Source organism: Streptomyces laurentii (genome assembly GCF_040635425.1).
Classification (GTDB): domain Bacteria; phylum Actinomycetota; class Actinomycetes; order Streptomycetales; family Streptomycetaceae; genus Streptomyces; species Streptomyces laurentii.
In genome coordinates this window covers 1-43,085 of the sequence record NZ_JBEYHT010000065.1, presented here as the reverse complement: position 1 = coordinate 43,085, position 43,085 = coordinate 1, and the positions used below count along the sequence as shown (strand labels likewise).

Below are 43,085 nucleotides of genomic sequence, written 5' to 3'. Positions count from 1 at the left end.
CTCCGCACCGCCGGCGTCCCCGTCACCGCCGTCCGCTACCAAGGCATCATCCACGACTTCGTCATGCTCAACGCCCTCCGCGACACCCACGCGGCCCAGGCCGCCCTCGCCCAGGCGATCGGCGTCCTGCGCGCCGCACTGGGCACCGCGTGAGAGGCACCGCGTGAGAAGCACTGTGTGTGAGAGGCACCGTGCGAGGCGTGGGACGTGAGACGTCCTGCGCGAGTCCGTACGGCGTGTGGGCCGGAGCTCGGTGAGCCCCGGCCCCACGCCGTACCGTCCTCGCCCGGCGGACCGGGCGCGCGCCTTACGCCGCGTGGCCGCCGTCCACCGAGAACTCGGCGCCCGTCACGTACGAGGCGCCCGGGCCCGCGAGGAACGCGATCATCGCGGCCACCTCGCCGGGGGTGCCGAAGCGGCCGAGGGCCGTCATGCCGGCCTGGCCCTCGGCGTACGGGCCGTCGGCCGGGTTCATGTCGGTGTCGATCGGGCCCGGGTGGACGACGTTCGCGGTGATGCCGCGCCCGCCCAGTTCCCGCGCCAGCGCCTTCGTCAGGCCGATGAGCGCGGCCTTGCTCGTCGCGTACAGCGTGGCGCCCGGCCCGGGCACCCGCTGGGCGACGCAGCTGCCGACCGTGATGATCCGGCCGCCCTCGTCCATGCGCGCGGCGGCCGCCTGCGCGGCCAGGAAGGCGCTGCGCACGTTCACCGCGAGCACCCGGTCCGCCTCCGCGAGGGTGAGCGACTCCAGCGGGCCGAGGACGCCGACCCCTGTGTTGTTCACGAGCACGTCGAGCCGGCCGAGGGCGTCGGCCGCCCACGTCACCGCCCCGGCCGCGTCGCCCGCGTCCGCGGCGTCGGCCCGCAGGGCGAGGGCCTTGCGGCCGGCCGCCTCGATCCGGGCCGTGACCTCGCGGGCCCGCTCCTCGCCCTGGACGTAGGTGAACGCCACGTCCGCGCCCTCCTCGGCCAGCCGGACGGCCGTCGCCGCGCCGATACCCCGGCTGCCGCCGGTGACCAGGACCGCCTTGCCGTTCATCGTGGACATTCCGTACTCCTCGCGATTTCCCGTGCAGCGCTTGTCGTTGCGAGTTCAATCAAATGCGGGGCGGGCCCGGCACGCTGGCGGCAATCGGACGCCGAGGCGGTACGGGGGAGCGGGACGCGAAGCGGCCCTCGAAGGGCCCACGAAAGGCCCGCGATTCGCTCCCCGAGAAGCACGGACGCGTATCGCCGATGAGTTTCTCCGAGGGGCGCGGTCTTTCCCGGTGAGACACGATGGTCAGCGACAGAAAGGGCACTCCATGGCCACCCTGAGCCTCACCCAGTTCGTCACCCTCGACGGCGTCCAGCAGGGCCCCGGCGGGCCCGAGGAGGACACCCGGGACGGCTTCGACCTCGGCGGCTGGTCCATGCCGTACGGGGACGAGGACTTCGGCCGCTTCATCACCGAGGTGTTCGCGCGGCCCACCGCGTTCCTCCTCGGCCGCCGCACGTACGACATCTTCGCCGGCTACTGGCCGAAGCGGACCGACCCCGGCGACCTCATCGCGAGCAAGCTCAACTCCCTGCCCAAGTACGTCGCTTCGACCACCCTCACCGCGGCCGACTGGCCCACCACCACCGTCCTGCGGGGCGAGGTGGCCGAGGAGGTCGCGGAGCTCAAGCGGCGGCTGGACGGGGAGATCCAGATGCACGGCAGCGCCGCCCTCGCCCGGACGCTCCTCGCCCACGACCTGATCGACACCCTCCACCTGTGCGTCTTCCCGGTCGTCCTCGGCAAGGGCCGCCGTCTCTTCGAGGCCGGCGCCACCCCCGCCGCCTTCCGGCTGACCGACCTGCGGCGCACCGCGTCGGGCCTGGCCATCCAGACGTACGAGCAGGCGGGCCGGCCCACCTACGGGACGGTGGGATAGCGGACGCGGACGCGGCCCGGACGTGCTTCGGACGCGCTCCCGACACGGGGGCGAGCGCGGGGCCGAGGCGCGGGGCCGAGGCGCGGGGCCGAGCATGGTGCGAGACGACCGGTACGGTGATCATCCCCGCGTGAGAGCCGCCGAAGTCTCCACCGTGCCCCACCCCGTTGGAGACCCCGCCCATGACCGCGTCCCCGGCCGTCGCCGCCCCCGCGTCGCTCGGTGCCCCGGGCCGTCCCGCCTGGCTCACCGACCTGCCCGTCCTGCTGGTCGCGGTGGTCTGGGGCGGCAGCTATCTCGCCGCCAAGGGCATCACCACCGGTTCCACCGTGCTCGCCGTCCTGATCCTGCGGTTCGCGGTGGTCCTGCCCGTCCTCGTCGTGGCCGGATGGCGCGGGCTGCGGGCGCTGACCGCGGCCCAGTGGCGCGGCGCGGGCCTGCTCGGGCTGGTCCTCGCCGGGGTGTTCCTGCTGGAGACGTACGGGGTCGTCCACACCTCCGCCACCAACGCGGGCCTGATCATCAGCCTCACGATGATCCTCACGCCGCTCGCCGAGGCCGCCGTCACCCGTACCCGCCCGCCCCGCGCCTTCCTGGCCGCCGCCGCGCTGTCCGTCACGGGCGTCGTCCTGCTCACCCAGGGCGGCGGCTTCACCACGCCCTCGTCCGGCGATCTGCTCATGCTGCTCGCCGCGCTCGCCCGCACCGCGCACGTCCTCGTGATGTCCCGTATCAAGGCCGTCCGGACGGCGGGGTCGCTCTCCCTCACCACCGTCCAACTCGGCTCCGCCGTCGTCGTTTTCGCGCTGCTCGCCGCACTCTCCGGTTCCGGCGGCGGGGCGGCGCCGTGGGAGGCGGCACGCGCCTTCGGAGTGCGCGAGTGGGCCGGACTCCTCTTCCTCTCCGTCTTCTGCACGCTCTTCGCCTTCTTCGTGCAGATGTGGGCGGTCCGCCGCACCTCCCCGTCCCGGGTCAGCCTGCTGCTCGGCACCGAACCGCTGTGGGCGGCCGCCGCCGGCATCGCCCTGGCCGGTGACCGCCCCGGCGTCCTCGGCCTGTTCGGTGCCATCCTCGTGCTCGGGGGCACCAGTTGGGGCCGTCGAGCCGCCGACGAGGGCGACCGATAGGTTGAGGAACCATGCTTCCGAACGACGACATCGTCAAGCTGCGTGACCGCTCTCAGGCCGCCATGGGCATGGGCATCGGCCTGCTCGTGGTGGCCGGGTTGCTGTGGGCCTGGTTCGCCTTCCTGTTCCTCACCCCGTTCAGCGTCGACGTCTCCAAGGCGCACGAGAGGGACTGCGAGGCTCCGGTCAGCGCGCCCCGTGAGCAGTTGCACGCCCGCGAATCCTTCTGCGGGGAGGAACGCGACTGGCCGCAGATGCTGGGCGTCCTCGCTCTCTCCCTTCCCTTCGCCACCGCGGGCGCGCTGACCTACGGCCGGGGCGCGGCCACCTTCCGGATCTGCCTCCTCCTGCAGCTCCAGAGCCGGACAGGCGAGTAGCAAGGCGCCGCCGGCGCCGGGGCGTTGGCCCGGAAGGGCAGCCCGCTCCGAAGGTCCACGACGGGCCGTCAAACGGGGGCACGGGTTGACCGTTCGATGACATCCGTCGTGTACGGGAAAGGGGTGAGTGCCCCGGACGGTGCCTCCGACCTGCGGCGATCGTCTCCTTCGCCGCGCGATGCGGCGCCCAGAGGACTGTCAGGTTCCAGACATGCCGGTTTCGGACAGTGAACGACCGTACTACTACCGGTAGTTGTCCTTACAGACTGGGCGGCGCCCGCGGATGCCCTCTTGGGCACCTCGAAAGGAGACCCCGTGAAGAAGACCCTGTCCGTGGCGGCGAGCCTGGTGATCGCCGCGACCTGTGGCCTTGGCATGTCGCTTCCCGCGCAGGCCGCCGACACGACCGACGCCCCGACCGCGGCGAGCCAGTCGCCGCGGTCCGGTTTCGACCTCTCCAATCTGACCCCGGAGCAGCAGGCGGTCGTCGACCGCATCGAGTCGAAGCTGCCGGCCGACTGGCAGGCCCGCCTCGACGCGACCCGCGCCAAGTACGGTCTGAGCGACTCGACGTGGACCGAGGTCCGCGACAGCGCCATCAACCCGGGCGACTACCAGTGCAAGACGACCTCCCTGTCGACGTATGCCAACGGCCTCCTCGACGGTGTCCAGGACCCGTTCGTGGTGTTCGTCCTCTCCCTCTTCGGCGGCTTCGACGCGCCGACCTACGACGCGCTGGTCTTCGGCAAGGAGTCGGCGGGCAACACCTTCGGTGTCAACGGCGAGTACACCAAGAAGCTCACTTCCGAGATGAAGAACCTGAAGCGCTTCTGGGACATCGACTCGGCCCGGATCCAGATGGTCCCCATGCACGGTGCGGACGTCTTCGCCGACCGTGACCGGCTGGCCCGGACGCTCGCCGTGATGTACGGCGACACGCCCGCGGACAACCTCGACCTGGCGGACCTGTTCATCGAGATGATCGACTCGGAGCCGGCCCTCCAGGGCGGCGCCAACCCGATCTTCACCTTCAACGCCTTCGCCTACAGCGAGGTGGACGACCCGGCGCCGATGGGCATCAGCGACCGGATCATCATGGGTGACGGCATCATGCAGGGCATGAACGCGATCGGTCTGGACGACGTCGCGCCGCGCGGCATCCTGGGCCACGAGTTCGGGCACCACGTGCAGTACCAGAAGAACCTCTTCGAGAGCGACCTGAGGGGCCCGGAGGCCACCCGCCGCACCGAGCTGATGGCGGACGCGTTCGGCACGTACTACCTGACCCACTCCCGCGGCGAGGCCCTGAACGCCGCCCGGGTCCTCAACACCCAGAAGTCGTTCTACCAGGTCGGTGACTGCAGCTTCACCAGCTCCGGCCACCACGGCACGCCCAACCAGCGCTTCAACTCCTCCAACTGGGGTGCGAGCGTGGCCAACGACGCGCCGAACCAGGGGCACATCCTGCCGGCGATGACCCTGGACAAGATGTTCGAGGTCAAGCTGCCGGACCTGGTCAAGCCGGACGTCAACTGACAACGACGTCCGACCGTGAGTCACCCGACCGCCGGCCGACCGGCTGAGCGGTCGCGTGGCTGAACACCCGCGTGGGACGGGCCGGAGCACACCCGCCGGCCCGTCTCGCGTTTCCCCGACTCCCGCCCGCCGGGCCGGTGTTCACAGCCAGCCGTGGCGATTGGCCTGGACGCCGAGCTGGAAGCGGGTCTTGGCGCCGAGCATCTCCTGCAGCCGGGCGATACGCCGGGCCACGGTCCGCTCGCTCACCCCGAGTTCACGGGCGATCGACTCGTCGGTCAGCCCCGCGCTCAGATAGCTGAGCAACTGCCGCCCCTCGGGGGTGGCTTCGCTGCCCGCGGTCTCACCTGCCGGCGGCAGCGGCACGGCGATCCGCCAGTACGACTCGAAGACGCCGATCACCCCGTCCAGGAGCCCCGACGGCTGGACGATGATGCTGTGGTGCCCCGAACGGTCGGGGGCGGTGACGGACACGACGGCGAAACGGTCGTCGCAGACCAGCACGTTGAGGGCGACGTCCGGGAAGACCCGCGCCTGCTCCCCGTGCGCGACGCAGTCGCGCGCCAGCTCCAACGCCTTCGGATCCTGAAGGATGTTGGCGCTGTACACCACCCGGTAGGCGATGCCCCGGTCGAGCGCGTCCAGCGTCCCCGGGCCGACCTCCAGGACCCGGTCCCCACCGCCCACCGGACCGATCGACAGCGCCCGCACCTGCTCCACGGCCTCGTTGTGGACGCGGAGCTGGACCGCCTTGGGCCGGCCGGAGGTGTCGACGACCTCGACGTAACTCGAACCGGCGGTGTGGTCCAGCCAGAACTGGGACAGTGTCGTCGCACTCTCGTAGGCGATCCGGGCCTGGCGTGCCCGCCGCTCGGCGACCGCCTCCAGGACCGCGCGGGGCGGCTGGGCGGTCAGTCTGCCGTTCCGGCGCGAGACCAGACCGATGTCGCTGAGTTCGTCCACCGCGTCCGTCAGGTCGTCCGCGGGAGGCCCGGCGGGTGGTGCCGGCCGGTCGGTGAGCTCGGCCAGGGTCCGCGGACCCCGTTCCACGAGCGTGAGGTAGACGGCCTCCGCCGTCGCGGAGAGACCGAGAGCCTGCAACGGGCGCCCTGCGCGCATGTTCCCCCAACCCGGCGGCGCCGTACGGCACCGCCCCCGTCCCCACGACCCGGGTGACCGCCACTCCGCTGATGATTGAAGATTGAAGATCGACAGACTAACACCACATGATCATGTGAACGGGAGAGGTCTTTCCACCCTATTTACCGGCGCGCAGGAAGGCGGGGATCCCCTCACGGGTCGGATAGTCGGGCAGGGGAGCGGGCCTGCCCCGCAGGAACGCGGTGATGACGGCGGCGGCCCGCTCGTCGTTGTCGTCCAGTCCGTTCCACATGCGGTGTCCGACCCCCGGCAGGTACTGCGTGCGCTCGATGGCGGGATCCTCGGCGAGGACCGCGGTCTCCCACCGGCGGATCTGGGAGGAGCATTCGGCGATCATCAGCATCGCCGGTGTCCGAGACCGCCTCAACAGCGGTGCGAGGGACGGTGATTCCTCGATCGTCCGCTGGATGCGCAGGCTGGCGGCGGGGCTGAAGGAGAAGTTGTCCGCGGTGTTCTCGACCGGGATGCGGTGCGCGTCGCGCGCGCAGTAGGCGGACGCGGTGTCGCTGCCGAGGTCCGCGGCGGTGAAGGCGTTGTCGCCCTCGGCCTGTCCGACCAGTCCGGTCCCGGGGGAGAGGAGCCCGAGCCGCATCAGGCCGAACGCCACGGCGTACCGGGGGAGATACGTGGATCGCGGCCCGGTCACGGCCGGGGCGAGGTCCCGCGCGGACTCCCGGCCCTTGTGCCCGGCGAGGCGCGCGGTGGGGCCGTCCATCGGGCCGGGTTCGGCGATGATCGCCCGGTGCAGACGGGCGGCGACGGCCGGGTCGGCCACGGCCCGGGTGAGGACGGTGCCGCCCGCGGAGAAGCCGAGGACGTCGGCCTTGCCCCGGCCCAGGCGGTCCACGAAGGCGGCGAGATCGCGGACCGACCGCGCGATCGAGTAGTCGGCCAGGGGGAGCAGGTCGCTGCGCCCGCCGCCGGCCTGCTCGTACGCGTAGACGTCGTACCCCCGGCCGGCCAGGAGCCGCAGGAACCGGTGGTCGATCTCCGCGATGCCGCGGACCGGTCCGCCGTGGAGGTACACCAGCGGGACGGGCTGCCGGGGGCCGCCGTTCGCGGGCGGGTAGTGGTACACCGCGACCCGGCTGCCGGTGGCCAGCGTCCAGTGCCGCGTGGCGACGAACGGCAGGTCGGGCGGGAGGCGGCGGGCCGTCGGCACGGCCGGGACGCAGACCGTCGCCGTCAGCGCCGCCGCGACGGCCACCGGCAGGAACGGCGCCATTCGCCCCCGCCACGCGCGTCGCCGGCTCCGCCACAGCGCGAACGCGGCCCCCACCCCGAGGGTCGCCGCCCATGCGACGAGCCCTGAACCCGCCCCGTCGGTGAGCACGATCAGGGCGAGGAACGCGACGGCCAACGCTGCGACGGCGCCCAGGAACATGGCTAATCGTCCCGCCGTGCGGCCGAGCCGTCGAGCGGACAGTCGTCGAGCGGGCAGGGGCATGGCAGACCTCCGGCACGTAGTTTCAGAACGCCGTTTCAAAACGACGCTACCAGGGCGGGTAGGCTGCCGGGCGTGGGAAGGCCGAGAACGAACGACGAGGCCGTCAGGGAACGGCTCGTGGAGTGCGCGACCGAGATGCTCGCCACCCGTCCGCGGGAGTCGGTCACGATCCGCGCCGTCGCGGCGGCCGCCGAGGCGTCGACGACGGCGGTGTACTCCCTGTTCGGCGGCAAGGACGGGCTGATCGGCGCGGTGCGCGACCGGGCGGTCGCCGGTCTGTTCCGGGATCTGTCGGCGGTCCGGCCCTCCGCGGACCCGCTCGCCGACCTCTGCGCGCTGGGTGTCGCCTACCGCCGCTGGGGCTGCGAGAACCGGCATCTGTACACGGTGCTGTTCGGCGGCGTGCAGTCCTTCGAACCGTCGGGGCAGGTGGGCGCCGCCGACCCGATCCGTCCCCTCCTCGCCGCCATCGGCCGCGGCCTGACCGCGTCCGTCCTCGCCGGCGACGCGACGGAGATCGCCCTGTCGGTCTGGGGGACCCTGCACGGGCTCGTGACCCTCGAACTGGCCGGCGCCCTCGACACCGCCACGGCCGACGTCGCGTTCCGGTCGACCATCCGCGCCATGCTGCGCGGATGGACCACCCCGGACGTGTTCCGCCGCCTGCGCCAGGACGAGCCCGCGCCCTGACGGGATCGGATTCCCTCGCGCGCCGCCCCGTGACGACCAGCGGGCGACACGCCCCCGACGTGTCGCCCGCGTCCCCCGCGCCGTATCGCCTACGGCCTCGCGCCGCTCAGGCCTTCACCCGGTCGGAGACCACCATGATCACCAGCCCGAGCGCCGCGATCACGATGTTCGCGTACAACTCCCGCCCCTCCAGGAACCAGACGTGATCCGTCAGCAGCCGGGTCACCCCCATCAGCTTGAACCAGCCTCCGGTCAGCTCGCGGAGGATCCCGCAGACGCCGAAGACCATCACCAGAAAACCCGTGACCTCGAGAATCCTCTTCATGCCGTCGATCATGGCCAGGCGCCGCCCCGTCCCGCGTCGGCCACCGGTATCCGGCCCGCGCCCCTCCGTACGACCGAAGTATCCGGGCCCGCGACTTTGGTATCGCCCGGCCGCCGGGCGCCTCCGCCGCCGCCCTCGGCTGCGTACATTTCGGGTATGACACGCACGGCACGCCCGGAACGCCACACCTGGCTGTTCCCCTCCCACCTGGTCGAGGCCGCCCGCCACGACGGAGCCGGGCCGGACCAGGGGCGACCGCGGCGCACCGTACGGGACTGGGTGGTCGACACCGCGATCTTCCTGCTCGCCGCGCTCGTCGGCGTCCTCGCCGCCGAGACCAGCGCCCAGTACAGCAGCGAGGTCGTCAACCTCGTCGACCAGATCGTCGGCGGGCTCGCCTGCTGCGCCGTCTGGCTGCGCCGCCGCCGGCCGGTCGGACTCGCCGTCACCCTGTGCGTGGTCAGCGTCTTCGCGCCCACCGCCGGCGGCGCCCTGCTCGCCGCGCTGTTCAGCGTGGCCGTACGCCGCCCCTTCCGCGAGGTCGCCTGGATCGGGCTGCTCGCCGTCGGCACCTCCACCGTCCAGGTCTTCGTCCGCCCCGAGCCCGGCACCAGCAACATCCTCGGCATCGGCATCGGCGTCGTCCTCATCCTCCTCGTCACCGCCTGGGGCATGCTGGTGCGCTCCCGCCGCCAGCTCGTCGAGGCGCTGCGCGACCGGGCCGTACGCGCCGAGGCCGAGGCCGGATTGCGCGCCGAACAGGCCCAGCGGCAGGCCCGCGAGGCCATCGCCCGCGAGATGCACGATGTCCTGGCCCACCGGCTCACCCTGCTCAGCGTGCACGCGGGCGCCCTGGAGTTCCGCCCCGACGCCCCGCCCGCGCAGGTCGCCCGCGCCGCCGGCGTCATCCGCGACAGCGCCCACGAAGCCCTCCAGGACCTGCGCGAGATCATCGGCGTGCTGCGCGCCCCCGACGAGGAGGGCGGCGCCGCCAACCGCCCCCAGCCCACCCTCGTCACCCTCGACAGCCTCGTCGCCGAAGTCCGCGAGGCCGGCATGAAGGTCGTCCTCGACTCCACCGTCACCGAGCCCGGCGCCGTCCCCGCCGCCACCGGCCGCACCGTCTACCGGATCGCCCAGGAAGCCCTGACCAACGCCCGCAAGCACGCGCCCGGCGCCGAGGTCACCCTCACGCTGCGCGGCCGCCCCGGCGAAGGGCTCACCCTCGACGTCGCGAACCCCGCCCCCACCGGGCCGGTCCCGCACGTCCCCGGCTCCGGCCAGGGCCTCATCGGACTCACCGAACGCGCCACCCTCGCCGGCGGCCGGCTGACCCACGGACCCGCCCCCGACGGCGGCTTCGCCCTGCACGCCTGGCTACCGTGGCCCGTATGACCATCCGGCTGCTCATCGTCGACGACGACCCCCTGGTCCGCGGGGGCCTCGCCCTGATGCTCGGCGGCGCCGAGGACATCGCGATCGTCGGCGAGGGCGCCGACGGCGACGAGGTCCCCGGCCTCGTCGACCGGCTCGCCCCCGACGTCGTCCTCATGGACATCCGCATGCCGCGGACCGACGGCCTCACCGCCACCGAACGGCTCCGCGTCCGGCCCGGCGCGCCCGAGGTCGTCGTCCTCACCACCTTCCACGCCGACGAACAGGTCCTGCGCGCCCTGCGCGCCGGCGCCGCCGGCTTCGTCCTCAAGGACACCCCGCCCGCCGAGATCGTCACCGCCGTACGGCGGGTGGCGGCCGGCGACCCCGTGCTCTCCCCGGCCGTCACCCGCCAGCTGATGACGCACGTCGTCCGGCACCCGGACCCCGCCGGCGAGGCGACCGGGCCACAGGCCGGACCGCAGGCCGGACCGCCCCGCCGCGCCGCCGCCCTGCGCCGCCTCGACTCCCTCGCGACGCGCGAGCGCGACGTCGCCCTCGCCGTCGGCCAGGGCCGCACCAACGCCGAGATCGGCGCCGCGCTCTACATGAGCGTCCCCACCGTCAAGACGCACGTCTCCCGGGTGCTGGCCAAACTCGGCCTCAACAACCGTGTCCAGATCGCGCTGCTCGTCCACGACGCCGGCCTGGTCGACCTTCCTGACAGCGATCAGGGAGCCTAAGGTCGGTTTCACCCGATCCGCCCGGGACAGCCCCCCAGTCTGGAGAGAGGTCGAGCATGACGGTCATCGATCTGCGGGAGTACGGCCCGGAGTTCACCGCGAACCCCCACCCGCACTACGCCGCCCTCCGCGCGTCCGGCCCGGTCCACGAGATCATCACCCCCGAGGGCTCGCCGGCCTGGCTGATCGTCGGGTACGACGAGGCCCGCGCCGCCCTCACCGACCAGCGGTTCACCAAGGACGGCGCCTTCACCGGGTTCGTCCCGCCGGAGGTCGAGATCATCGGCCCCCACCTGCTCGCGGCCGACCCGCCCGACCACACCCGGCTGCGCAAGCTCGTCGCGCGCGAGTTCACCGGCCGCCGCGTCGAGGCGCTGCGGCCGCGGGTGCGTCAACTGGCCGACGAACTCCTCGACATGATGGCTCCGGCCGGGCGCGGCGACCTCGTCGACGCCTTCGCCTTCCCGCTGCCCATCACCGTCATCTGCGAACTCCTCGGGGTGCCCGTCGCCGACCGCGACACCTTCCGGGCCTGGTCGCACGAGATCGTCGCGCCCAGCGGCGCCGTGGCCGAGGAAGAGGCCATCAAGGGCTTCGCCGCCTACCTCGACACGTTCATCGAGGACAAGCGGGCCGCCGGACCGGGCGACGACCTGCTGTCGGCGCTCATCGCCGCCCGCGCCGAGGACGGCGACCGGCTCTCGCTGCCCGAACTGCGCGGACTCGCCCAGCTGTTGATCGTCGCCGGGCACGAGACCACCGCGAACCTCATCGGTACCACCGTACGGCTGCTGCTCACCCACCCCGAGCAACTGGCGGCCGTGCGAGCCGACTTCGGGCTGCTGCCGGGGGCGATCGAGGAAGTCCTGCGGCACGACGGGCCGGTGGAGACGGCCACGTACCGCTTCACCCGCGAGGACGTCACCATCGGCGACACGGTCATCCCGGCCCGGTCCGTCGCCGTCGTCGGGATCGCCTCCGCCGGGCGCGATCCCAGCCGCTTCCCCGAGCCCGACCGCTTCGACATCCACCGCGACACGCGCGGCCACCTCGGCTTCGGCCACGGCATCCACTTCTGCCTGGGCGCGCCGCTGGCCCGCCTGGAGGGCGAGATCGCCGTCCGCGCCCTGCTCGAACGCTTCCCCCGGCTGGCCCTCGACCCCGAGGCGCCCCCGCTGGAATGGATGCCGAGCATCCTGATCCGCGGCCCCCGCCACCTGCCCGTCCTCTGGTGAACCCCGGCCCCGGGCCCGGCCGTCGCGCACCCCGCGGCGGCCGGTCCGGGGAACCGGACTCCGCCGGCCGCCCTCCACGGGGCCGTTCAGCCCGCCGGGATCTCCGCGACCCGCACCGGCCGGTGCTCCCGGCGCGAGCGCGCGCACGCCTCCGCGATCCGCAGCGCCGTCAGCGCCTCCCGCCCGTCGCACGGATTGTCCCGCTCGCCGCGCACCAGCCCGACGAACGCGTCCAGCTCCGCCTCGTACGCCGGCGCGAACCGCTCCAGGAAACCGGGCCACGGCTTCCCGGGCGCCGCCGGCCCCCGCGGCTCCAGCGACTCCACCGGGGTCCGCCCGTCCAGGCCGACCACCAGCTGGGTCCGCTCGCCGGCCAGCTCCATCCGTACGTCGTACCCCGCGCCGTTGCAGCGCGTCGCGGTCGCCGACACCAGGGTGCCGTCGTCGAGCGTGAGCAGCGCCGCCGCCGTGTCCACGTCCCCGGCCGCGCGGAACATCGCCGGCCCCGCGTCCGACCCCGTCGCGTACACCTCCACGACCTCCCGGCCGGTCACCCAGCGCACGATGTCGATGTCGTGCACCATGCAGTCCCGGAACAGTCCGCCGGACAGCGGCAGGTACGCGGCCGGCGGCGGCGCCGGGTCGGAGGTCACCGCCCGTACGGTGTGCAGCCGGCCGAGCCGCCCCGCCGCGACGGCCTCGCGCGCCGCCCGGTACCCGGCGTCGAAGCGCCGCATGAACCCCAGCTGCAGCTCGGTCCCGGCCGCCGCCACCGCCTCCAGCGCGGCGAGCGTCCGCGGCACGTCGAGCGCGATCGGTTTCTCGCAGAAAGCCGGCAGCCCGGCCGCCGCGGCCCGTCCGATCAGCTCCGCGTGCGCGGCCGTCGCCGAGGCGATCACCACCGCGTCCAGCGGGTGGTCGAACAGCGCGTCGACCGACGGCGCCGCGTCGGCCCCGAGCGCGCCCGCCACCCCGGCGGCCCGCTCGGTGTCCGCGTCCGCGAGGACCAGCGCCCCGACCTGCGGATGCCGCGCCAGCACCTCCGCGTGGAAGGCGCCGATCCGTCCCGTTCCGATCAGTCCGATCCGCATGGCCCCAAGGTGGTGTGGATCACCCCGGGTGTCAAGGAAATGCCTGGCATATGACGCGACAGCGGGGTGAAGGGGAGGAAATCGCTCCCTCGGTCACTCGTGGGCGCCCGCCCCATGCGCCCCAAACCGCCCGCCATATCCGGATACCATTCCGGGTAGCCGTCCGGGTGTCCGGACGCTCCGTCTTCCCGTACCCCGCCACCAGGGCTAACCTTCCCGACCGTGTCCGTGCCCGGCCCACCTCCGTCGCCGCGGCCGCCCCGTCCGTCCGCGGACCCCGGCGGCCCGGTGCCGAGGCGACCCGTGCGGGACGTCGGGTGCCCCGCCGGCCGTGGCACTCGTCACGTACGGGCCGGTGGCCCCGTCCGCCGGACCAGGGCGCCCGCCGCTCCCCGTACGCCCGCGGGCCCCTGGGGCACGGCCCCGGTATTCCCCCGGGATCCCCGCCGGGGCGGCCGCGGAGGCCGCCCGATGCGCGACCCTGGACCGGTGTCGCCGCGTCAGGGCCGAAGCGGGCCGGCAAGGACACCCGCAGGGCCCCGCTGAAGATCGGCGCGACCCCCATGACCGATACTGCAATGCACGCAGAAGGACACAAAGGAGGGCACGGCTTCGTGACCAGGGTTCGTACAGGAGGGGTACGCGCGGCCGTCGGCGCCGTGCTCGCGGTGGCGCTGACCGCCGCGCTCGCAGGCTGCAGCAGCACCGGTGGCAAGCGAGCGGAGGACGCCCGCAAGGCGGCCGCGGCCCAGGGGCGGGCGGCCGTGAACACCCCCCGGTGGACCTTCGCCATGGTCACCCACTCGGGCGACGGCGACACCTTCTGGGACATCGTCCAGAACGGCTCCAAGCAGGCCGCCGTCAAGGACAACATCAACTTCCTCTACGCGCACAGCGACGAGGCCCAGCAGCAGGCCCAGCTCATCGACTCGTACGTGGCCAAGAAGGTCGACGGTCTCATCGTCACCCTCGCCAAGCCCGACGCGATGAAGACCGCCGTCGAGAAGGCCGTCAAGGCCGGCATCCCGGTGATCACGGTGAACTCCGGGGCCGACGCGTCCAAGGCGTTCGGCGCGCTCACCCACATCGGCCAGGACGAGACCGTCGCCGGCGAGGCCGTCGGCGAGGAGCTCGACAAGCGGGGCAGCAAGAAGGCCCTGTGCATCCTGCACGAGCAGGGCAACGTGGGCCACGAGCAGCGCTGCGCCGGCGCCAAGAAGACCTTCGGCGGCGAGATGCAGAACCTGTACGTCGACGGCACCAACATGCCCGACGTCCAGGCGTCCATCCTCGCCAAGCTCCAGTCCGACCCGTCCATCGACGCCGTCGTGACCCTCGGCGCGCCGTTCGCCGACGCCGCCGTCCAGGCGAAGAAGACCGCCGGCAGCAAGGCCGAGATCGACACCTTCGACCTCAACGCCAAGGTCGCCGCCGCCCTCGAGGCCGGCACCCTCGGCTTCGCCGTCGACCAGCAGCCCTACCTCCAGGGCTACGAGGCCGTCGACCTGCTCTGGCTGTACAAGTACAACGCCAACGTCCTCGGCGGCGGCAAGCCGGTCCTCACCGGCCCGCAGATCATCACCAAGGACCAGGCCGCGGCGCTCAAGGACTACGCGGAGCGGGGCACCCGATGAGCGCCGCCGCGCCACCCGAGCCCGCGGGCGTCGACCACGTCGACGAGCGGCTGCTGCGCACCTCGCCCATGAAGAAGCTGCTGGCCCGCCCCGAGCTGGGCTCGGTCGTCGGCGCCATCGCCGTCTTCGTCTTCTTCTCGGTGGTCGCCGACAGCTTCCTGCGCGCCTCCAGCCTCGGCACCGTGCTGTACGCGGCGTCCACCATCGGCATCATGGCCGTCCCGGTGGCGCTGCTGATGATCGGCGGCGAGTTCGACCTGTCGGCCGGCGTCCTCGTGACCACCTCGGCGCTGGTCTCCTCGATGTTCAGCTACCAGATGACCGCGAACGTGTGGGTGGGCATCGGCGTCTCGCTGCTCGTCACGCTCGCCATCGGCGCGTTCAACGGCTTCATGCTGACCCGCACGAAGCTGCCGAGCTTCATCATCACGCTCGGCACCTTCCTCATGCTGACCGGCCTGAACCTCGGTCTCACCAAGCTGATCAGCGGCACCGTCTCCACCAAGTCGATCGCCGACATGGAGGGTTTCGACTCCGCGCAGAAGCTTTTCGCGTCCCACGTCACCATCGGCGGCGTCGAGCTGCGCGTCACCATCCTGTGGTGGTTCGTGCTGGTCGCGCTCGCCACCTGGATCCTGCTGCGCACCCGCTTCGGCAACTGGATCTTCGCGGTCGGCGGCGGCGCCGACGCCGCCCGCGCGGTCGGCGTCCCGGTCTTCAAGACCAAGATCGGCCTCTACATGGGCGTGGCCTTCTGCGCCTGGATCTCCGGCCAGCACCTCCTGATGTCGTTCGACGTCGTCCAGTCCGGCGAGGGCGTCGGCAACGAGCTGATCTACATCATCGCGGCCGTCATCGGCGGCTGTCTGATCACCGGCGGCTACGGCTCCGCGATCGGCTCCGCCGTCGGCGCGGTCATCTTCGGCATGACCAGCAAGGGCATCGTGTACGCCGAGTGGAACCCGGACTGGTTCAAGTTCTTCCTCGGCGCCATGCTGCTCCTCGCGACCCTGCTCAACGCCTGGATCCGCAAGCGCGTGGAGGCCACCAAGTGACGACGACCCCGACCCCCGCGGCATCCGGCGAGGCCGGGGCCGCCGCGGCTCCGCTCGTCGAGCTCGACGCGGTCAGCAAGTACTACGGCAACATCCGCGCCCTCGAAGGGGTCTCCCTGGAGGTGAACGCGGGGGAGATCTCCTGCGTCCTCGGCGACAACGGTGCCGGCAAGTCCACCCTGATCAAGATCGTCGCCGGACTGCACCGGCACGACGCCGGGACCTTCCGCATCGAAGGCGAGGAGGTGACCCTGGTCAACCCGCGCGACGCGCTCGACCGCGGGATCGCCACCGTCTACCAGGACCTCGCCGTCGTCCCGCTGATGCCGGTGTGGCGCAACTTCTTCCTCGGCTCCGAGCCCACCCGCGGCACGGGTCCCTTCAAGCGCCTCGACGTGGCGCTGATGCGGAAGACCACCCGTACCGCCCTGCTGCGCATGGGCATCGACCTGCGGGACGTCGACCAGCCCATCGGCACCCTGTCCGGCGGTGAACGCCAGTGCGTGGCCATCGCCCGGGCCGTCCACTTCGGCGCCAAGGTCCTCGTCCTCGACGAGCCGACCGCCGCGCTCGGTGTGAAGCAGTCCGGTGTGGTCCTGAAGTATGTGGCCGCCGCGCGTGACCAGGGTCTCGGCGTGGTCCTGATCACTCACAACCCGCACCACGCCTACCTCGTCGGCGACCGGTTCGTGCTGCTCAAGCGGGGTGCCATGGCGGGCAGCCACACCAAGGGCTCGATCACCCTGGACGAGTTGACCCGCCAGATGGCGGGCGGCACCGAGCTGGAGGACCTGCGGCACGAGCTCGAACGGCCGTCCGGTCCTGCCGGTTCTTGACGCGCCCCTTCCACCCCACCTGGCAGAATCGACCCGATGAGTACCTACCGCGATCTCACCCACCGGGGCGCCGCCCGCGGCACGGTCCTGCGGACCGTCGGCACCCGGGAACGGCGCTCTCATCTGACGGCGCCCCGGGTGCCGACCGTCGGCATCGACATCGGCGGTACGAAGGTGATGGCCGGCGTCGTCGACGCGGACGGCAACATCCTGGAGAAGCTCCGCACCGAGACGCCCGACAAGTCCAAGAGCCCCAAGGTCGTCGAGGACACCATCGTCGAGCTGGTCCTGGATCTCTCCGACCGGCACGACGTGCACGCCGTCGGCATCGGCGCGGCCGGCTGGGTCGACGCCGACCGGTCCACGGTGCTCTTCGCCCCCCACCTGGCCTGGCGCAACGAGCCGCTGCGCGACTCCCTCCAGACCCGGCTCGCCGTCCCCGTCATGGTGGACAACGACGCCAACACCGCCGCCTGGGCCGAGTGGCGCTTCGGCGCCGGACGCGGCGAGGACCACCTCGTCATGATCACGCTCGGCACCGGCATCGGCGGCGCGATCCTGGAGGACGGCCAGGTCAAGCGCGGCAAGTACGGGGTCGCCGGCGAATTCGGGCATATGCAGGTCGTGCCCGGCGGCCACCGCTGCCCCTGCGGCAACCGCGGCTGCTGGGAGCAGTACAGCTCCGGCAACGCCCTGGTCCGCGAGGCCCGCGAACTGGCCGCCGCCGACTCCCCGGTCGCGTACGGGATCATCGAACGCGTCAAGGGCCACGTCCCCGACATCACCGGCCCGCTCATCACCGAGCTGGCCCGCGAGGGCGACGCCATGTGCGTCGAACTCCTCCAGGACATCGGCCAGTGGCTCGGCGTCGGCATCGCCAACCTCGCCGCCGCCCTCGACCCGTCCTGCTTCGTCATCGGCGGCGGCGTCTCGGCCGCCGACGACCTGCTCATCGCCCCCGCCCGGGACGCCTTCCGCCGCCACCTCACCGGCCGCGGCTACCGCCCCGAGGCCCGGATCGCCCGCGCCCAGCTCGGTCCCGAGGCCGGCATGGTCGGCGCCGCCGACCTCGCCCGGCTGGTCGCCCGCCGCTTCCGCCGCGCCAACCGGCGCCGGGTGGAGCGCTACGAGCGGTACGGGCGCTACACCCAGGCGCTGCGCGGCGGGGGCACGGCGGCCGACCGCGGCCCCGATGCGGCCTCCGAGGACCCGCGCTCATGACCGCGTCCCGGCAGCGGACCACCGTGCCGAACCAGGCATCGCCCGCGTCCCCGATGTCGTCCCCGGCCGCCGCTCCGGCGGGTCGGCCCGCGGGGGAGGGGCGGCTTCCGGAGGAGCGGCGGCATATGCTGCGCCGCCGCTTCCTCACCCTGCTCACCATCGTCCTGCTCATCGGCATCCCGGCCGGCTATCTGGTGATCTCGGCGGACCAGAGCCGCGACAGCGGCATCGACAAGGAACGCGAGTCCTCGCCCGTCGGCCTCCAGGACAACCGGCCCTCCCAGATGAAGCGCCGCGTCTTCGAGGTCCCGATCCCGTCCGGTGCCTGGAACGTCGCCTACTACGAGACCAGCAACTGGAAGACGAGCCGGCTGTACGTCCAGTTCACGACCACGGCGGGCGGTCTGGACGCCTACCTGGCCGACAGCGGCGGCAGCCGCGCCGCGCTGAAGTCCGGCGAGGTCAGCGTGAGCGGGCGCGACGCGGACATCGTCGGCTGGAACTTCGTGCCGTCCCACCGCTGGGCCGGCGCCACGGTCGCCCACGAGCCGCCCCGGCCCACCCGCGACATCACGGTCGACCTGACCGACCCGGCCTTCCCGCGCGTGTACGTGGTCTCGACGACGTCCCCCTGAGCCCCGCGGGACCGGGAGCGCGAGGTTCGCTTTCCCGCGGCCGGCGCCCTCGGAGGGGGCGACCGTGCCCGCCCGGGGCGGCCTTGGTGAACGTATCGAGGAGGAAGTGTGCGCACCCGAGGAGGGATCCGCTCCGAACCTGCCGCCCAGCCGGTGCGAGTGACGCTAGGTTTGACCCGGCGATGAGAGACCGCATGAGAAATGAGAGGGTCTAGCGGGTGAGCGAGACACCGACGAACACCCTGCAATACCGCGTCGACGGACGAGAGGACGCACCGGTCCTGGTCCTGGGGCCCTCCCTCGGCACCACCTGGCACATGTGGGACCGGCAGATACCGGAACTCATCCGCGACTGGCGGGTCGTCCGGTTCGACCTGCCGGGCCACGGCGGCGCGCCCGCCCAGCCCGCCAGCTCCGTCGCGGAGCTCGGCGACCGGCTGCTCGCCACCCTCGACGAACTCGGCATCCAGCGCTTCGGCTACGCCGGCTGCTCGCTCGGCGGTGCCATCGGCATGGACCTCGCCCTGCGCGCCCCGCACCGGGTCGCCTCGCTCGTGCTCGTCGCCGCCTCGCCCCGGTTCGGCAGCGCCGACGAGTTCCGCCAGCGCGCCGTGATGGTCCGGGCCAACGGCCTGGAGCCGATGGCCCGTACCGCGCCCGAGCAGTGGTTCACCCCCACCTTCGCCGCGGCCCAGCCCGCCATCGTCGACTGGGCCGTGCAGATGGTCCGTACGACCGACCCCGGCTGCTACATCGCCGCCTGCGAGGCGCTCGCCGTCTTCGACGTCCGGGAGTCCCTGGGCCGGATCGGCGTTCCCGCCCTCGTCCTGGTCGGCTCCGAGGACGCGATCACCGGACCCGCCGAGGCCCGTACCCTCGTCGCCGGCATACAGGACGCCCGGCTCGCCGTCGTCCCCGCCGCGTCTCATCTGGCCCCCGTCGAGCAGCCCTCGGCCGTCACCGAGCTGCTCGCCGGCCACTTCGCCCCGCTCGGCCAGGACACCCACGGCGGCCTGACCGTGGTGCCCGCACCGGTCGCCGTCCCGAGCCCGCAGGACCCGGCGGTCCCGCAGATGCCGCAGGCCTCCGCGCCCGTCGTACCGGTCGGCGAGATCGCCCCGATGGCCCCCGCCGAGGACGACGCGACGGCCCGCCCGGACGTGTACGAGCGCGGGCTCAAGCTGCGCCGGGAGATGCTCGGCGACGCCCATGTCGACGAGACCCTCGCCGATCCCTTCGCCGCCGACTTCCAGACCCTGGCCACCCGCTACGCCTGGGGTGAGGTATGGAGCCGCGACGGGCTCGACCGCCGCACCCGCAGCGCCGTGACCCTCGCCGCGCTGATCGCCGGCGGGCACCACGACTCGCTCGCCGACCACACCCGGGCCGCCCTGCGCAGCGGGCTGACCGCCGGTGAGCTGCGGGAGATCCTGCTCCAGACCGCCGTCTACTGCGGGCTGCCCGCCGCCGAGAGCGCGCTGCGCGTCGTCGGCCGGGTGATCAAGGAGGACACCACACCGCAAGCGTAGGCTGCGGCCGTGAAGCTGACGAAGAACACGCACGCCTGTGTCCGCCTGGAGAAGGACGGGCGGGCGCTCGTCATCGACCCGGGGATGTTCACCGAGGAGGACGCCGCGCTCGGCGCCGACGTCCTCCTGGTCACCCACGAGCACGCCGACCACTTCGACGAGGGCCGGCTGCGGGCCGCCCTGGAGGCGAATCCGGCCGCCGAGGTGTGGACGCCGCGCAGCGTCGCCGAGCAGCTGACGGCCGCCTTCCCGGGGCGGATCCACACCGTCGGCCACGGCGACGCCTTCACGGCCGCCGGCTTCGACATCCAGGTGCACGGCGAACTGCACGCCGTGATCCACCCGGACATCCCCCGCGTCACCAACACCGGCTTCCTCGTCGACGACGCCCTGTTCCACCCCGGCGACGCGCTCACCGTGCCGGACCGGCCCGTGGAGACTCTGTTCCTTCCGGTCATGGCCCCGTGGAACAAGATCTCCGAGGTGATCGACTACGTCCGGGAGGTGCGGCCCACGCGCGCGTACGACGTCCACGACGCGCTCCTGACCGACCTGGCCCGCCCGATCTACGACGGGCAGATCGGCGCTCTCGGCGGCACCGACCACCACCGCCTCGCCCCGGGCGAGTCGGTGCGGCTCTGACGGCTCCGGGCCGCGCCCCGCGCCCCGGACGGACCGCGGCTGTCGGTGCCCGCCAGTAGGCTTGCGGACATGCGCATCGCCACCTGGAACGTCAATTCGATCACCGCGCGGCTGCCCCGGCTGCTGGCCTGGCTGGAGAGCAGCGGCACCGACGTGCTGTGCGTCCAGGAGACCAAGTGCACCGCCGAGCAGTTCCCCGCCGAGGAGCTGCGGCAGCTGGGGTACGAGTCGGTGGTCAACGCCACCGGCCGGTGGAACGGGGTCGCCTTGGTCTCCCGGGTCGGCCTCGCGGACGTGGTCACCGGCCTGCCCGGCGGCCCCGACTACGACGGCGCGCAGGAGCCCCGCGCCATCTCGGCGACCTGTGGTCCGATCCGTCTGTGGTCGGTGTACGTGCCGAACGGCCGCGAGGTGGCCCACGAGCACTACGCGTACAAGCTGCGCTGGCTGGAGGCCCTGAAGGCGGCCGTCGCCGACGACGCGGCGGGGGAGCGGCCCTTCGCGGTGCTCGGCGACTACAACATCGCGCCGGCCGACGACGATGTCTGGGACATCGCCGCCTTCGAGGGCGCCACCCATGTCACCGAGCCCGAGCGGGCCGCGCTCGCCGCGCTGCGCGAGGCGGGCCTGGGCGACGTGGTGCCGCGCCCGCTGAAGTACGACCACCCGTACACGTACTGGGACTACCGCCAGCTGAGCTTCCCGAAGAACAAGGGCATGCGCATCGACCTGGTCTACGGCAACAAGCCGTTCGCGGACGCCGTCAAGGACAGCTACGTCGACCGCGAGGAGCGTAAGGGCAAGGGAGCCTCCGACCACGCCCCCGTGGTCGTCGACCTCGACGTGTGACGGTCTTCGACCAGGTGTGATCGTTTTCGTACGGTCGTTGTACGAGGCCGGGCGGGCCGCCGCCCGGCCGCGCGCGCCGGGTGGTGCCCGGCGGGGCGCGGTGGGACGCTGTCCTGATGGAGATTCCCTTCCTGGGCAACTGGCGCAGCCGTCACCAGGCCGAACGGTCCCCACTCGTCTCGGTCTTCGACCGGGACCCGGAAGGGGCGGCCGAACTGCTGGCCGAGTGCGAGCTGCTGCGCGCCCGTGCCGAGGGGGCCGGGGTACGGCTCGACGACACCCCTCTCTCGCTGAGCGCCCTCGACCAGCTCCCGCCCCGCTGGCGCGACGACCCCGAGGAACTGCCCTGGATCGGCAACGACGCCGGTCTCTATCTCGGCACGGTCGTCGTCCGTACCGTCCCCGGCGCTTCCTGGGATCTGCGTCCGGACGGTCAGCCGGTGGTCCGGCTCGCCTCGGGCCGGGAGTTCGACGTGGTGGCGGCCGGACTCGACTGGGCCACCACCGGAAGCCCGGAGCTGTCCCAGGTCTACGCCGAGGCCGCCGAGCACTGACCCCGTCCCGCGCCCTGCCCCGGCACGACCGCCACCCTTTTGGGTAAATACGGCTTATGACCCTTTCGTGCGTGTCGACTGTGAAGTCCTAATTCGCCCCGGATAGCTTGCGCTGACTCGAGAGCAGCTGGAACTCACAGGGGCAGGGCAGCACATGGCCGTCGCCGATCCGTTGATCGAACTGCGGGGCGTCAACAAACACTTCGGTACGTTGCACGTTCTTCAGGACATCCATCTCTCCGTCGGCAGGGGCGAGGTGGTGGTCGTCATCGGACCCTCCGGCTCCGGCAAATCGACGCTCTGCCGGGCGATGAACCGCCTGGAGTCCGTCGAGTCGGGGGAGATCCTCATCGACGGAGAACCCCTCCCCGAGGAAGGCAAGGCACTCGCCCGGCTGCGCGCCGAAGTCGGCATGGTGTTCCAGTCGTTCAACCTCTTCGCGCACAAGACCGTCCTCGCCAACGTCTCCCTCGCGCAGATGAAGGTCCGCAAGCGCAAGAGGGACGAGGCCGATCGGCGCTCCCGCGAACTCCTCGAACGGGTCGGGCTCGCCGCCCACGCCGAGAAGTACCCGTCCCAGCTCTCCGGCGGCCAGCAGCAGCGCGTGGCCATCGCCCGCGCCCTCGCCATGGACCCCAAGGCACTGCTCTTCGACGAGCCGACCTCCGCTCTCGACCCCGAGATGATCAACGAGGTCCTGGAGGTCATGCGGCAGCTCGCCCGGGACGGCATGACCATGGTCGTCGTCACCCACGAGATGGGCTTCGCCCGCTCCGCCGCCAACCGGGTCGTCTTCATGGCCGACGGCCGGATCGTCGAGGACCGCGCGCCCGAGGACTTCTTCACCGCCCCGAACAGCGAGCGGGCCCGGGACTTCCTCTCCAAGATCCTCAAGCACTGAGCGGAGCGGGAGCCATGCACCGTACGAAACGAACCCTGGCCGCGCTCGCCCTCCTGCTGGCCGCCGCGCTCGCCGCCGGCGGCTGCGGCCGGGAGGGCAGCCCGCCCGTCAAGGGCCCCGAGCCCGGCAAGCTGCCCGTCTACCACGTACAGACGAACTTCAGCCTGCCGGACTCGCCGACCTGGACCCGGGCCAAGCGGCGCGGGCACCTGATCGTCGGCGCCAAGGAGGACCAGCCCTACATGGGCGAGAAGGACCCCGCGACGGGGGTGTACTCGGGCTTCGACATCGAGATCGCCCGGATGATGGCCGCCTCCCTCGGCTTCGACCCGGCCGGCATCGAGTTCCGCACCATCGCCTCCGCCAACCGGGAGACGGCCCTGCAGAACGGCCAGATCGACTACTACGTCGGCACCTACACCATCAACGCCAACCGCAAGAAGCTCGTCGGCTTCGCCGGGCCCTACTTCATGGCCGGCCAGTCGCTGCTCGTACGCACCGACGAGAACGACATCCACGGGCCGCAGGACCTGGCCGGCCGCCGGGTCTGCTCGGCCACCGGATCCACCCCGTACCAGCGGATCAAGGCCGACTACCCGAAGGCCCAACTCGTCGGCTACGACACCTACTCCATCTGCGTCGACAACCTGCTCACCTACCAGGTCGACGTGGTGACCACCGACGACGCCATCCTCATGGGCTTCGCCGCCAAGGCCCCCGGCGAACTCAAGCTCGTCGGCAAACCGTTCTCCAAGGAGCCGTACGGCATCGGCGTCCCGCGCAACGACAACGCGCTGCGGTTCGCCCTCGACGACGCCATCGTCGCCCACCAGAAGAACGGCGACTGGAAGAAGGCGTTCGAAGCGACCCTGGGTCTGTCCGGGGTGCCCGCGCCCACGCCGCCCCCCGTCGACCGCTACCCGGCGACCTGAGGAAGGAACACCGCCCTCCCATGGACGTCCTGACCGAAAATTTCTCGACCTACGCCGAAGGCTTTCTCGGCACCGTCGAACTCACCGTCTACGCCGGTGTGCTGGCCCTCGTCCTCGGCTTCCTCATGGCCGGCTTCCGGGTCGCCCCGGTCGGCTCCCTGCGGGTCTTCGGCACCGTGTGGGTCACCCTGCTGCGCAACACCCCGCTCACCCTGCTCTTCTTCGCCGTGATCCTGGGCCTGCCCCGCTTCGGCGTCGTGCTGCCCTTCAAGCTGTTCGCGGTCCTCGCGCTCGGCTGTTACACCTCCGCGTTCATCTGCGAGGCGCTGCGCTCCGGCATCAACACCGTGCCGCTCGGGCAGGGCGAGGCCGCCCGCAGCCTCGGCATGACCTTCACCCAGACCCTTGGCGCCGTCGTCCTGCCGCAGGCGTTCCGCAGCGTCATCCCGCCGGTCGGCTCCACCCTGATCGCCCTCGCCAAGAACTCCGCCATCGCCGGGGCGTTCAGCGTCACCGAACTCCTCGGCACCTACAAGACCCTGAGCGAGCTCGGCTTCAACATCATCTGGACCTTCGTCTGGATCGCCGTCGGCTACCTCATCATCACCCTCGCCATCAGCGCGCTCTTCCACTACCTGGAGAAGCGCTATGGAGTCGCCCGATGACCACCGCCTCCTCCGCGCTCTACGACATCCCGGGGCCGCGCACCCGCCGCCGCCATCTGACCTACGGGCTGATCGGGACCGTCGTGATCCTCGGTCTGATCGCCTGGATCGTCTATCTCCTGTTCGACACCGGCCAGTTCACCTCCACCAAGTGGAGTCCCTTTCTCTACAAGGGAATTCAGGAACTGCTGCTGCGGGGGCTCGGCAACACCCTGAAGGCGTTCGCGTACGCCTCGGTGCTGTCGCTCGTGCTCGGTGGCATCCTCGCCGTCGGGCGGCTCTCCGAGCACCGGGTCTTCCGGTGGACCAGCACGCTGCTCGTGGAGTTCTTCCGGGCCATGCCCGTCCTCGTGATGATCTTCTTCATCTTCGTGGCGCTCAAGGTCCAGCCGCTGCCCGCGCTCGTCGCCGGACTGACCCTCTACAACGGCTCCGTGCTCGCCGAGGTGTTCCGCACCGGCATCGGCGCGGTGGCGCGCGGCCAGCGGGAGGCGGCGTACGCGCTCGGCATGCGCAAGACCCAGGTGATGACGTACGTCCTGGTGCCGCAGGCGGTCCGGGCCATGATGCCGGCGATCATCAGCCAGTTGGTGGTGGCGCTCAAGGACACCTCGCTCGGCTTCCTCATCACCTACGAGGAGTTCCTGCACGCGGGCAAGCTGATCGCCTCCAACCTCGACTACGACCTGCCCTTCATCCCCGTCGTGATGGTGATCTCGCCGATCTACATCGGCATGTGCATGCTGCTGTCGTGGTTCGCCACCTGGGTGGCCAAGCGGGAGCGCCGGAGTCCGCGGATGCGGGCCGCCGACGTCGCCCCGGCGGAACCTCCTCTTCTCATCGAGCAGCGCGACTGACCGGGCCGGCCGCGCCGGTCCGGCCGGTCCGGCCGGTGCGGCCGGCCCGGCCGTCGCGCCATCCGGCACGCGACTCCGTTTCGCGATCCCGTCGGGAAGCCGTACGGCCGCGCGAAGCCCCGCACGGGCCCTGCCCGCCCGGCAGCAGCCGATGACCACTCCGCCCCCCCGCGGGTCCGATACCAGCCGCTCGGCCGTGGGGAGGAGAAGGTCAGCTGCGCGCCGGTCGGGTTGTGCCCGCCCTGCGGCGGGTCGGCGAGTGGCCCCGGCCACCCGCCGACCCGCCGCAGGCCGTATCCGGGGCGGGGCGGTGCGGGCGGCGGCGCGAACGTCAGCGGAGCACCGTCCGGACAGTCGGCGTCTTCCGGCACCGCGTCCGACTCCGTCCCGGGCGACACCCGCAGCGTGAAGCAGCGGGTCATGGTGATCTTCTCGTGGTCGGGCCACTTGTCGTACGCCGAGCCGGACACGCGGACGATCACGTCGACGGCGCCGCGTACCGCGGGCAGCCGGTGACGTACTCGGACCACGTGGGCGGTCGTGCTCAGGCGGTGGGGGCCGGCGGCGCCGTCCGCGCACCGCCCGACACTCCGGTCGGGCGCTTCCTTCGGCCCCGATCCTCTTCAGGGGGTCATGGGCGGGTCAAGATCGACGCGTTATGCGCGGTACCGATTGCCTCGCGGGAGGACGAGGGACAGCCTGTTCTCCGTGGAGCACATCGCCGACCGGCATCACAGCACCGAAACCAGCCATATCCCCGACGCCTTGGGCGCCCCCGGACTCCGTGGAGTCCGGGGCATCCCCGACGTCTTCGACCCGCGGATCTACGCCGCCGGAATCCCGCACGACCGCTTCCGCGCCCTGCGCGACCACTATCCCGTCGCCCGCCAGAACGAGGACGAGGTGCTCGGCTGGCCCGCCGGTCCCGGCTTCTGGGCGGTGACCCGGCACGCCGACGTCGTCCGGGTCCTCAAGGACGCGGCGGACTTCTCCTCGTACCTCGGCGCGACCCAGATCCGCGACCCCGACCCCGCCGATCTGCCGTTCATCCGGCGGATGATGCTCAACCAGGACCCGCCGCACCACGGCCGGCTGCGCCGGCTCGTCAGCCGCGCCTTCACCCCCGCCCGGATCGACCGCTTCGCCGTGACCGCGCGGCAGCGCGCCCGCGAACTGCTCGCCCACGCCCGGGAGTCGGGAGCGGACCAGGGCCGGGAGTTCGACGTCGTGCGTGCCGTCACCGACGACTACGCGCTGCTCAACCTCACCGACCTGCTGGGCGTGCCCGCGAGCGACCGGGGCCTGCTGCTCGCCTGGACCGAGCGGGTCATCGCGTACCAGGACCCCGACGAACCGCCCGTGCTCGACGCCGACGGGCGGCCGGTCAATCCCCGGTCGCCCGCCATGCTCGCCGAGATGTTCGGCTACGCGCGCGAACTCGCCGCCCACAAGCGGGCACACCCCGCCGACGACATCATCAGCGTGCTCGCCGCCTCCGAACTGCGCGACGCCGAACTGGAGATGTTCTTCTTCCTGCTCACCGTCGCCGGCAACGACACGGTCCGCAGCGCCGCTCCCGGCGGACTGCTCGCCCTCGCCGACCACCCCGCCGAGAGCCGCGCCTGGTGGGCCGGGCAGGTCGCCGCGGACCCGGCCGTCGACGAACTGCTGCGCGTCCACCCGCCCGTGCTGTCCTTCCGGCGCACCGCCACCCGCGACACCGAGCTGTCCGGAGTGCCGATCGCCGCCGGGGACAAGGTCGTCGTGTTCCACGCCTCCGCCAACTACGACGAGCGGGCCTTCGCCGACCCGTACCGTCTCGACCTCACCCGCACGCCGAATCCGCACGTCTCCTTCGGTGACGGCCCGCATGTGTGCCTCGGCGCGCACTTCGCCCGGCTCCAACTCCGCGTCCTGCACGAGGAGATGCGGGAGTCCTGGCAGGGGCTGGAACTCGCGGGACCGCCCCGGCGGCTGGTCTCGAACTTCATCAACGGCGTCAAGTCGCTGCCGGTGCGGGTGACGTGGCGGAGCTGACCGCCGTGCCGGACGGCGGGGGCGTGAGGGCCTGCCGGGTCACGTCGGCGACCAGTTCGACCACGTCGGGGCCGTACGCCTGCGAGTTGACGACCTTGAGCAGCAGGACGAAGCTGCCGTCGCGGTGGCGGCGGGTCAACCGCTCGTGGTGCCGGGCCAGATAGCGGGTGGCGGCCTGGTTGTCGATGGCCCGCTGGCCGCAGAAGAGGAAGACGGGCCGCGCGCCCTCGCCCGCCCGGACCCGGGCGAGCAGCACGTACTCGGTGACGCCCCGCTCCATCCGGTAGAGGTCCGTCCCGACGTGTATCTCGCCCCGCCTGTCCATGGGTTCGGCGGCCGTGCGCATCGTCAGGCCCGGCAGCAGCGAGGCGAGATGCGCGGCCATCCGGCGGTTGGATCCGGGTCCGCCGACGCAGAATTCCGTGCGGTCCCCGAAGCCCATCTGTGCCAGATCGTGCTGCACGATCCGGGCGGTCGCCCCGCAGTCCTTGACGAGCGCGGCGAGTTCGAGCAGCGCCGACACGTCGTACCGGTGCACCGCACCCTCGCTGCCCGCCTCCCGGTTGACCACCAGCAGGCACTCGGAGTGGCTGGGCAGCCCGAAGAACGCCTGCTTGCGGCGCAGTCGGCGGCGCCAGAGGTGCGTGCGGGCAAGCCAGCCGATCGCACCGCTGACGCCGGTGGCCAGCACCCCGAGCACGACATTGCGCAGGTCTTCGTTCATGGGCGGGCATGCTAGGGGGTGCCGTGCGGGTGCGGCCAGGCGGGTGACACCGGACACCGGGCGGCGGTGGTCCTGACGGCGGGCCGGAACGGAAGTACGCTGCGCGGACGGTCGTCGACTGGAGGTACGGAAGATGTCCCGGAAGCGCCGATCCACCGCCCGTTCTGTCTCGCTCCTCGCCGTCGCCGCGACGGTCCTCTCGGTGGCAGCCGCCGCCCCGCCCGCCCTGGTGGCACCCGCGTCCGCCGCGCCCCCGTCCGCACCGGCCCCCGGCACCCCACCCGTCAAGGTGCCCGTCGCCACCGGCTGGGGCGGCGCCGTCGCCAGCGTCGACGCGGACGCCTCCGCCGCCGGCGTCGAGGTACTGCGCAAGGGCGGCAACGCCGTCGACGCCGCCGTCGCCGTGGCCGCCGCCCTCGGCGTCACCGAGCCGTACTCGGCCGGCATCGGCGGCGGTGGCTACTTCGTCTACTACGACGCCAAGTCCCGCAGCGTGCACACCGTCGACGGCCGCGAGACCGCGCCCGCCTCCGCCGACGCGAACCTCTTCGTGGAGAACGGCAAGGCCATCCCCTTCGAGGAAGGCATGACCAGCGGCCGCAGCGTCGGCACCCCCGGCACGCCCGCCACCTGGCAGACGGCGCTGGACAGTTGGGGCAGCAAGCCGCTGCGCAAACTCCTCGAACCGGCCGAGCGGCTGGCCCGCGACGGCTTCACCGTCGATTCCACCTTCCGCTCCCAGACCGCCGGCAACGAGGGCCGTTTCCGCGACTTCCCGGCCACCGCCGAACTCTTCCTGCCTGGTGGGCAGTTGCCGGCCGTCGGCTCGACCTTCAAGAACCCCGACCTGGCCCGAACGTACGAGAAGATCGGCCGCGAGGGCGTCGGCGCCCTCTACAAGGGCCCGCTCGCCCGCGACATCGTGAACACTGTCCAGCACCCGCCGGTCCGCGCCGGCGCCACCCGGGTCGTCCGCTCCGGCGATCTGACCGAGAACGACCTCGCCGGCTACGACACCCTCCGGCGTAAGCCCACCAAGGTCTCCTACCGGGGCCTCGACGTCTACGGCATGCCCCCGTCCTCCTCCGGCGGCACCAGCGTCGGCGAGGCCCTGAACATCCTGGAGACCACCGACCTCTCGCGTGCCTCCGACGCCCGCTACCTGCACCGCTTCATCGAGGCCAGCCGGATCGCCTTCGCCGACCGGGGCCGCTGGGTCGGCGACCCGGCCTTCGAGGACGTGCCCGTCCAGGGCCTGCTCTCGCAGCGGTTCGCCGACTCCCGCGCCTGTCTGATCCGCGACGACGCCGCGCTGACCAGCCCGCTCGCCCCCGGCGACCCGCGCCACCCCGCCCCCTGCGCCACCGGCGGAAAGGCCGCCCCCACCACGTACGAGGGCGAGAACACCACCCACCTGACGGTCGCCGACAAGTGGGGCAACGTCGTCGCCTACACCCTCACCATCGAGTCCACCGGCGGCAGTGGCATCACCGTGCCCGGCCGCGGCTTCCTGCTCAACAACGAGCTGACCGACTTCTCCTTCACCCCGGCCGACCCCGCCGTCCACGACCCCAACCTGCCCGGCCCCGGCAAGCGTCCGCGCTCCTCGATCTCCCCGACGATCGTGCTCGACAAGAGCGGGCGGCCGGTCCTCGCGCTCGGCTCGCCGGGCGGCGCCACCATCATCACCACCGTCCTGCAGACCCTCACCGGCGTTCTGGACCGCGGTCTCCCGCTCGTCGACGCCATCGCGGCACCGCGCGCGAGCCAGCGCAACCAGGCCACCACGGAACTCGAACCGGCCCTGTGGAACAGCCCGTTGCGCGCCGAACTCGAAGCGCTCGGGCACGGCTTCCGGCAGAACCCGGAGATCGGCGCGGCGACCGGCGTGCAGCGGCTGCCCGACGGACGCTGGCTGGCCGCGGCCGAGAAGGAGCGGCGCGGCGGCGGTTCGGCGATGGTGGTCCGGCCGACGCCCTGACCCGTCTCGCACGGGCCCATAGCGCGGTGGGAACGCGCGGGCCGTTGTCCGTGATCGCCACGGTGTGCTCGGTGGGCTCGGTGTGCGCCGCGCGCGAGCCGTCGATCGTACGGATCGTCCGGCCGTCCCGCGCCGTGGAGTGGTGGCCGCTTCCGCCTCCGGCGAGCATCGGCCCGATCGCGATCACCATCCCGTGTGGCAGCGGCAGTGGCACGCCCCGGCCCGGACGCCCCTCGTCGGGGGCGTCCGGGCCCTCGCCCACGCGGTTGCCGACCACGGCCGCCGCGGCCTGAGCGGTCCCTGCCCGAGCGGTCCCGGCCGGGACGGCCGCCCGCCAACCGGGCCAGGCTGCGCGCCGGTCCGGCATGGCGCCGGTCCGGCGCCCCGGCCTGGCCGGATGCTGAGAGCCGGACCAGGCAGGAGGCACCGTGGGCGACCACCACCGCAGTCAGGAAGCGCCCGAACCGGCGTCCGCCCGCGCGGGCGTGACGGCCGCCGGTCAGCCGGGAGTCATCGGGATCGCCCTCGCCGCCGTACTGTCGGCCTCGCTCGCGCAGGGGTCCTGGCAGTGGTTCGCGACGTACATCGGGCTGACGCTGCTCGCCATCGTCCTCGCCTTCTTCCGGCTGCCGGCCTGGGCACCCGGACTCCGCTCCGGCTACGTCGTGAACCTGGTGGCGTTCTCACTGGTCGCCGGCCTGTGCTTGGCGCTCGTCCTCGCGCCGATGATGCAGCGCTGGGCCTGGCTGTTCCCGATGCCCGGCACCCGCGACCGGTGCGCCGCGGTGGGCGCGTACGCGCGCCTCCAGGCCGAGGCGGAACTGGGGAGCCTGGCGCACGGCGCCGGTGTGGCACTGGCCGGCGCGCAGGAGGCCCAGAGCCATGCGGCCGTCGCCGACTGCCTGTCCGCGACGACGACCCTGTGGCTGCCGGTGTACGCGGCCGGGGCGGCCGTCCTGGTGGGCCTCGGCCTGTGGATCCTGGGGCGGGCCCGGACGCGGAGCGGGGCACCGCCGGCCGCCCCGTAGCCGCCGTGCCGGGCCTGATGAGGCCAGGCCCACCGCGTCAAACCCGGGATGCCACCGCCAGCTGCACCCGGTGGTGCCCCGGCCGCAGCGCCTCGTCCACGAGCGCGCGGGCCAGGTCGGCGTGCGCGATGCGGCCCGGTCCGCCGACGACCGTGCCCACCGCCGTCCGGTACCCGCCCGTCACCGGCGCCTCGGCGTTCAGGTCCATCGCCGGCACCACCATCAGCCAGTCCAGCGCCTGCCCGGCCTCGGCCGTCAGCAGCTCGAACTCCGCCACATGCCCCTGGGAGAAGGCCCGGTACTCCTCGGGGAACTCGGGCGCGTCCATCACCCGGACCCCCGGCGCGGTCTCCAGCGTCGTGGCGATGCCCACGACGACCAGCCGGCCCACCCCGGCCTCCGGCAGCCCCGCGAGCAGGGCCCGCGCCGCCGCCGTGTAGTGGCCGACCGACGGGATGTCGAGCCGCGCCGTGGCGTTGACGGCCGCCGCGTGGCCCGGCGCGAGGGCCGCCACCGACTCCGGGTCGGTCACGTCACCCCGTACCAGCCGGACGGAACTCCCCTCCAGATCCTGGTGCTTCGCCGGGTCGCGGACCACGGCCGTCACCCGGTGCCCGCGCGCCGTCGCCTCCGCGACCACCGCCCGTCCGACCCGTCCGCCGGCGCCGAAGACAAGGAGATCGCCGGTCGTGTTCATCGTGTTCGTCGTCATGCGGGGGACAGTAGGACGGGGACGCACGGTTACTTCAACGGTACCGACCCACGACTTGGGCCTGTCTTTCGGGTCGTGCCGGGCTCGCGTGCGCCGAGACGGAGCGAGCGAAGCGAGCGCAGTGCACCGGACCCCGCACCCTGACCCAGCCTGACCCAAAAGAAAGGCCCTAACCTCGACGGCATGACCGAGTCCGAGAACCGCGGCGCGACGACGCTGCCGAGCGACCTGTTCCGCGACCCCGCCTGCTCGACGTCCGCCCGCCCGGTCACGGTGGGCGGCAAGTGGACCGCGCTCGTGCTGCGCTGTCTGGAGGACGGCCGGCCGCACCGATTCACCGAGCTGCGCGTGCCGCTGCACTGGATCACCCCGAAGGTCCTCACCGAGACGCTGCGCGCCATGGAGCGGGACGGATTCGTCTCCCGGACCGTCCACGACGAGCACCCGCCCCGCGTCGAGTACGCCCTCACCCCGCTCGGCCGCTCGCTGCTCGACCCGCTCGACGCCGCCTGCGCCTGGGCCCGGACGCACGGGGGCGCGATCGCCGACGCGCGGGACAGCTACGACACGGCCGCCGAGACGCGGTAGACAAGCGCCCGCGCGGGGGAGTCCGGGCCGCCGACCAGGTGGCCTAGCAGCGGATGCGGGGCCCCGGGCCCGGCGCCACCGTGGACGGGTGAACCCTCGTCACAAGCCCGCCCGGCCGCGGATCCGGGCCGCACGCCGGGCCGCCGCCCTCACTGTCGTGCTCCTCGCCGCCGCCGTCGCCACCGGCTGTGGTTCCGGCTCCGGTACGCCGCGGAGCGACGTGCCGCCCGGGACCGCCCCCGAGCACTTCCGGCACCCGGGCGTCGTGGTCGGCGGGGCGCAGCTGGCCGCCGTACGCCGGCATGTCGCGGCCGGTCAGGAGCCGTGGAAATCGGCGTACGAGGCGATGAGCGCGGGCGCGTACGCGGCCCGCGACTACACCCCGCACCCCGCGCGGACCGTCGCCTGCGCCTCCAACGCCGGCACCGACGCCTGCGTCGCCGAGCGCGAGGACGCCATCGCCGCGTACACCCAGGCCCTGATGTGGTCGGTCTCCGGCGACGCCGCGTACGCCCGCAGGTCCGTCGCCATCATGGACGCCTGGTCGGAGCGGGTGAAGGAGCACACGCGCGACGACGCCGACCTCCAGACCGCCTGGGCGGGCTCCACCTGGGCGCGCGCCGCCGAGATCGCGCACGCCGGCTACCCGGCGTGGCCGGGCCCGCGGGTGCAGCGCTTCAAGTGGATGCTGCGCAAGGCGTATCTGCCCGAGGTCACCTCCAAGCTCCCTGATTACAACGGAAATTGGGAACTGGCGATGACCGACGCCACCATGAGCGTGGCGGTGTTCCTGGAGGACCGCGCGCTGTACGAGGAGGCGGTACGGCGCTACCGCGCCCGGGTGCCCGCGTACTTCTAACCGGCCTCCGACGGGGCGCTGCCCAAGCCGCCGCCCGGCGGGACCGTCAAGTCGGCCGACCAGCTCGCCACGTACTGGTTCGGGCAGCGCACCTACCGGGACGGCGTCGGCCAGGAGACCTGCCGCAACTTCCTGCACATCGGCTACTCGCTCGCCGCCACCGCCCACATCGCGGAGACCGCCTGGCACCAGGGCCTCGACCTCTACCGCGAGGAGGCCGACCGGCTCACCGCCGCCCTGGAGTTCCACGCCCGCTACCAGCTCGGCGCCACCGCCCCGCGCTGGCTGTGCGGCGGGCAGGTCAAGCGCACCATGGGCCCGGACGTCGAGGCCGCCCTCAATCACCTGCGGGGGCGGATGCACCGCTCCCTGCCGCAGACCGAGAAGCTGGCCGAGCGGCAGCGGCCGGCCGGTACCGACGATCTCTTCGTGGCCTGGGAGACCCTGACCCACGCCGGCAATCCGACTCCCGTCTAGTCGCGCCGACGTGCCGACGGGTGGGGGTGCGGCACGCATGATCGGTATACACCGGACGTGTCGATACGTGTCCGGTGTGGACCACTCGGGTATGAAACATGATCGACTCCGCTGCTTCCCGGCGGTGGTCTTGCTCCGGGCTGGGACGGGGCTTACGTTCTCCTCCTACGCATCGTGTCTACGTGCGTAGAGGCTCTCTGACGCCGTGCCGAAGGAGCAGCTCATGACCGACGTCGTACGCGCCGCGCTCGTCCAGGCGACCTGGACCGGCGACACCGAATCCATGCTCGCCAAGCACGAGGAACACGCCCGCGAGGCGGCCCGGCAGGGCGCGAAGGTCATCGGCTTCCAGGAGGTGTTCAACGCCCCGTACTTCTGCCAGGTCCAGGACGCCGAGCACTACCGCTGGGCCGAACCGGTGCCCGACGGTCCGACCGTGCGCCGGATGCGGGACCTCGCGCGGGAGACCGGGATGGTGATCGTGGTCCCCGTCTTCGAGGTCGAGGACTCCGGCTTCTACTACAACACCGCCGCCGTCATCGACGCCGACGGCAGCTACCTCGGCAAGTACCGCAAACACCACATCCCGCAGGTCAAGGGATTCTGGGAGAAGTACTACTTCCGCCCCGGCAACGCCGGCTGGCCGGTCTTCGACACCGCCGTCGGCAAGGTCGGGGTCTACATCTGCTACGACCGCCACTTCCCCGAGGGCTGGCGCCAACTCGGACTCAACGGCGCACAGTTGGTCTACAACCCGTCCGCCACCTCGCGCGGCCTGTCCAGCTACCTCTGGCAGCTCGAACAGCCCGCCGCCGCCGTCGCAAACGAGTACTTCGTCGCCGCCATCAACCGCGTCGGCCAGGAGGAGTACGGCGACAACGACTTCTACGGCACCAGCTACTTCGTCGACCCGCGCGGCCAGTTCGTCGGCGACGTCGCCTCCGACAAGGAGGAGGAACTCGTGGTCCGCGACCTCGACTTCGGCCTCATCGACCAGGTCCGCCAGCAGTGGGCCTTCTACCGCGACCGCCGCCCCGACGCGTACGACGGACTGGTGAAGCCGTGAGCAATCTGTACGACCGGCACCGCGCCGTCCTCCCCGAGTGGCTCGCCCTCTACTACCGCGAGCCCCTGGAGATCACCCACGGAGAAGGCCGTCACGTCTGGGACGCCGACGGCAACCGCTACCTCGACTTCTTCGGCGGCATCCTCACCACCATGACCGCCCACGCGCTCCCCGAGGTCACCAAGGCCGTCGCCGAGCAGGCCGGGCGGATCATCCACTCCTCCACCCTCTACCTCAACCGGCCCATGGTGGAGCTGGCCGAACGGATCGCCACCCTCTCCGGCATCCCCGACGCCCGCGTCTTCTTCACCACCTCCGGCACCGAGGCCAACGACACCGCGCTGCTCCTGGCCACCGCGTACCGCGGCTCCGGTCAGATCCTGGCCATGCGCAACAGCTACCACGGCCGCTCCTTCTCCACCGTCGGCATCACCGGCAACCGCTCCTGGTCGCCCACCGGCCTCTCGCCGCTGCACACCCTGTACGTGCACGGCGGTGTCCGCACCCGCGGCCCGTACGCCCAGTACAGCGACGAGCGGTTCATCGAAGCGTGCGTCGCCGACCTGGAGGACCTGCTCGGGCACACCCGCGACGTCGCCGCCCTCATCGCCGAACCCGTCCAGGGCGTCGGCGGCTTCACCGCGCCGCCCGACGGTCTGTACGCCGCGTTCCGCCAAGTCCTGGACCGGCACGGCATCCTGTGGATCTCGGACGAGGTGCAGACCGGCTGGGGCCGCACCGGCGAACACTTCTGGGGCTGGCAGGCGCACGGCCAGGCCGGACCGCCCGACATCCTCACCTTCGCCAAGGGCATCGGCAACGGCATGTCCATCGGCGGAGTCGTGGCGCGCGAGGAGGTCATGAACAGCCTCGACGCCAACTCCATCTCCACCTTCGGTGGTTCGCCCGTCACCATGGCCGCCGGGCTCGCCAACCTCGGCTACCTCCTCGATCACGACCTGCAGGGCAACGCCCGCCGCGTCGGCGGTCTGCTCATCGAACGCATCCGGGCCGCCGCCGCAGGCGTCGACGCCGTCCGCGAGGTACGCGGGCGCGGTCTGATGATCGGCGTCGAGCTGACCCGGCCGGGCACCGATCTCGCGCACCCCGAGGCGGCCGCCGCCGTCCTTGAGACCGCGCGCGAGAACGGGCTCCTCCTCGGCAAGGGAGGCGGCCACAACACCAGCACCCTGCGCATCGCGCCGCCGCTCTCGCTCACCGTGGCCGAGGCCGAGGAAGGCGCCGCGATCCTCGAACAGGCTCTGCACGCCCTCTAGTTCACGCTAAGCGGCCGTCCGCCCGTACCCAGCCCGTTTCCAGCCCGCACCTCGCCCGCACCTCGTCCGTTCACGATCGCTCCGACTCGCAGGGGAGAAGTCCCGTGAGCACCCGAACCCTCATCCGCGGCGGTCTCGTCGTCACCGCCGCCGACGAGATCCACGCCGACGTGCTGATCGAGGACGGGCGGGTCGCCGCCCTCGCCGCCCACGGCTCCGACATCGCCGCCGGCTGGACCGCCGACCGTACGATCGACGCCACCGACCGCTATGTCGTCCCGGGCGGCGTCGACGCCCACACCCACATGGAACTCCCCTTCGGCGGCACCTCCGCCTCCGACACCTTCGAGACCGGCACCCGCGCCGCCGCCTGGGGCGGCACCACCACCCTCGTCGACTTCGCCGTCCAGAGCACCGGTCACTCCCTGCGGGAGGGGCTCGACACCTGGTACGCCAAGGCCGACGGCAACTGCGCCGTCGACTACGGCTTCCACATGATCCTCTCCGACGTCAACGAGCACACCCTGAACGAGATGGACAAGCTCGTCGAGGAGGGCATCACCTCCTTCAAGCTGTTCATGGCCTATCCCGGGGTCTTCTACAGCGACGACGGACAGATCCTGCGGGCCATGCAACGCGGCGCCGAGAACGGCGGGTTGATCATGATGCACGCCGAGAACGGCATCGCGATCGACGTCCTGGTCGAGCAGGCGCTGGCCCGGGGCGAGACCGACCCTCGTTACCACGGCGAGGTGCGCAAGGCCCTGCTGGAGGCCGAGGCCACCCACCGGGCGATCCAGCTCTCCCGGGTGGCGGGCGCCCCGCTCTACGTCGTCCACGTGTCGGCGGAGGAGGCCGTCGCCGAGCTGGCCGCGGCCCGCGACAAGGGCCTGCCGGTCTTCGGCGAGACCTGCCCGCAGTACCTCTTCCTGTCCACCGACAACCTCGCCGAGCCGGACTTCGAGGGTGCCAAGTACGTCTGCTCCACCCCGCTGCGGCCGCGCGAGCACCAGGCGGCGCTGTGGCGGGGCCTGCGGACCAACGACCTCCAGGTGGTCTCCACCGACCACTGCCCCTTCTGCTTCGTGGGCCAGAAGGAGTTGGGCCGCGGCGACTTCTCCAAGATCCCCAATGGGTTGCCGGGCGTGGAGAACCGCATGGACCTGCTCCACCAGGCCGTCGTCGACGGGCACATCAGCCGCCGCCGCTGGATCGAGATCGCCTGCGCCACCCCGGCCCGGATGTTCGGCCTCTACCCGCAGAAGGGCACGATCGCGCCCGGCGCCGACGCCGACATCGTCGTCTACGACCCGCACGCGACCCAGACCATGTCGGCGAAGACCCATCACATGAACGTCGACTACTCGGCGTACGAGGGGAAGACGGTCACCGGACGCGTCGAGACGGTCCTCTCGCGCGGCGAACTCGTCATCGACCAGCGGACGTTCGTGGGCCGCGCCGGCCACGGCAGCTTCGTGCCCCGCTCCACCTGCCAGTACCTCGACTAGGAGCCGCCTCGTGGACTTCGGAATCGTCCTGCAGACCGACCCGCCCGCCTCGCAGGTCGTCGGCCTGATGCGCCGCGCGGAACGCAACGGCTTCCGCTACGGCTGGACCTTCGACTCCGCCGTACTGTGGCAGGAGCCCTTCGTCATCTACAGCCAGATCCTGGAGCACACCACCAAGCTCCACGTCGGCCCGATGGTGACCAACCCGGGCACGCGCACGTGGGAGGTCACCGCCTCCACCTTCGCCACCCTCAACGACATGTTCGGCAACCGCACCGTGTGCGGCATCGGCCGAGGCGACTCCGCGATGCGCGTCGCCGGGCGCAAGCCCAACACCCTGGCCCGGCTCGGCGAGGCCATCGACGTCATCCGCGACCTCGCCGAGGGCCGGGAGGCCGAGGTGGACGGCAATCCGATCCGCCTCCCGTGGGTCAAGGACGGCAAGCTGCCGGTGTGGATGGCGGCGTACGGGCCGAAGGCCCTCGCCCTCGCCGGGCAGAAGGCCGACGGCTTCATCCTCCAGCTCGCCGACCCGTTCCTCACCGAACGGATGGTCAAGGCGGTCCGCCAGGCCGCCGCCGACGCCGGCCGCGACCCGGCCGAGGTCACCATCTGCGTCGCCGCCCCGGCGTACGTCGGGGACGACCTGGCCCACGCCCGCGAGCAGTGCCGCTGGTTCGGCGGCATGGTCGGCAACCACGTCGCCGACCTGGTCGCCCGCTACGGGGAGCACTCCGGCATGGTCCCGGACGAGCTCACCGCGTACATCAAGAACCGCCACGGCTACGACTACAGCCACCACGGCCGCACCGGCAACCCCGACACCGACTTCGTCCCGGACGAGATCGTCGACCGCTTCTGCGTCCTCGGCCCGGCCGAGGCCCACATCGAGAAGCTGCGCCGCCTCAAGGAGCTGGGCGTCGACCAGTTCGCCCTCTACGACATGCACGACAACCGCGAGGGCACCATCGACGCGTACGGGTCGGAGATCATCCCCGCCCTCCGCGCCGATGCACCGGCGTGATCGCCGGGAGGCGTCCGGCAGGACGACGAGAGATGCCTCGCGACCGCTGAACGGCGAGGCATCTCGCGGGGGAGCGCGCCCCCTGGGCGCTGCGGCTGTCTCTTACGGACTCGACCAACGGACACCGCACGACCGCCGGCAGGGGGCCGATCACGGTCATGCGCCGAACGGTACGGTGAGGGCATGACGCAACCCGACAGGGCATCAGCCGGACGTGGGACGACAGGGCGGATCACCTATCGCGTGGCGGAGAGCGAGCGGGACAAGTCCGCTGTCATCAAGGGTGAGTTCACTTCGGACACCGTCTTCGAGGTGGTCGAATCCGAGGACGGGTTCGGCATCCGTCCCACGCGGCTGGACCCGCCCCTCCACAAGGTCTTCCCCGACGAAGAGCCCTGGGGTGACCAGGAGTCGGAGGGTACGCGTCGGTTCGTCGCGCTGGACGACGATCGCGTGTGCGGCTATGTGGACGCGTCGTACGAGTCCTGGAACCGGCGGCTGACCATCGCCGACATCGAGGTGGCCGGGCCGTACCAGGGCCGGGGTATCGGGCGCACGCTGATGGACCACGCCGTCGACTGGGGCCGGACGCGCGGTGCCGGGCACGTCTGGCTGGAAGTGACCCACATCAACGCCCCGGCCGTCCACGCCTACGAGCGGATGGGGTTCTCGCTGTGCGGCCTCGACACGTCCCTCTACCGCGGCACCGCGTCCGAGGGGGAGATCGCGCTGTTCATGAGCCGCCTCCTCGACGAGCCCGCGCCCCTCGGCCCCGGCCGGCTCTCGCGGATGAACAGGGCCGACATGCGCTTGACTGGCCCCGGCAATGACGCGACGACTCCGAACACGGGGGCCACGCAGTGACGAAGAACGACGTTCCGCTGATACCTGACGCGGAATGGCTGGAAGAGCGGCTGGGGCAGGGCTCGCTCTGGCGGCCGGACGAGGCCGCCCTGCCGGCCGAGCTGACCGACGCCGCGTCGCGGGAGTTCCTGACGACGGTCGGGTTCCCGGCGGTCCGTCTCGACGCGGTCGGGATCGACACGACGTGTCTGCGGGACGAGGACGGGCCGGTGGTGTTCGACGCCGCCGAGATCTACGGGGAGCGGTATCCCGACGACGACTCCCCGCCGGCCGACTTCGCCCTCTGCGTGGCCCTCTGGTACGACCAGCACCTGATGCTCGACGGGGCGGACGGCGGGATCACCCACTACGACCCCAACGGCTGGGACCACGGCGCCGGTTGGAAGGGCGCGGCCGCGCATTCCCTGCCCCGTCTGGCGGTGCTGCTCGGGCTCATCGCCGAGGCGGGCACGGAGCTGGAGGCGGAGGACGACGCCGAACGCGCGGCCGCCGTCGCCGCGTTGCGCGTACGGATGAGCGCGTGCGACCCGACCGTGGACGACTGCGGGCTCTGGGACGAGGTCTTCGAGGATCTGGGCTGAGCCCGGGGCGGGGCCACAGGCCGATGCTCCGGACGTCCCGCCGAGCGGGATTCCGGAACATCGGGCGTGCGAGGAACGGTGGGCGAGCCGGTCAGTGGTCGTGCGGTCCGGCGCGGTGGACGGGGCCGTGCGCGTCCTCGCAGTGGCCGGCTCCGGCACCGACGAGTTCGGCGTGCTCGGCGTGGTCCACCTGGAGGGTGCTGTGGGTGATGCCGTACTCCGCGGCGAGGAACTTCTCGAGGTCCCGGCGCGTGGTGTGGCAGTCGGCGGCGTCGTCGACCAGGACGTGGGCGGACAGCGCGTTCTGACCGGAGGTGATCTGCCAGACGTGCAGGTCGTGGACCTCGGTGACGGCCGGTTCGCGGACGAGCCGGTCGCCCAGGGCGTCGGGGTCGATGTGGGCGGGAGCCGCCTCCAGGAAGACCCGGCCGGATTCCCGGAGGAGCCCGTAGCCGGCCTTGGCCATCAGGACGACGACGACCAGGGTGGCGATCGCGTCCGCCTGGACGAAGCCGGTGAGGACGACGATCAGGCCGGAGACGGCGGTGCCGATGAAGGCGAACAGGTCGTTGAGGATGTGCTGGTAGGCGCCCTCGACGTTGAGCGAGCTGCGGTTCGCCTTCGAGAGGCAGACGGCCGCGGCGATGTTGACGGCGATTCCCGCCAGCGCGGTCACCAGGACGAGTCCGCCCTCGACCTTCGGCGGATCGATCAGCCGCCGCACGGCCTCGTACGCGAGCCAGGCGCCGAGGAGCAGCAGTGACAGGCCGTTGACCTGGGCGGAGAGGATCTCGGCGCGCTTCAGGCCGTAGGTGAAGGCCCCCTTGGCTGGCCGGGCGGCGAGGCGCATCGCGATCAGGGCGAAGACGATCGACGCCGCGTCGGTCAGCATGTGGGCCGCGTCCGAGATGAGCGCCAGGGACTGCGCGGCGATGCCGACGACGACCTCGACGGCCATGAATCCGCCGATGAGCGCCAGCGCCAGCGTCAGCCAGCGGCGGTCCGCGTCGGCCGACACCCCGTGCGAGTGCCCGCCGGCCCCGTGGTCGTGACCGTGATCATGTCCGTGCGCGTTCCCGCGCTCGTTCCCGGTCCCGGTCCCGTTCGCGGTCCCGTGCTCGTGCGTGTGTCCATGGCTCTGTCCGTGTGCCTGGTCCCGTCCGTGATCATGACCGTGCCCGGGCTCGTGTCCGTGGTCGCGTCGCATGCTCATCGCCGGCCCTCCCCGTGGTTGCGGTGGTGACTGACCAGAGTGAAGCGCATACGGCGGGTGCCTGGCAAAGGCTGCAGTGGTGACCGTTGTCATCACCATGAGAAACGGCTCTGACCTGCGTAAATACGTTCCGTGAGGGACCGTGGGGCCGGTCTTCTTCACCCGTTCGACACAAACGGAGGGGCCCGGTCCGCCATCGGACCGGGCCCCTCCCTCACCGCGTCGGCCGTCAGAAAAAGACGCCGCAGCGCAGCAGGACGTTCGCGTACGGACGGGCCTCGCCCGTGCGGACGATCAGGCGGGCGTCCGCCGTCAGTTCCTTCAGCTTCTCGTGCGAGACCAGGTCGAGGTCCGCGAAGCGGTCGTCGAGGAGCGCGGCCGCCTCCGGGTTCGCGTCGCGGATCTCGTACGCCGCGGTCGCGCTCTCCACCACCAGCTCGTCGAGCAGCCCGTCCAGCACCTCGGCGAAGGTCGGCACCCCGGCGCGGAACGCCAGGTCCACCACGCGCGGGCCCGCCGGGATCGGCATGCCGGCGTCGCACACCAGCACCCCGTCCCCGTGTCCCAGCTCCGCGACCGCGCCCGCGAGATGACGATTCAGGATTCCGGTCTTCTTCACAGCGCCGCGACCTCCTCGGCGGTCGGGTAGGACTCCTGCGCGCCGGGCCGGGTGACCGCCGCCGCGCCCACGCGGGCCGCGTACGCCGCCGCCTCGGGCAGCGTCGCGCCGGTGCCCAGCCGCCAGGCCAGCGCCGCCGTGAACGCGTCGCCCGCGCCGGTCGTGTCGACCGCGTCGACCTTCACCGACGGGACCCGGGTCAGGACGCCGGGGGCGTCGTCGCTCGCGCCGGTCGCCACCAGCGCGCCCCGCTCGCCCAGAGTCACCACGACCGAGCGGGGGCCGCATGCCAGCAGCGCCGTCGCCCAGTCCTCGGGCGAGCCCTCCAGCTCGCAGCCCGCGATGACCCGCGCCTCGTGCTCGTTCACGATCAGCGGGTCGCACGCCGCGAGCACCTCGGCGGGCAGTGGCATCGGCGGCGAGGGGTTCAGGACGAAGCGGGTGCCCGACGGCAGGTTCCGTACGATCTCCACGACCGTCTCCAGCGGGATCTCCAGCTGCGTCGAGACCACCCGGGAGGCGCGCAGCAGACCCGCCGCGTCCCGGACGTCCTGCGGCGTGAGCCGGCCGTTGGCGCCCGGCGACACCACGATGCTGTTGTCCCCCGAGGGGTCCACGGTGATCAGCGCGATCCCGGTGGGCGCGCCGCCGACCAGGACGCCCGCGTTGTCGACACCGGCCTCGCGCTGCGTGTCCAGCAGCAGCCGGCCGTACGCGTCGTCGCCGACCCGCGCCAGCAGCGCCGTACGGGCGCTGAGGCGCGCCGCGGCCACCGCCTGGTTCGCTCCCTTGCCGCCCGGGTGGACGACCAGGTCGGAGCCGAGCACGGTCTCTCCGGCCGCCGGCCGTCGCTCCACCCCGATCACGAGGTCGGCGTTGGCCGACCCCACGACCAGGAGGTCGTAGTCGTACATGAACTGTCTCCCTACGGATGCCTGTGGATCCCCCCTGGATCCCCGCGCGCGTGCCGCGATGTTCGCGGACGCGGACCTCTCGGACCTGGACCACTCGGGTCTCTCAGGTCTCCCGGGTCTCTCGGACCTCGTGCACCCCTCGGAGGGCGCGGATCGCGCCGCTCTCACGGTTCACGGGGATGCCTTCAGCGGCCTTCGAGAAGACGGATGCCGGACTGCGTGCCGATTACCCAGTCGCGGATGTGAGCCGACGGCGCCGTCCCCCGCCGGCTCGAAGCTCG

General features: G+C 72.2%; 43 protein-coding genes and 2 pseudogenes. 34 read left to right on the top strand and 11 right to left on the bottom strand.

The window, feature by feature from the left end; translation table 11 throughout:
* Nucleotides 1-153 (top strand): annotated as a pseudogene (locus tag ABZ693_RS29975) (esterase); the annotation flags it as partial.
* Nucleotides 154-307: 154 nt separating this feature from the next.
* Here ABZ693_RS29975 and ABZ693_RS29970 read toward each other — a convergent pair.
* Complete coding sequence (locus tag ABZ693_RS29970) at nucleotides 308-1,048, bottom strand: SDR family NAD(P)-dependent oxidoreductase (protein ID WP_359883697.1); 741 nt, start codon at nucleotides 1,046-1,048, stop codon at nucleotides 308-310.
* Between the two features lie 256 nt (nucleotides 1,049-1,304).
* On the opposite strand from ABZ693_RS29970, the gene ABZ693_RS29965 reads away from it, so the two are divergent.
* From ABZ693_RS29965 to ABZ693_RS29950, 4 genes are all read left to right on the top strand, one after another.
* A complete protein-coding gene (locus ABZ693_RS29965; protein WP_359883694.1) occupies nucleotides 1,305-1,916 on the top strand; it encodes a dihydrofolate reductase family protein in 612 nt (203 codons plus the stop codon).
* Between the two features lie 182 nt (nucleotides 1,917-2,098).
* Nucleotides 2,099-3,043 carry a DMT family transporter gene (locus ABZ693_RS29960; protein ID WP_359883693.1) on the top strand — a complete coding sequence of 315 codons (945 nt, stop codon included), beginning with the start codon at nucleotides 2,099-2,101 and terminating at the stop codon, nucleotides 3,041-3,043.
* A gap of 11 nt (nucleotides 3,044-3,054) precedes the next feature.
* Complete coding sequence (locus ABZ693_RS29955; RefSeq protein WP_359883690.1) at nucleotides 3,055-3,420, top strand: hypothetical protein; 366 nt, start codon at nucleotides 3,055-3,057, stop codon at nucleotides 3,418-3,420.
* A gap of 315 nt (nucleotides 3,421-3,735) precedes the next feature.
* A complete protein-coding gene (locus tag ABZ693_RS29950; protein ID WP_359883688.1) occupies nucleotides 3,736-4,956 on the top strand; it encodes a neutral zinc metallopeptidase in 1,221 nt (406 codons plus the stop codon).
* A gap of 141 nt (nucleotides 4,957-5,097) precedes the next feature.
* Here ABZ693_RS29950 and ABZ693_RS29945 read toward each other — a convergent pair whose 3' ends face one another.
* Both ABZ693_RS29945 and ABZ693_RS29940 read right to left on the bottom strand, forming a co-directional pair.
* The gene (locus ABZ693_RS29945) at nucleotides 5,098-6,075 is read right to left on the bottom strand and encodes a helix-turn-helix transcriptional regulator (RefSeq protein ID WP_359883685.1); all 978 of its coding nucleotides are present in this window, start codon (nucleotides 6,073-6,075) and stop codon (nucleotides 5,098-5,100) included.
* 139 nt (nucleotides 6,076-6,214) lie between these two features.
* Complete coding sequence (locus tag ABZ693_RS29940; protein WP_359883683.1) at nucleotides 6,215-7,501, bottom strand: alpha/beta fold hydrolase; 1,287 nt, start codon at nucleotides 7,499-7,501, stop codon at nucleotides 6,215-6,217.
* A 135-nt stretch (nucleotides 7,502-7,636) separates the two neighbouring features.
* On the opposite strand from ABZ693_RS29940, the gene ABZ693_RS29935 reads away from it, so the two are divergent.
* A complete protein-coding gene (locus tag ABZ693_RS29935; protein WP_359883680.1) occupies nucleotides 7,637-8,254 on the top strand; it encodes a TetR/AcrR family transcriptional regulator in 618 nt (205 codons plus the stop codon).
* Nucleotides 8,255-8,360: 106 nt separating this feature from the next.
* Here ABZ693_RS29935 and ABZ693_RS29930 read toward each other — a convergent pair whose 3' ends face one another.
* Complete coding sequence (locus ABZ693_RS29930) at nucleotides 8,361-8,579, bottom strand: hypothetical protein (RefSeq protein ID WP_359883678.1); 219 nt, start codon at nucleotides 8,577-8,579, stop codon at nucleotides 8,361-8,363.
* A 156-nt stretch (nucleotides 8,580-8,735) separates the two neighbouring features.
* Here ABZ693_RS29930 and ABZ693_RS29925 point away from each other — a divergent pair, with 156 nt between their 5' ends.
* From ABZ693_RS29925 to ABZ693_RS29915, 3 genes are read left to right on the top strand one after another with little or no spacing between them, the layout of a single operon-like run.
* On the top strand, nucleotides 8,736-9,974 hold the full coding sequence (locus ABZ693_RS29925) for a sensor histidine kinase (RefSeq protein ID WP_359883675.1): 1,239 nt from the start codon (nucleotides 8,736-8,738) through the stop codon (nucleotides 9,972-9,974).
* Nucleotides 9,971-10,696 carry a response regulator gene (locus ABZ693_RS29920; protein WP_359883673.1) on the top strand — a complete coding sequence of 242 codons (726 nt, stop codon included), beginning with the start codon at nucleotides 9,971-9,973 and terminating at the stop codon, nucleotides 10,694-10,696. Before ABZ693_RS29925 ends, ABZ693_RS29920 begins: the two co-directional genes overlap by 4 nt.
* 56 nt (nucleotides 10,697-10,752) lie before the next feature.
* Nucleotides 10,753-11,931: a cytochrome P450 family protein gene (locus ABZ693_RS29915; protein ID WP_359883670.1), complete on the top strand. Its 1,179-nt coding sequence runs from the start codon at nucleotides 10,753-10,755 to the stop codon at nucleotides 11,929-11,931.
* Nucleotides 11,932-12,017: 86 nt separating this feature from the next.
* On the opposite strand, the gene ABZ693_RS29910 is transcribed toward ABZ693_RS29915, so the two are convergent.
* Nucleotides 12,018-13,022: a Gfo/Idh/MocA family protein gene (locus ABZ693_RS29910; RefSeq protein ID WP_359883667.1), complete on the bottom strand. Its 1,005-nt coding sequence runs from the start codon at nucleotides 13,020-13,022 to the stop codon at nucleotides 12,018-12,020.
* A 614-nt stretch (nucleotides 13,023-13,636) separates the two neighbouring features.
* Between ABZ693_RS29910 and ABZ693_RS29905 the strand changes: the two genes are divergently transcribed.
* The 14 genes from ABZ693_RS29905 (at nucleotide 13,637) to ABZ693_RS29840 (ending at nucleotide 27,369) form a co-directional block, all read left to right on the top strand.
* Nucleotides 13,637-14,656 (top strand): sugar ABC transporter substrate-binding protein, encoded by a 1,020-nt coding sequence (locus tag ABZ693_RS29905; protein ID WP_359883663.1) that lies wholly within the window; start codon nucleotides 13,637-13,639, stop codon nucleotides 14,654-14,656.
* A complete protein-coding gene (locus ABZ693_RS29900; RefSeq protein ID WP_359883661.1) occupies nucleotides 14,653-15,711 on the top strand; it encodes an ABC transporter permease in 1,059 nt (352 codons plus the stop codon). The genes ABZ693_RS29905 and ABZ693_RS29900 overlap by 4 nt, the downstream gene beginning before the upstream one ends.
* The gene (locus ABZ693_RS29895; protein ID WP_359883658.1) at nucleotides 15,708-16,547 is read left to right on the top strand and encodes an ATP-binding cassette domain-containing protein; all 840 of its coding nucleotides are present in this window, start codon (nucleotides 15,708-15,710) and stop codon (nucleotides 16,545-16,547) included. Before ABZ693_RS29900 ends, ABZ693_RS29895 begins: the two co-directional genes overlap by 4 nt.
* Before the next feature lie 36 nt (nucleotides 16,548-16,583).
* Nucleotides 16,584-17,768: an ROK family glucokinase gene (locus ABZ693_RS29890; protein ID WP_359883656.1), complete on the top strand. Its 1,185-nt coding sequence runs from the start codon at nucleotides 16,584-16,586 to the stop codon at nucleotides 17,766-17,768.
* Nucleotides 17,765-18,403 (top strand): hypothetical protein, encoded by a 639-nt coding sequence (locus tag ABZ693_RS29885; protein WP_435842580.1) that lies wholly within the window; start codon nucleotides 17,765-17,767, stop codon nucleotides 18,401-18,403. The genes ABZ693_RS29890 and ABZ693_RS29885 overlap by 4 nt, the downstream gene beginning before the upstream one ends.
* A gap of 218 nt (nucleotides 18,404-18,621) precedes the next feature.
* Nucleotides 18,622-19,932 (top strand): bifunctional 3-oxoadipate enol-lactonase/4-carboxymuconolactone decarboxylase PcaDC, encoded by a 1,311-nt coding sequence (gene pcaDC, locus ABZ693_RS29880; RefSeq protein ID WP_359883653.1) that lies wholly within the window; start codon nucleotides 18,622-18,624, stop codon nucleotides 19,930-19,932.
* 9 nt (nucleotides 19,933-19,941) lie between these two features.
* Nucleotides 19,942-20,574 carry an MBL fold metallo-hydrolase gene (locus ABZ693_RS29875; protein WP_359883651.1) on the top strand — a complete coding sequence of 211 codons (633 nt, stop codon included), beginning with the start codon at nucleotides 19,942-19,944 and terminating at the stop codon, nucleotides 20,572-20,574.
* A 69-nt stretch (nucleotides 20,575-20,643) separates the two neighbouring features.
* Nucleotides 20,644-21,423, top strand: coding sequence for an exodeoxyribonuclease III (locus tag ABZ693_RS29870; RefSeq protein WP_359883648.1), 780 nt, complete (start codon nucleotides 20,644-20,646; stop codon nucleotides 21,421-21,423).
* Nucleotides 21,424-21,539: 116 nt separating this feature from the next.
* On the top strand, nucleotides 21,540-21,977 hold the full coding sequence (locus ABZ693_RS29865) for a DUF6278 family protein (protein ID WP_359883646.1): 438 nt from the start codon (nucleotides 21,540-21,542) through the stop codon (nucleotides 21,975-21,977).
* A gap of 154 nt (nucleotides 21,978-22,131) precedes the next feature.
* Nucleotides 22,132-22,878: an amino acid ABC transporter ATP-binding protein gene (locus ABZ693_RS29860; protein WP_359883644.1), complete on the top strand. Its 747-nt coding sequence runs from the start codon at nucleotides 22,132-22,134 to the stop codon at nucleotides 22,876-22,878.
* Between the two features lie 14 nt (nucleotides 22,879-22,892).
* Nucleotides 22,893-23,810, top strand: a complete 918-nt coding sequence (locus tag ABZ693_RS29855) for a glutamate ABC transporter substrate-binding protein (RefSeq protein WP_359883642.1) — start codon at nucleotides 22,893-22,895, stop codon at nucleotides 23,808-23,810.
* A gap of 20 nt (nucleotides 23,811-23,830) precedes the next feature.
* A complete protein-coding gene (locus ABZ693_RS29850; protein ID WP_359883640.1) occupies nucleotides 23,831-24,475 on the top strand; it encodes an amino acid ABC transporter permease in 645 nt (214 codons plus the stop codon).
* Nucleotides 24,472-25,332: an amino acid ABC transporter permease gene (locus ABZ693_RS29845; protein ID WP_359883637.1), complete on the top strand. Its 861-nt coding sequence runs from the start codon at nucleotides 24,472-24,474 to the stop codon at nucleotides 25,330-25,332. Before ABZ693_RS29850 ends, ABZ693_RS29845 begins: the two co-directional genes overlap by 4 nt.
* A gap of 798 nt (nucleotides 25,333-26,130) precedes the next feature.
* On the top strand, nucleotides 26,131-27,369 hold the full coding sequence (locus ABZ693_RS29840) for a cytochrome P450 (RefSeq protein WP_435842582.1): 1,239 nt from the start codon (nucleotides 26,131-26,133) through the stop codon (nucleotides 27,367-27,369).
* On the opposite strand, the gene ABZ693_RS29835 is transcribed toward ABZ693_RS29840, so the two are convergent.
* Nucleotides 27,332-28,093: a hypothetical protein gene (locus ABZ693_RS29835; RefSeq protein WP_359883634.1), complete on the bottom strand. Its 762-nt coding sequence runs from the start codon at nucleotides 28,091-28,093 to the stop codon at nucleotides 27,332-27,334. The two genes, ABZ693_RS29840 and ABZ693_RS29835, sit on opposite strands and share 38 nt — an antisense overlap.
* Nucleotides 28,094-28,226: 133 nt before the next feature.
* On the opposite strand from ABZ693_RS29835, the gene ggt reads away from it, so the two are divergent.
* A complete protein-coding gene (gene ggt / locus ABZ693_RS29830) occupies nucleotides 28,227-30,074 on the top strand; it encodes a gamma-glutamyltransferase (RefSeq protein WP_359883631.1) in 1,848 nt (615 codons plus the stop codon).
* Between the two features lie 22 nt (nucleotides 30,075-30,096).
* Here ggt and ABZ693_RS29825 read toward each other — a convergent pair.
* Nucleotides 30,097-30,348 (bottom strand): annotated as a pseudogene (locus tag ABZ693_RS29825) (type I methionyl aminopeptidase); the annotation flags it as partial.
* Between the two features lie 154 nt (nucleotides 30,349-30,502).
* Between ABZ693_RS29825 and ABZ693_RS29820 the strand changes: the two are divergent.
* Nucleotides 30,503-31,102 carry a hypothetical protein gene (locus ABZ693_RS29820; RefSeq protein ID WP_359883628.1) on the top strand — a complete coding sequence of 200 codons (600 nt, stop codon included), beginning with the start codon at nucleotides 30,503-30,505 and terminating at the stop codon, nucleotides 31,100-31,102.
* 37 nt (nucleotides 31,103-31,139) lie between these two features.
* On the opposite strand, the gene ABZ693_RS29815 is transcribed toward ABZ693_RS29820, so the two are convergent.
* A complete protein-coding gene (locus ABZ693_RS29815; protein ID WP_359883625.1) occupies nucleotides 31,140-31,814 on the bottom strand; it encodes an NAD(P)-dependent oxidoreductase in 675 nt (224 codons plus the stop codon).
* Between the two features lie 183 nt (nucleotides 31,815-31,997).
* Between ABZ693_RS29815 and ABZ693_RS29810 the strand changes: the two genes are divergently transcribed.
* The 9 genes from ABZ693_RS29810 to ABZ693_RS29770 all read left to right on the top strand — a co-directional run bounded on the left by ABZ693_RS29810 (nucleotide 31,998) and on the right by ABZ693_RS29770 (nucleotide 40,058).
* Nucleotides 31,998-32,402, top strand: coding sequence for a winged helix-turn-helix transcriptional regulator (locus ABZ693_RS29810; RefSeq protein ID WP_359883622.1), 405 nt, complete (start codon nucleotides 31,998-32,000; stop codon nucleotides 32,400-32,402).
* 88 nt (nucleotides 32,403-32,490) lie between these two features.
* Nucleotides 32,491-33,261: an alginate lyase family protein gene (locus tag ABZ693_RS29805; protein ID WP_359883620.1), complete on the top strand. Its 771-nt coding sequence runs from the start codon at nucleotides 32,491-32,493 to the stop codon at nucleotides 33,259-33,261.
* Nucleotides 33,262-33,573: 312 nt separating this feature from the next.
* Nucleotides 33,574-33,738: a hypothetical protein gene (locus tag ABZ693_RS29800; protein ID WP_359883617.1), complete on the top strand. Its 165-nt coding sequence runs from the start codon at nucleotides 33,574-33,576 to the stop codon at nucleotides 33,736-33,738.
* A gap of 223 nt (nucleotides 33,739-33,961) precedes the next feature.
* Nucleotides 33,962-34,804 carry a nitrilase-related carbon-nitrogen hydrolase gene (locus ABZ693_RS29795; protein ID WP_359883614.1) on the top strand — a complete coding sequence of 281 codons (843 nt, stop codon included), beginning with the start codon at nucleotides 33,962-33,964 and terminating at the stop codon, nucleotides 34,802-34,804.
* Entirely contained in the window at nucleotides 34,801-36,081 is a 1,281-nt protein-coding gene (locus ABZ693_RS29790) for an aspartate aminotransferase family protein (protein WP_359883612.1), read from the top strand. The genes ABZ693_RS29795 and ABZ693_RS29790 overlap by 4 nt, the downstream gene beginning before the upstream one ends.
* A 104-nt stretch (nucleotides 36,082-36,185) precedes the next feature.
* Nucleotides 36,186-37,589 carry a dihydropyrimidinase gene (gene hydA, locus ABZ693_RS29785; protein ID WP_359883609.1) on the top strand — a complete coding sequence of 468 codons (1,404 nt, stop codon included), beginning with the start codon at nucleotides 36,186-36,188 and terminating at the stop codon, nucleotides 37,587-37,589.
* 10 nt (nucleotides 37,590-37,599) lie between these two features.
* Nucleotides 37,600-38,613 carry a TIGR03842 family LLM class F420-dependent oxidoreductase gene (locus ABZ693_RS29780; RefSeq protein WP_359883606.1) on the top strand — a complete coding sequence of 338 codons (1,014 nt, stop codon included), beginning with the start codon at nucleotides 37,600-37,602 and terminating at the stop codon, nucleotides 38,611-38,613.
* Between the two features lie 183 nt (nucleotides 38,614-38,796).
* Nucleotides 38,797-39,477 carry a GNAT family N-acetyltransferase gene (locus ABZ693_RS29775; protein ID WP_359883604.1) on the top strand — a complete coding sequence of 227 codons (681 nt, stop codon included), beginning with the start codon at nucleotides 38,797-38,799 and terminating at the stop codon, nucleotides 39,475-39,477.
* Entirely contained in the window at nucleotides 39,474-40,058 is a 585-nt protein-coding gene (locus ABZ693_RS29770; protein WP_359883601.1) for an SUKH-4 family immunity protein, read from the top strand. Before ABZ693_RS29775 ends, ABZ693_RS29770 begins: the two co-directional genes overlap by 4 nt.
* Before the next feature lie 91 nt (nucleotides 40,059-40,149).
* Here the strand turns inward: ABZ693_RS29770 and ABZ693_RS29765 are convergent, their stop codons facing one another.
* The 3 genes from ABZ693_RS29765 to ABZ693_RS29755 form a co-directional block, all read right to left on the bottom strand.
* The gene (locus ABZ693_RS29765; protein WP_359883598.1) at nucleotides 40,150-41,271 is read right to left on the bottom strand and encodes a cation diffusion facilitator family transporter; all 1,122 of its coding nucleotides are present in this window, start codon (nucleotides 41,269-41,271) and stop codon (nucleotides 40,150-40,152) included.
* Nucleotides 41,272-41,500: 229 nt separating this feature from the next.
* The gene (gene rbsD, locus ABZ693_RS29760) at nucleotides 41,501-41,890 is read right to left on the bottom strand and encodes a D-ribose pyranase (protein WP_359883595.1); all 390 of its coding nucleotides are present in this window, start codon (nucleotides 41,888-41,890) and stop codon (nucleotides 41,501-41,503) included.
* Nucleotides 41,887-42,804, bottom strand: coding sequence for a ribokinase (locus ABZ693_RS29755; RefSeq protein WP_359883592.1), 918 nt, complete (start codon nucleotides 42,802-42,804; stop codon nucleotides 41,887-41,889). Before ABZ693_RS29755 ends, rbsD begins: the two co-directional genes overlap by 4 nt.
* Nucleotides 42,805-43,085 lie beyond the last annotated feature (281 nt).

Bases quoted from the DNA above. Each gene is read 5' to 3' on its own strand.
- ABZ693_RS29845 (WP_359883637.1), top strand. From the start codon at position 24,472: ATGACCACCGCCTCCTCCGCGCTCTACGACATCCCGGGGCCGCGCACC.
- ABZ693_RS29810 (WP_359883622.1), top strand. From the start codon at position 31,998: ATGACCGAGTCCGAGAACCGCGGCGCGACGACGCTGCCGAGCGACCTG.
- ABZ693_RS29815 (WP_359883625.1), bottom strand. From the start codon at position 31,814: ATGACGACGAACACGATGAACACGACCGGCGATCTCCTTGTCTTCGGC.
- ABZ693_RS29970 (WP_359883697.1), bottom strand. From the start codon at position 1,048: ATGTCCACGATGAACGGCAAGGCGGTCCTGGTCACCGGCGGCAGCCGG.
- ABZ693_RS29960 (WP_359883693.1), top strand. From the start codon at position 2,099: ATGACCGCGTCCCCGGCCGTCGCCGCCCCCGCGTCGCTCGGTGCCCCG.
- ABZ693_RS29865 (WP_359883646.1), top strand. From the start codon at position 21,540: ATGGAGATTCCCTTCCTGGGCAACTGGCGCAGCCGTCACCAGGCCGAA.
- ABZ693_RS29860 (WP_359883644.1), top strand. From the start codon at position 22,132: ATGGCCGTCGCCGATCCGTTGATCGAACTGCGGGGCGTCAACAAACAC.
- ABZ693_RS29795 (WP_359883614.1), top strand. From the start codon at position 33,962: ATGACCGACGTCGTACGCGCCGCGCTCGTCCAGGCGACCTGGACCGGC.
- ABZ693_RS29940 (WP_359883683.1), bottom strand. From the start codon at position 7,501: ATGTTCCTGGGCGCCGTCGCAGCGTTGGCCGTCGCGTTCCTCGCCCTG.
- ABZ693_RS29870 (WP_359883648.1), top strand. From the start codon at position 20,644: ATGCGCATCGCCACCTGGAACGTCAATTCGATCACCGCGCGGCTGCCC.
- ABZ693_RS29920 (WP_359883673.1), top strand. From the start codon at position 9,971: ATGACCATCCGGCTGCTCATCGTCGACGACGACCCCCTGGTCCGCGGG.
- ABZ693_RS29925 (WP_359883675.1), top strand. From the start codon at position 8,736: ATGACACGCACGGCACGCCCGGAACGCCACACCTGGCTGTTCCCCTCC.
- ABZ693_RS29835 (WP_359883634.1), bottom strand. From the start codon at position 28,093: ATGAACGAAGACCTGCGCAATGTCGTGCTCGGGGTGCTGGCCACCGGC.
- ABZ693_RS29930 (WP_359883678.1), bottom strand. From the start codon at position 8,579: ATGAAGAGGATTCTCGAGGTCACGGGTTTTCTGGTGATGGTCTTCGGC.
- ABZ693_RS29800 (WP_359883617.1), top strand. From the start codon at position 33,574: ATGGGCCCGGACGTCGAGGCCGCCCTCAATCACCTGCGGGGGCGGATG.
- ABZ693_RS29955 (WP_359883690.1), top strand. From the start codon at position 3,055: ATGCTTCCGAACGACGACATCGTCAAGCTGCGTGACCGCTCTCAGGCC.
- ABZ693_RS29885 (WP_435842580.1), top strand. From the start codon at position 17,765: ATGACCGCGTCCCGGCAGCGGACCACCGTGCCGAACCAGGCATCGCCC.
- ABZ693_RS29915 (WP_359883670.1), top strand. From the start codon at position 10,753: ATGACGGTCATCGATCTGCGGGAGTACGGCCCGGAGTTCACCGCGAAC.
- ggt (WP_359883631.1), top strand. From the start codon at position 28,227: ATGTCCCGGAAGCGCCGATCCACCGCCCGTTCTGTCTCGCTCCTCGCC.
- ABZ693_RS29900 (WP_359883661.1), top strand. From the start codon at position 14,653: ATGAGCGCCGCCGCGCCACCCGAGCCCGCGGGCGTCGACCACGTCGAC.
- ABZ693_RS29775 (WP_359883604.1), top strand. From the start codon at position 38,797: ATGACGCAACCCGACAGGGCATCAGCCGGACGTGGGACGACAGGGCGG.
- ABZ693_RS29850 (WP_359883640.1), top strand. From the start codon at position 23,831: ATGGACGTCCTGACCGAAAATTTCTCGACCTACGCCGAAGGCTTTCTC.
- ABZ693_RS29855 (WP_359883642.1), top strand. From the start codon at position 22,893: ATGCACCGTACGAAACGAACCCTGGCCGCGCTCGCCCTCCTGCTGGCC.
- ABZ693_RS29910 (WP_359883667.1), bottom strand. From the start codon at position 13,022: ATGCGGATCGGACTGATCGGAACGGGACGGATCGGCGCCTTCCACGCG.
- ABZ693_RS29945 (WP_359883685.1), bottom strand. From the start codon at position 6,075: ATGCGCGCAGGGCGCCCGTTGCAGGCTCTCGGTCTCTCCGCGACGGCG.
- ABZ693_RS29890 (WP_359883656.1), top strand. From the start codon at position 16,584: ATGAGTACCTACCGCGATCTCACCCACCGGGGCGCCGCCCGCGGCACG.
- ABZ693_RS29765 (WP_359883598.1), bottom strand. From the start codon at position 41,271: ATGAGCATGCGACGCGACCACGGACACGAGCCCGGGCACGGTCATGAT.
- ABZ693_RS29965 (WP_359883694.1), top strand. From the start codon at position 1,305: ATGGCCACCCTGAGCCTCACCCAGTTCGTCACCCTCGACGGCGTCCAG.
- ABZ693_RS29755 (WP_359883592.1), bottom strand. From the start codon at position 42,804: ATGTACGACTACGACCTCCTGGTCGTGGGGTCGGCCAACGCCGACCTC.